The 57,273-nt window shown below is 41.5% G+C and carries 59 protein-coding genes; 28 read left to right on the plus strand and 31 right to left on the minus strand.

Going from position 1 to position 57,273, the window contains the following annotated elements:
* Window positions 1-932 (minus strand): IS4 family transposase (locus tag WA1_RS32945; protein WP_272819280.1); only part of this gene is annotated, 932 nt, incomplete at its 3' end.
* A 105-nt stretch (window positions 933-1,037) separates the two neighbouring features.
* Between WA1_RS32945 and WA1_RS32950 the strand changes: the two genes are divergently transcribed.
* The 3 genes from WA1_RS32950 to ssuD all read left to right on the plus strand — a co-directional run bounded on the left by WA1_RS32950 (window position 1,038) and on the right by ssuD (window position 3,630).
* Window positions 1,038-1,418: a hypothetical protein gene (locus WA1_RS32950; protein ID WP_017750188.1), complete on the plus strand. Its 381-nt coding sequence runs from the start codon at window positions 1,038-1,040 to the stop codon at window positions 1,416-1,418.
* Between the two features lie 177 nt (window positions 1,419-1,595).
* The gene (ssuC, locus tag WA1_RS32955) at window positions 1,596-2,429 is read left to right on the plus strand and encodes an aliphatic sulfonate ABC transporter permease SsuC (RefSeq protein ID WP_026135349.1); all 834 of its coding nucleotides are present in this window, start codon (window positions 1,596-1,598) and stop codon (window positions 2,427-2,429) included.
* 31 nt (window positions 2,430-2,460) lie between these two features.
* Window positions 2,461-3,630, plus strand: coding sequence for an FMNH2-dependent alkanesulfonate monooxygenase (gene ssuD, locus WA1_RS32960; RefSeq protein ID WP_017749765.1), 1,170 nt, complete (start codon window positions 2,461-2,463; stop codon window positions 3,628-3,630).
* Between the two features lie 37 nt (window positions 3,631-3,667).
* Here ssuD and WA1_RS32965 read toward each other — a convergent pair whose 3' ends face one another.
* Window positions 3,668-4,339: a glutathione S-transferase family protein gene (locus WA1_RS32965; RefSeq protein WP_017749766.1), complete on the minus strand. Its 672-nt coding sequence runs from the start codon at window positions 4,337-4,339 to the stop codon at window positions 3,668-3,670.
* Between the two features lie 559 nt (window positions 4,340-4,898).
* On the opposite strand from WA1_RS32965, the gene WA1_RS32970 reads away from it, so the two are divergent.
* The 6 genes from WA1_RS32970 (at window position 4,899) to WA1_RS32995 (ending at window position 10,678) form a co-directional block, all read left to right on the plus strand.
* On the plus strand, window positions 4,899-5,960 hold the full coding sequence (locus WA1_RS32970; protein WP_017749767.1) for an ABC transporter substrate-binding protein: 1,062 nt from the start codon (window positions 4,899-4,901) through the stop codon (window positions 5,958-5,960).
* A gap of 33 nt (window positions 5,961-5,993) precedes the next feature.
* Window positions 5,994-7,151 (plus strand): LLM class flavin-dependent oxidoreductase, encoded by a 1,158-nt coding sequence (locus WA1_RS32975; protein ID WP_017749768.1) that lies wholly within the window; start codon window positions 5,994-5,996, stop codon window positions 7,149-7,151.
* 19 nt (window positions 7,152-7,170) lie between these two features.
* The gene (locus tag WA1_RS32980; RefSeq protein ID WP_017749769.1) at window positions 7,171-8,241 is read left to right on the plus strand and encodes an aliphatic sulfonate ABC transporter substrate-binding protein; all 1,071 of its coding nucleotides are present in this window, start codon (window positions 7,171-7,173) and stop codon (window positions 8,239-8,241) included.
* 13 nt (window positions 8,242-8,254) lie between these two features.
* Window positions 8,255-9,169 carry an aliphatic sulfonate ABC transporter substrate-binding protein gene (locus tag WA1_RS32985; RefSeq protein ID WP_017749770.1) on the plus strand — a complete coding sequence of 305 codons (915 nt, stop codon included), beginning with the start codon at window positions 8,255-8,257 and terminating at the stop codon, window positions 9,167-9,169.
* A gap of 123 nt (window positions 9,170-9,292) precedes the next feature.
* Entirely contained in the window at window positions 9,293-9,967 is a 675-nt protein-coding gene (locus tag WA1_RS32990; RefSeq protein WP_017749771.1) for a class I SAM-dependent methyltransferase, read from the plus strand.
* 21 nt (window positions 9,968-9,988) lie between these two features.
* On the plus strand, window positions 9,989-10,678 hold the full coding sequence (locus WA1_RS32995; RefSeq protein WP_017749772.1) for a hypothetical protein: 690 nt from the start codon (window positions 9,989-9,991) through the stop codon (window positions 10,676-10,678).
* 185 nt (window positions 10,679-10,863) lie between these two features.
* Here the strand turns inward: WA1_RS32995 and WA1_RS33000 are convergent, their stop codons facing one another.
* From WA1_RS33000 to WA1_RS33010, 3 genes are all read right to left on the minus strand, one after another.
* Entirely contained in the window at window positions 10,864-11,832 is a 969-nt protein-coding gene (locus WA1_RS33000; RefSeq protein WP_017749773.1) for a TauD/TfdA dioxygenase family protein, read from the minus strand.
* A gap of 46 nt (window positions 11,833-11,878) precedes the next feature.
* A complete protein-coding gene (locus WA1_RS33005; protein ID WP_081402985.1) occupies window positions 11,879-13,168 on the minus strand; it encodes an MFS transporter in 1,290 nt (429 codons plus the stop codon).
* Between the two features lie 323 nt (window positions 13,169-13,491).
* Window positions 13,492-13,695, minus strand: coding sequence for an SDR family NAD(P)-dependent oxidoreductase (locus WA1_RS33010; RefSeq protein WP_017749776.1), 204 nt, complete (start codon window positions 13,693-13,695; stop codon window positions 13,492-13,494).
* A gap of 120 nt (window positions 13,696-13,815) precedes the next feature.
* Between WA1_RS33010 and WA1_RS33015 the strand changes: the two genes are divergently transcribed.
* From WA1_RS33015 to WA1_RS33030, 4 genes are all read left to right on the plus strand, one after another.
* The gene (locus tag WA1_RS33015; RefSeq protein ID WP_017749778.1) at window positions 13,816-14,499 is read left to right on the plus strand and encodes a glutathione S-transferase family protein; all 684 of its coding nucleotides are present in this window, start codon (window positions 13,816-13,818) and stop codon (window positions 14,497-14,499) included.
* A 27-nt stretch (window positions 14,500-14,526) separates the two neighbouring features.
* Window positions 14,527-14,913 (plus strand): MFS transporter, encoded by a 387-nt coding sequence (locus WA1_RS33020; protein ID WP_017749779.1) that lies wholly within the window; start codon window positions 14,527-14,529, stop codon window positions 14,911-14,913.
* 206 nt (window positions 14,914-15,119) lie between these two features.
* Window positions 15,120-16,067 (plus strand): zinc-binding dehydrogenase, encoded by a 948-nt coding sequence (locus tag WA1_RS33025; RefSeq protein WP_017749780.1) that lies wholly within the window; start codon window positions 15,120-15,122, stop codon window positions 16,065-16,067.
* A gap of 23 nt (window positions 16,068-16,090) precedes the next feature.
* Window positions 16,091-16,927 carry a class I SAM-dependent methyltransferase gene (locus WA1_RS33030; protein WP_033336784.1) on the plus strand — a complete coding sequence of 279 codons (837 nt, stop codon included), beginning with the start codon at window positions 16,091-16,093 and terminating at the stop codon, window positions 16,925-16,927.
* Window positions 16,928-17,249: 322 nt separating this feature from the next.
* Here the strand turns inward: WA1_RS33030 and WA1_RS33035 are convergent, their stop codons facing one another.
* Window positions 17,250-17,918 carry an HAD family hydrolase gene (locus WA1_RS33035; protein ID WP_026135350.1) on the minus strand — a complete coding sequence of 223 codons (669 nt, stop codon included), beginning with the start codon at window positions 17,916-17,918 and terminating at the stop codon, window positions 17,250-17,252.
* 72 nt (window positions 17,919-17,990) lie between these two features.
* Here WA1_RS33035 and pyrE point away from each other — a divergent pair, with 72 nt between their 5' ends.
* The 4 genes from pyrE to WA1_RS33055 all read left to right on the plus strand — a co-directional run bounded on the left by pyrE (window position 17,991) and on the right by WA1_RS33055 (window position 21,391).
* Complete coding sequence (gene pyrE, locus WA1_RS33040; protein WP_017749783.1) at window positions 17,991-18,539, plus strand: orotate phosphoribosyltransferase; 549 nt, start codon at window positions 17,991-17,993, stop codon at window positions 18,537-18,539.
* A gap of 133 nt (window positions 18,540-18,672) precedes the next feature.
* Window positions 18,673-18,957 (plus strand): DUF7219 family protein, encoded by a 285-nt coding sequence (locus WA1_RS33045; RefSeq protein WP_017749784.1) that lies wholly within the window; start codon window positions 18,673-18,675, stop codon window positions 18,955-18,957.
* Window positions 18,958-19,201: 244 nt separating this feature from the next.
* Window positions 19,202-19,609 (plus strand): IS200/IS605 family transposase, encoded by a 408-nt coding sequence (gene tnpA, locus WA1_RS33050; protein WP_033336777.1) that lies wholly within the window; start codon window positions 19,202-19,204, stop codon window positions 19,607-19,609.
* Between the two features lie 465 nt (window positions 19,610-20,074).
* Complete coding sequence (locus WA1_RS33055; RefSeq protein WP_017749786.1) at window positions 20,075-21,391, plus strand: MFS transporter; 1,317 nt, start codon at window positions 20,075-20,077, stop codon at window positions 21,389-21,391.
* A gap of 102 nt (window positions 21,392-21,493) precedes the next feature.
* On the opposite strand, the gene WA1_RS33060 is transcribed toward WA1_RS33055, so the two are convergent.
* From WA1_RS33060 to WA1_RS33070, 3 genes are all read right to left on the minus strand, one after another.
* Window positions 21,494-22,591 carry an aliphatic sulfonate ABC transporter substrate-binding protein gene (locus WA1_RS33060; RefSeq protein WP_017749787.1) on the minus strand — a complete coding sequence of 366 codons (1,098 nt, stop codon included), beginning with the start codon at window positions 22,589-22,591 and terminating at the stop codon, window positions 21,494-21,496.
* 304 nt (window positions 22,592-22,895) lie between these two features.
* Window positions 22,896-23,159 carry a hypothetical protein gene (locus WA1_RS33065; protein WP_017749788.1) on the minus strand — a complete coding sequence of 88 codons (264 nt, stop codon included), beginning with the start codon at window positions 23,157-23,159 and terminating at the stop codon, window positions 22,896-22,898.
* Window positions 23,160-23,439: 280 nt separating this feature from the next.
* Entirely contained in the window at window positions 23,440-24,684 is a 1,245-nt protein-coding gene (locus WA1_RS33070) for an MFS transporter (protein ID WP_026135353.1), read from the minus strand.
* A 198-nt stretch (window positions 24,685-24,882) separates the two neighbouring features.
* Here WA1_RS33070 and WA1_RS33075 point away from each other — a divergent pair, with 198 nt between their 5' ends.
* A complete protein-coding gene (locus WA1_RS33075; RefSeq protein ID WP_017749790.1) occupies window positions 24,883-25,545 on the plus strand; it encodes an HAD family hydrolase in 663 nt (220 codons plus the stop codon).
* 238 nt (window positions 25,546-25,783) lie between these two features.
* Here the strand turns inward: WA1_RS33075 and WA1_RS33080 are convergent, their stop codons facing one another.
* Entirely contained in the window at window positions 25,784-26,275 is a 492-nt protein-coding gene (locus WA1_RS33080) for a GNAT family N-acetyltransferase (RefSeq protein WP_017749791.1), read from the minus strand.
* 164 nt (window positions 26,276-26,439) lie between these two features.
* On the opposite strand from WA1_RS33080, the gene WA1_RS33085 reads away from it, so the two are divergent.
* Entirely contained in the window at window positions 26,440-28,155 is a 1,716-nt protein-coding gene (locus tag WA1_RS33085; RefSeq protein ID WP_017749792.1) for a fumarate reductase/succinate dehydrogenase flavoprotein subunit, read from the plus strand.
* 18 nt (window positions 28,156-28,173) lie between these two features.
* On the plus strand, window positions 28,174-29,463 hold the full coding sequence (locus tag WA1_RS33090) for an MFS transporter (protein WP_017749793.1): 1,290 nt from the start codon (window positions 28,174-28,176) through the stop codon (window positions 29,461-29,463).
* A gap of 114 nt (window positions 29,464-29,577) precedes the next feature.
* On the opposite strand, the gene WA1_RS33095 is transcribed toward WA1_RS33090, so the two are convergent.
* Entirely contained in the window at window positions 29,578-29,934 is a 357-nt protein-coding gene (locus tag WA1_RS33095) for a DOPA 4,5-dioxygenase family protein (protein ID WP_026135355.1), read from the minus strand.
* Window positions 29,935-30,189: 255 nt separating this feature from the next.
* Between WA1_RS33095 and cutA the strand changes: the two genes are divergently transcribed.
* Genes cutA through WA1_RS33110 form a run of 3 tightly spaced genes read left to right on the plus strand, consistent with a single transcriptional unit; the run spans window position 30,190 to window position 31,784 of the window.
* Window positions 30,190-30,522, plus strand: coding sequence for a divalent-cation tolerance protein CutA (cutA, locus tag WA1_RS33100; protein WP_017749795.1), 333 nt, complete (start codon window positions 30,190-30,192; stop codon window positions 30,520-30,522).
* Window positions 30,523-30,546: 24 nt separating this feature from the next.
* The gene (gene fosX, locus WA1_RS33105) at window positions 30,547-30,981 is read left to right on the plus strand and encodes a FosX/FosE/FosI family fosfomycin resistance hydrolase (protein WP_017749796.1); all 435 of its coding nucleotides are present in this window, start codon (window positions 30,547-30,549) and stop codon (window positions 30,979-30,981) included.
* Window positions 30,978-31,784 carry a class I SAM-dependent methyltransferase gene (locus WA1_RS33110; RefSeq protein ID WP_017749797.1) on the plus strand — a complete coding sequence of 269 codons (807 nt, stop codon included), beginning with the start codon at window positions 30,978-30,980 and terminating at the stop codon, window positions 31,782-31,784. Before fosX ends, WA1_RS33110 begins: the two co-directional genes overlap by 4 nt.
* On the opposite strand, the gene WA1_RS33115 is transcribed toward WA1_RS33110, so the two are convergent.
* Entirely contained in the window at window positions 31,727-32,380 is a 654-nt protein-coding gene (locus WA1_RS33115; protein WP_017749798.1) for a DUF1003 domain-containing protein, read from the minus strand. The genes WA1_RS33110 and WA1_RS33115 overlap by 58 nt on opposite strands.
* Window positions 32,381-32,602: 222 nt before the next feature.
* On the minus strand, window positions 32,603-32,788 hold the full coding sequence (locus WA1_RS60525; protein ID WP_336389849.1) for an MgtC/SapB family protein: 186 nt from the start codon (window positions 32,786-32,788) through the stop codon (window positions 32,603-32,605).
* 118 nt (window positions 32,789-32,906) lie between these two features.
* On the opposite strand from WA1_RS60525, the gene WA1_RS55710 reads away from it, so the two are divergent.
* Entirely contained in the window at window positions 32,907-33,083 is a 177-nt protein-coding gene (locus WA1_RS55710; protein ID WP_017749799.1) for a hypothetical protein, read from the plus strand.
* Between the two features lie 16 nt (window positions 33,084-33,099).
* Here WA1_RS55710 and WA1_RS33125 read toward each other — a convergent pair whose 3' ends face one another.
* A complete protein-coding gene (locus WA1_RS33125; RefSeq protein ID WP_017749800.1) occupies window positions 33,100-33,357 on the minus strand; it encodes a DUF7219 family protein in 258 nt (85 codons plus the stop codon).
* A 772-nt stretch (window positions 33,358-34,129) separates the two neighbouring features.
* Between WA1_RS33125 and WA1_RS33130 the strand changes: the two genes are divergently transcribed.
* The 3 genes from WA1_RS33130 (at window position 34,130) to WA1_RS33145 (ending at window position 37,087) form a co-directional block, all read left to right on the plus strand.
* Window positions 34,130-34,357, plus strand: coding sequence for a 4Fe-4S dicluster domain-containing protein (locus WA1_RS33130; RefSeq protein ID WP_017749801.1), 228 nt, complete (start codon window positions 34,130-34,132; stop codon window positions 34,355-34,357).
* A gap of 9 nt (window positions 34,358-34,366) precedes the next feature.
* Window positions 34,367-35,371, plus strand: a complete 1,005-nt coding sequence (locus tag WA1_RS33135; protein ID WP_017749802.1) for a HEAT repeat domain-containing protein — start codon at window positions 34,367-34,369, stop codon at window positions 35,369-35,371.
* Between the two features lie 573 nt (window positions 35,372-35,944).
* Window positions 35,945-37,087: an acyl-CoA dehydrogenase family protein gene (locus WA1_RS33145; RefSeq protein WP_017749804.1), complete on the plus strand. Its 1,143-nt coding sequence runs from the start codon at window positions 35,945-35,947 to the stop codon at window positions 37,085-37,087.
* Window positions 37,088-37,126: 39 nt separating this feature from the next.
* On the opposite strand, the gene WA1_RS33150 is transcribed toward WA1_RS33145, so the two are convergent.
* The 13 genes from WA1_RS33150 to WA1_RS33210 form a co-directional block, all read right to left on the minus strand.
* Window positions 37,127-37,984 carry a MetQ/NlpA family ABC transporter substrate-binding protein gene (locus WA1_RS33150; RefSeq protein WP_148662812.1) on the minus strand — a complete coding sequence of 286 codons (858 nt, stop codon included), beginning with the start codon at window positions 37,982-37,984 and terminating at the stop codon, window positions 37,127-37,129.
* 49 nt (window positions 37,985-38,033) lie between these two features.
* The gene (locus WA1_RS33155; RefSeq protein ID WP_017749806.1) at window positions 38,034-38,690 is read right to left on the minus strand and encodes a methionine ABC transporter permease; all 657 of its coding nucleotides are present in this window, start codon (window positions 38,688-38,690) and stop codon (window positions 38,034-38,036) included.
* A complete protein-coding gene (locus tag WA1_RS33160; protein ID WP_017749807.1) occupies window positions 38,690-39,667 on the minus strand; it encodes a methionine ABC transporter ATP-binding protein in 978 nt (325 codons plus the stop codon). The genes WA1_RS33155 and WA1_RS33160 overlap by 1 nt, the downstream gene beginning before the upstream one ends.
* A gap of 88 nt (window positions 39,668-39,755) precedes the next feature.
* Entirely contained in the window at window positions 39,756-39,986 is a 231-nt protein-coding gene (locus WA1_RS57440; protein ID WP_033336778.1) for a hypothetical protein, read from the minus strand.
* A 74-nt stretch (window positions 39,987-40,060) separates the two neighbouring features.
* Complete coding sequence (locus tag WA1_RS33170) at window positions 40,061-40,876, minus strand: hypothetical protein (protein ID WP_017749809.1); 816 nt, start codon at window positions 40,874-40,876, stop codon at window positions 40,061-40,063.
* Window positions 40,877-40,903: 27 nt separating this feature from the next.
* Window positions 40,904-41,953, minus strand: coding sequence for an LLM class flavin-dependent oxidoreductase (locus WA1_RS33175; protein ID WP_017749810.1), 1,050 nt, complete (start codon window positions 41,951-41,953; stop codon window positions 40,904-40,906).
* A 391-nt stretch (window positions 41,954-42,344) separates the two neighbouring features.
* Window positions 42,345-42,572 (minus strand): hypothetical protein, encoded by a 228-nt coding sequence (locus WA1_RS33180; RefSeq protein WP_017749812.1) that lies wholly within the window; start codon window positions 42,570-42,572, stop codon window positions 42,345-42,347.
* A gap of 69 nt (window positions 42,573-42,641) precedes the next feature.
* Entirely contained in the window at window positions 42,642-42,857 is a 216-nt protein-coding gene (locus WA1_RS33185) for a hypothetical protein (RefSeq protein WP_017749813.1), read from the minus strand.
* A gap of 217 nt (window positions 42,858-43,074) precedes the next feature.
* Window positions 43,075-44,022 (minus strand): D-2-hydroxyacid dehydrogenase, encoded by a 948-nt coding sequence (locus tag WA1_RS33190; RefSeq protein ID WP_017749814.1) that lies wholly within the window; start codon window positions 44,020-44,022, stop codon window positions 43,075-43,077.
* A 45-nt stretch (window positions 44,023-44,067) separates the two neighbouring features.
* The gene (locus WA1_RS33195) at window positions 44,068-44,874 is read right to left on the minus strand and encodes a sulfite exporter TauE/SafE family protein (RefSeq protein ID WP_017749815.1); all 807 of its coding nucleotides are present in this window, start codon (window positions 44,872-44,874) and stop codon (window positions 44,068-44,070) included.
* Window positions 44,875-44,883: 9 nt separating this feature from the next.
* Window positions 44,884-45,750 carry a CmcJ/NvfI family oxidoreductase gene (locus WA1_RS33200; RefSeq protein ID WP_017749816.1) on the minus strand — a complete coding sequence of 289 codons (867 nt, stop codon included), beginning with the start codon at window positions 45,748-45,750 and terminating at the stop codon, window positions 44,884-44,886.
* A 78-nt stretch (window positions 45,751-45,828) separates the two neighbouring features.
* Window positions 45,829-47,457, minus strand: a complete 1,629-nt coding sequence (locus tag WA1_RS33205) for an FAD-dependent oxidoreductase (RefSeq protein WP_017749817.1) — start codon at window positions 47,455-47,457, stop codon at window positions 45,829-45,831.
* 418 nt (window positions 47,458-47,875) lie between these two features.
* The gene (locus WA1_RS33210; RefSeq protein WP_201789133.1) at window positions 47,876-48,451 is read right to left on the minus strand and encodes a nucleotidyltransferase family protein; all 576 of its coding nucleotides are present in this window, start codon (window positions 48,449-48,451) and stop codon (window positions 47,876-47,878) included.
* Window positions 48,452-48,582: 131 nt separating this feature from the next.
* Between WA1_RS33210 and WA1_RS33215 the strand changes: the two genes are divergently transcribed.
* On the plus strand, window positions 48,583-48,837 hold the full coding sequence (locus tag WA1_RS33215; RefSeq protein WP_148662813.1) for a hypothetical protein: 255 nt from the start codon (window positions 48,583-48,585) through the stop codon (window positions 48,835-48,837).
* Window positions 48,838-48,888: 51 nt separating this feature from the next.
* Here WA1_RS33215 and WA1_RS33220 read toward each other — a convergent pair whose 3' ends face one another.
* The 4 genes from WA1_RS33220 to WA1_RS33235 all read right to left on the minus strand — a co-directional run bounded on the left by WA1_RS33220 (window position 48,889) and on the right by WA1_RS33235 (window position 56,952).
* Window positions 48,889-50,214 (minus strand): hypothetical protein, encoded by a 1,326-nt coding sequence (locus WA1_RS33220; protein WP_017749820.1) that lies wholly within the window; start codon window positions 50,212-50,214, stop codon window positions 48,889-48,891.
* A complete protein-coding gene (locus WA1_RS33225) occupies window positions 50,214-50,597 on the minus strand; it encodes a hypothetical protein (protein WP_017749821.1) in 384 nt (127 codons plus the stop codon). The genes WA1_RS33220 and WA1_RS33225 overlap by 1 nt, the downstream gene beginning before the upstream one ends.
* 82 nt (window positions 50,598-50,679) lie before the next feature.
* Window positions 50,680-56,487, minus strand: a complete 5,808-nt coding sequence (locus tag WA1_RS55715) for a tetratricopeptide repeat protein (protein WP_066613106.1) — start codon at window positions 56,485-56,487, stop codon at window positions 50,680-50,682.
* A gap of 36 nt (window positions 56,488-56,523) precedes the next feature.
* Window positions 56,524-56,952 (minus strand): helix-turn-helix domain-containing protein, encoded by a 429-nt coding sequence (locus WA1_RS33235; RefSeq protein ID WP_017743740.1) that lies wholly within the window; start codon window positions 56,950-56,952, stop codon window positions 56,524-56,526.
* Window positions 56,953-57,273 lie beyond the last annotated feature (321 nt).

The raw sequence follows: 57,273 nt of genomic DNA on the forward strand, positions 1-57,273 counted from the left end.
GCTAAGAGCAATGCAGGAAAAGTTGAAATATCCATCAAATCAGTTACTAAACGATACACCTTTTCTACACCCTCAACTTCAATAATATATTCAATGACACGAACAGGTATTTTCGTCGCTCCCTTCTTTCTTGACTTTCCATCAGGAGCAAGCCAACTTAGATAGGAACCATCAGGAAAAGCTTTAACAAACTCAAATTTTACATGAGATGGCACGCGACCAAGAATATGACATTTTTGTTTGATTGCAGCATGAATCATTTTAAATGAGTGCAGTCCTCTGTCCCACATTAACAACATACTCTCCTCAACACTTCTTAATAGCTTTAAAGCTCCTTTTCTCTCTCCAATTCGATATGGACAACAAAATATGTCGATAATTAAATGAGTTCCTGCTTCGACTAAAAAAGTTAACCTAGCTTTGGGAAAAGCCGGATTTGTACCAGGACGAGAACCAGGGTAACCAAATACTTTAGCATTAGTTTCTGTATCAGGAACATCAAAAACTGTGCCATCCAAAGCCATTATTCTCAGTCCACCCAAAAAAGCACCTGGTGTTTTAATTGTTGCTAAAGGTTTTGCAACAATTTCAAATAAACGAGTCATAACAGCAGCACCAATTCGTTGTCTAGCTTCACTTATTGATGAAGATGTTGGTATCTTAAAACGTCTCTTAAAGGGGATTTGCAAAGAATTAAAACCCTGAATGAGATTTTTCAATACATCCACGATTGAATCGGAGGACCAAAAACTCATGGCGATTACTAGAGAGATTACTACGTGTGTAGGAAGTATTCTTTGACGCCGTGCGGTACTACTCGTTGTTGTAATCGCTGCCATAATCGACTCGGTAGGGATGATCTGGTTAAGAGCCAGCAGTAATTGTGCCCGATTTAGGATTTGATTGTTGAATTCAAAGTTAACTAGCATCATTAGCACTCAGTTTTGAAGTGAAATTTCGTATAAGATAATATTGATTAAAACACTTTTTGTTCTCGTAATCTATTCGAGAACTCTATCTTTCCCCAATTCCAATTGATGCCTACGAAAACTGACGATATTATTGCCAGAGCCGAACTCTTACAGCAAGCGATCGCTACTCTACAACTACAAATTCAACAAATTCAAGCTTCAGGAGAAGTTGCACCCGAAGGTTGTTGTGTCCTGCGCTACCAGGCACGCGGTCAAAAAGGAACTTACTGGTACTATAAGTTGCACGCTCAAATGCCGATTTTCCCTACGCAAACTCCTAATAAATTAAGTAAATATAAGCATTTGGGGAAAGCTGGAAGCCCCGCTCATATTGATGCTGTTATGCAAGTTACACGAAGAATGCAAATCGACACCTTAAAAAATACGATTCATTCTCTCAGACAAAACTGGATAGATTTGTACGAAAGTCTCAAAGACAAAAAATAACCTTGCCCATCCGCTTTCAGTTATCGTTTTTAATACGCGAACACATTTGACACTGTTTTACCCTTTATTTCCCTTAACCGAGCAGTATTGAAATGTATTGGAAGTGTACGAGGTCATATGAAAAACAAACTCAATCATATTGTTAGCGATCGCGATCCTAAAAAATACTTTGTTTCTATGTCAAACTATTTACAATCAAAAAGTAAGGTGAAAAAACATAAGTTGCAGTTTAAATTTTTACGTAATCGCCAGATTCAGTCATTAATTCCTTGGACTCTTCCAGTATTAATTCTAATTTTCTGGCAAATCTTCTCTGCTATTGGTTTAATTCCCACCAGAATTTTACCTGCTCCTTTAGGCGTGCTAGGTGCTGCTATTCAGTTAGCTCAAACGGGAGAATTATTTCGTAACATTGGTATCAGTGCGGCAAGGGCAGTTACTGGTTTTTTAGTTGGAGGAAGTATCGGATTTTCGTTAGGATTGCTGAACGGCATTTCTCCTGTTGCTGAAAAATTGTTAGATACTTCTATCCAAATGCTCCGCAATATACCCAATTTAGCTTTAATTCCATTGGTCATTTTGTGGTTTGGCATTGGAGATGAAGCTAGATTATTTCTTGTATCATTAGGAGTCATGTTTCCTATTTATCTAAATACTTTTCATGGAATTCGTAGCGTCGATCCTGGATTAATTGAAATGGGAAAAATTTATGGTTTAAATGCTTGGGGTTTGTTTTGGCGAATTATTTTACCTGGAGCGTTGTCCTCAATTTTGGTTGGTGTACGTTTTTCTCTCGGTATTATGTGGCTAACGCTGATTGTAGCAGAGACAATTGCTGCTGATTCTGGAATTGGTTACATGGCGATGAACGCTAGAGAATTTATGCAAACTGACATAGTTGTATTGAGCATATTAATATATGCATTATTTGGTAAACTAGCGGATATTGTTGCTAGGTCACTGGAGAATTACTGGCTGCAGTGGAATCCTAGCTATTTGAAAGCATCATAAAAAAGTTTTGTATCTACTCTAAATAGGAATCATGCAGCTACTTTGGTTTATTCCCACACATGGAGAAGGACGTTATCTAGGCACTGCTATAGGTGGACGACCAGTGAACTTTGATTACTGGAGACAGATTGCCCAAGCAGTGGATCATTTAGGTTTTACAGGAGCGTTGTTACCAACGGGTCGCTCCTGTGAAGATGCGTGGGTTTTGGCATCAACCCTAGTTACGCATACGAAAAAAATGCGTTTTTTGGTAGCGATTCGTCCTGGGTTGATGTCTCCGGGTGTAGCAGCAAGGATGGCAGCAACTTTTGACCGCATTTCTAACGGGCGTTTGCTGATTAATGTTGTTACTGGAGGCGATCCGGTAGAATTGGCAGGAGATGGGTTGCATCTAAGTCACGACGATCGCTACAGATTAACCGATGAATTTTTGACTGTGTGGCGACAAATTATCTCTGGTGAAACTGCTAACTTCCAAGGGGACTATCTCAATATCGAGGAAGGTAAATTGTTATTTCCTCCGATACAGAAACCGAATCCGCCTTTATGGTTTGGAGGTTCCTCGCCTATTGCTCAAAGCATTGCTGCTAAACACGTAGATGTGTACTTAACCTGGGGAGAAACACCAGAACAAGTCGCTCAAAAAATTAGCCAGGTGCGACGTTTGGCAGAACAAGAAGGGCGGACATTGCGGTTTGGGATTCGCCTGCATATCATTGTTCGAGAAACAGAAACTAAAGCTTGGGATGCAGCAAATGATTTGATTCGGTATGTGGATGATGAAGCCATAGCCAAAGCTCAAAAAGCCTACGATCGCATGGATTCTGTTGGACAACGCCGGATGAGTCAATTGCACAACAGTAGCCGAGAAGCCCTAGAAATTAGCCCAAATTTATGGGCTGGTATTGGTTTGGTGAGAGGTGGTGCGGGAACTGCTTTAGTGGGAGATCCCAAGACTGTTGCTGCTAGGATGCTAGAATATGCGGACTTAGGCATCGATACCTTCATCTTTTCTGGCTATCCTCATTTAGAAGAAGCTTATCGAGTTGCCGAACTCCTATTCCCCTATTTGCCTTTGGAGAATTTGCCAACGGTTGAAGAACAACAGGTGTTAAGCCCATTTGGGGAGATAGTTGGTAATCAGGATTTTCCAAAACAAAAACAGCAGTCTAAAGAAAAAACAACGGCTACTGTAGATTAAGCAGTAGGGGCGCAATGCCTTGCGCCCCTATACCATTCTAATTCACAGCGACAGGAACCTTTGCAAATCTCGCATAGCGCTGTAAGTAAAACTCTTTAGAATTTGCGATCGCTCTCACTGATTCTCGCTGACTCACTGCCTGACGCCAACGGTGCAAGCGAGTTAACTCATCTGGAATTTGAAAGCCACGATATTCTTCTAGGGCAGCCCAACGCTCAAACCAAGGATAATATGTGAGATCCACTAGACTGATGGAGTTACCAAACCAGTAGTCTCCATCTCCAGACAATTTGGCTAAAGCTTCATTTTCAATAAATTGCAAATGATTGCGTAATTCAACAGCCGCAGCTTTTTGTTGTTCGGAGTCTGGAGAACGTAGCAAACTAGAGTAGGCACTGACAAATCGCGTGTTAGCAAAATCAATCCAAATTCTTGCTTGCGCTTTTAAGATTGGCTCTTTTGGTAATAGAGATGGTTCTGGGAATGCTTCTTCTAGGTATTCGTTAATAATTGCCGATTCCCAAACTCGGTGTTCGCCATGTTTGATAACAGGAACTTTCCCGTAGGGAGAAATCTCTGTAAATCCTGGCGGCTTGTTTTGCAGATCGATCTCAATCAGATCGAAGTCAACACTTTTTTCTAGTAAAGCTAAACGCGAGCGGTGAGCAAAGGGACAAACAACCGCACTGTAGATAGTAATTTTTGTCATGTTGTACCATTCGTGAATTTTATATTTTTGATTGAAGTCATGCTTAGACTTAATCTCAAGCAACTATTTGTCGCATTCTTTTTTCAATTTGGTGTTAAATGCTTGATTATGAGTCAGTTGTGACTTGATTGGCAATAATTTTACTGTTAACTTATCAATTTACCGTAGTTAACAGCTTTTAAACAAGATTCTGCCATAAAATGTAGTAAAAAGCAAGAGTGAAATTGATATTTACCACAACACATAACTTAAAATAATTTATATTTGTTTTTTTGATAAATCATGCAATAATATAATACTAATACTTGATAATTTAGCCGTAGTTAATAGCTTAATTATTAGAGAAGCGTTAGCAACCTACCAAACTCTTCTCAAATGGCTATTACATCTACACACTTCCTGACACCATCAACTTGTGGATAGATACTATGTTATTGCTCGTACAGCTATGGCAAAAATTCTTTAACCATAGCTGTAGAGTCTTTTATCAAGTCGCGCTCGGAATACTTAATCATACGTACTTGTTGATGAGGAATGAATAGGCGCAAGAGTAGTGGGTATGTCAAACTACACAAAAGACCGTAAAATCACTGAATTCTGGTACACTCGCTGTCCAGTTCCTACCGTTTCAGGTATTGCTCTTGATTTAGGTTGGTTAGATAAGACCTTTGCAAAAGATGGTATTAGTTTTAAATCTTTAAGAGCAGAACAAGAGCGATCTGTTCGCGAGTCTCATTTTGACCACACGCTCAAAGGCTTATTCCGCGAAGGAGGGAATATTCCAGCAATTTGGGCGCGTGCTACTGGAAAAGATACTCGTGCGATCGCGTTAACATGGGTTGATGAGTACCAAGCAATTCTGACTCTACCAGATTCAGACATTACCAAACCAGCAGATTTACGCGGACGTAGACTGGCTCTACCGTTGCGAACTCAAAGTCAAATAGATTTTTCTAGGGCAATGGCACAGCGAGGTTTTTTGAGTGCATTGTCACTGGCTGGCTTGAATGAGAATGATGTCCACTTTGTCGATCTTCATGCTCGAGAAACGGACTTACGGGAAGCTTTGCCTGGAGGTATACAACAAAGTCATTTTTACCAAGCAGAATTAGCAGGCTTATTCTGGGGCGAAGTGGATGCAATCTACGTCAAAGGTGCTCCAGGAGCAGACTTGAGTGCAATACATAAGTTACGAGTTGTTTTTGACTTAGGTAAGCATTCCGATCCGCTTATACGGGTTAATAATGGGACTCCAAGAACCATCACTGTAAATGCGGATTTGGTAGAACAACGTCCTGACCTGATAGTAAAGTATTTAGCTTGCCTACTCCAAACTTCAAAATGGGCAGAAAGCCACTCTGAAGATGTAGTTAAAACTGTATCAATTGAGACTGGAGGAAGCGAAGAGGCTGTTCGGAAAGCTTACGGATCGGAACTGCATTTACGTTTGCGCCCGGATTTATCAACTCAGTGGATTGCAGCCCTAAAATCTCAAAAAGATTTTCTTTTAAAATGGGGCTTTATTCCAGCTGACTTTGATATAGACGCTTGGATTGCTTCAGAACATCTGGCTGAAGCTCAAGAACTGGTTTCAAAACTTGAAGAACTTACCTTGATTTAACTGTCAATAGACCGAAACAATTCATAATATGATATGGAAATTCTTTGGTATTTGACTGCGCCAGATGGCCCGTTTCCCTGGAACAAGAAGGGCGCACGTAAGATTGATTACGCATATATGCAGCAGTTAGCGCGGGCTATCGACCATTTAGGTTACTCAGGCGCATTATTGGCAACTGGGGTGCATGATACTTGGGTACTGGGTTCTGCTTTAATTCCCTTCACAGAAAGGATGCGCTTTTTGGTTGCGGTACATCCAGGATTGCTTTCACCGACTCTGTTTGCCAAGATGGCAGCGACTTTTGAACAGTTTTCTCGCGGTCGGTTGTTAATTAACATAGTTAATGGCACGTCCAATACGATGGCAGCCAATGGTCTGCATTTGTCTCATGATGAGCGCTATGCCCACTGCGATGAATACCTTACCGTTTGGCGGCAACTCATGGTTGGCGAGACAGTGGACTTTGAAGGCAAATACGTACACGTTAAGAAAGCAAAACTTGGAATACCCCCAGTACAATCACCCCATCCACCTTTATGGTTTGGCGGTTCTTCCGATCCTGCTTTGGAAGTTGCTGCTAAACATATCGATACATACTTAACTTGGGGAGAGGCTCCACCTCAAGTAGCAGAACGGATAGTGAAAATGCGATCGCTAGCAGCAAAGTATAATCGGACTCTACGGTTTGGGATTCGTCTCTACGTAATTGTGCGAGAAACAGAGCAAGAAGCCTGGGATGCGGCAGACTGGTTGCTCAAGCGAATGGATGAGGAGTCTGTTGCTGCAATCCAAAAGATGTTAACGAGCGGCGACTCAGTAGGACAGCAACGGATGTTAGAGTTTCATGGTGGTAAGATTCCTAAAAACGTTAGAGAACTGGAAATTTATCCTAATCTCTGGGCTGGATTAGGTTTGGTACGTCCTGGTCCTGGTACAGCAGTAGTAGGCGATCCCAAAACAGTAGCTTCTCGGCTTCAGGAATATGCCGATATTGGGATAGAGACATTCATTATCTCTGGAATTCCTTTAATAGAAGAAGCGTATCGGGTAGCCGATTTATTGTTGCCATTACTGCCTGTGTCTCAACCTACGAATAATAACCAGTCTTCCTCCAGCGTTCATATTCCTACCTGGAGTGGTTTCAAAGATATTATCGGAGCTACTGAAACCAAGCAAGTACAAGCCGGATGAAGTGCCATCAACAGGAGTTATGAAAAATCTCTTTGAGGCGGAGTTGTTCAACTACCACATTAAGCGTCGTGCTTTACCTAGTGCATTATTTTTCCTGACCTCTACAATGGCGGTTGCCCATAACGCTGCTACTGCCAAATCAATTAATTCAAATTCCCAGTCATCTGGAAAATCTAGCTCAGTTTCTCAGTTACCCGAGCCAAGTACGGACAAGCTTAAGGCACGAATTGCCATTATCAGAGGTCCTGGTTCTTACTTCTTAGCTAAGGTCAGAAATACAATGAACCAAGAGTTACAGGGGAAAGGATCTTCTGTGGAATGGTTAGGCCCTTTTCCAGCTTTTTCACCAGCTGCCGAAGCCTTAAATGCAGGCAGTATTGACTTCACCGGTGGTAGTACCACGGCTGCTATCTCAGCTATGGTAGCTGGTTCTCCATTCAAAATTTTTGGTTATCAAGTGAGTGGTAGAGATGGTTCAGGTGTTCTGGTGCAAAAGAACTCTGGCATTAAGAAGGTGAAAGACTTGGTTGGTAAAAAAGTTATTGTGAACCGAGGCGGTACTGGAGAGTATTTGTTAGCAAAGGCACTGGAAAAGGAGAAAATCCCGCTAGAACAGGTACAACGAGTTTATCTAGGTCCAGCCGATGCCGCACCTGTGTTTGCATCGGGTAAAGCAGATGCTTGGGCAGTTTGGGGTACTTTCTTTGCTACTGCTGTGGTGCAGTATGAGGCAAGAGTTCTGGCTACGGCTGGAGATATTGGTTCTGAAAACGATGTCATCTATATCGTTCACAATGACTTTTTGAAGAAGTATCCCAAGGTAGTAAAAGCCGTTTATGATGTGGTGCGGCGTGAAAGCCAGTGGTCATTGACAAATGCAAAAGAAGCAATGCGGATCTATGGTAAGGAGTTTAAGTTAGCTCAAGCCGTGCAGCAGTATATGAGTGAGAGGATGGAAGGTTTACCAAAACCTGTCGGTGTGGCGGAAATAGAAAAGATGAATCGCGTGAGTGACTGGTTTTACACAAAGGGTATTATTCCCAAAAAACCGGTCATACAAAACTTTGTGGTTGATGTCACTAAGATTTAAAAGGAGCAGCTGTATGTCTAATTCCATTCGCATTGGAGTTCATTCCCACAATCTGTCCGTTTTTACCCTGAGCAGAAAACCAGAGTTACTAGAAGACTTGCTTCAGCCTACTGGTATTTCAGTAGAGTGGATAGCAGAAAAGGGTGGAAAGCAGACAGTGAAGTTACTCAAGGCAGGTGAAATTGACATTGGTGCAACGGGTACGACTCCACCAATTTTGGCACAGGCAGAAGGAGTGCCAGTCGTTTACTTAGCAACCTCGCAACCGCGTCCGGTACATGGCGCGATTGTTGTCCCGGAAGATTCTACTATTCATGAGATTGCTGACTTAAAAGGCAAGACTGTTGCTCTCAGTGAAGGTTCTTACCAGCAACATTTGCTTGCGATCGCTTTAGATAAAGCAGGACTGACTTATCAAGATGTTAAGACTGTTGATTACCGCACAATAGATATTGTACAAGCTTTTCTTAAGAGTGAAGTAGATGTTTGGGTAGCAGCAGATTTAACCCTGGCAGAAGTTCAGAAAAATCATAAATTTCGCGTACTACTCTACAGTTCAGATCTATTTAGTAATCGCTCTATCTACTTCACTCGTCGCCCTTTTACCGAAAAGTATCCTGAAGCTTTGGCAGCTTTTATTAGAGCACTGGAACGAGTGGATCGTTGGATTGCAACTCACTTCTCTGATGCAGCCAAATTGCTAGCAACTGAAATAGGCGGCTTTGATGCTTCAAGTTGGGAACTCTCTTTGAGAAAAAGACCTTGGGGACTTGTTCCGCCATCCCAAGAATTTATTGCCGAACAACAATATGCAGCCGATGTCTTTGAGCGCTTCAGTCTAATTCCCAACAAAATCAATGTCTCTGAAGCATTACTAAGCGACCCGCTAAGCGTGTTTGAAACAAACTTTGCTTTGTCTGGAAAATAGGGAGTAGGGGTAAGAAATTGTCATCTAGCTAAGAAATAATAACAGTTTTTTGGACTGAGAATTAAGTTGTTGTACATTTTTATTAATGTACAATAAGCACAAATTTACATTTTTAAGAACAACATGGCTAAGACTCTAAATCTCACAAATAACCTTTACGAGTATCTTCTTTCCGTCTCTCTACGCGAACCGGAAATTCTTTTTCAATTACGGGAAGAAACAACTCGACATCCTAGAGCAAATATGCAAGTTGCACCAGAGCAAGGACAATTTCTGGCATTTCTGGTACAACTTATTGGTGCGAAGAAAATTTTGGAACTAGGAGTCTTCACAGGTTATAGTTCTCTGAGCATCGCTTTGGCATTACCACCAGATGGTAAGATAGTAGCCTGTGACATTAGCGAAGAATTTACATCTGTTGCTAGTCGTTACTGGCAACAGGCAGGAGTTGCAGATAAGATTGACTTGAGAATTGCTCCAGCAACAGATACCTTAGAGACACTTTTGGCACAAGGTCAGGCAGAAACTTTTGACTTTGCTTTTATTGATGCTGACAAGGAAAATTATTACCGCTATTATGAACTTGCACTACAGTTAATTCGACCAGGTGGGTTAATTGCTATTGACAATGTGCTTTGGTCTGGGCGCGTTACTCAGTTAGATATACAAGACTCAACTACCACGGCTATCAGAGACTTCAATAGCAAACTTTCTCAGGACAATCGCATAGACTTGAGCTTAATCGCGATCGCTGATGGACTTACCCTAGCACGTAAGCGACAAAAGAATATTGATTAATAGTCGCAAGGAGAAAAAATAATGGGCTTAAAGCTCGAGCATATTGTGCCGTGGGGACGTCCATTAGAAGAATACATCAGAATGTTCGACTTGACTTCTGATGAACTCAAATTAGCAATCCTTGATTGTGGAGGTGGACCATCAAGTTTCAATGCTGAAATGAATCGCTCTGGATACAAAGTTATCTCTTGCGATCCGATTTATCAGTTTACAGCTACTGAAATTGCCGGACGCATCCAGGAAACTTATCCAGTAGTCATAAACAATACGCGGGACAACAAAGAGAACTTCGTCTGGAAAGATATCCAATCTCCAGAGCATCTTGGACAGATTAGGATGGCGGCTATGAACGAATTTCTGAAGGATTTCCCACTAGGAGTTAGAGAAGGACGCTATGTAAAGGATGAGTTACCTACTCTCTCATTCAGTACAAATCAATTTGATTTAGCATTATGCTCGCACCTGCTGTTCACTTACTCAGAGCAGCTCTCAGTCGATTTTCATCTTGCTTCGATTGTAGAGATGTGCCGAGTAGCAACAGAAGTACGAGTTTTTCCTCTACTGACTTATTTTAGTGGAGAAACGTCACCATTTCTCCAACCAGTAACAAGCCAATTAATAGCCCAAGGATACCGGGTAGAAATTAAACAAGTACCCTATGAATTCCAACGAAATGGGAACCAACTCCTGCGAGTGTTCTCAAACCGTTAGAATACGCCACCATAGAAGGGTAACGCTTGACATTTGTGACTAATTAAAACTTCCGTCTCCGGTGTTAGTTAGTTGGGTTTCGTTCCTCAACCCAACCTACCAACCTACATATTTTCGTAATATTGAGTTTGGCAGGTAAGAACAACTTCATAAATAAGTGTCTGCACTGCCAACAACTCTGTAGCTTACGAAAGGACTGGTTCTGCTTTCACCTTCTCTGCTTTGTTCTGCAAGATGTTTGGGACTTCGATACCGAACGGCTCACCTTCAACCGCTTGCGATCGGAAACCATCGACCCCGACTGGAATATCACCTTTGATAGTGGTGCGATAGAGAACGCGCTCCACTTCCAGATGATCCAGATCTTGAGGAGCTAAATGTGCGGTGGCGCGATTGTCCCAGAAAGCGATGTCACCGTTGTTCCAGCGAAAGCGGGTGGTGTAAGCGGGTTTAGTAATTTGGTTGAAGAACAACTCAAGCAACAAGTCACTCTCTTGGGGTGATACGTCAAGAATATGCGAGGTAAAGCCAGGATTCACGTACAAGGCGCGTTCGCCAGTCTCAGGATGAACGCGCACCACTGGGTGGATAGAAACTAGAGGATTAGCAGCGATGCGTTGGGCAAGTTTGCTGTAGCTAGGTATCCGTAAACGCGCATTAAAACGATGTTCGGCTTTTAATTTATCTGCCAGATCGCGTAGAGGTGCTGACAAACCCTCATAGGCTGCAACCAGATTAGTCCACTGTGTGTCACCACCAATACTAGGGACGTTAACCGCACGCAAAATTGATAAGGTAGGAGGGTTAACAACTGCTGTCACATCGGTGTGCCATCGGCTTTCATAGCTAGAACGACGCAAACCATTGCGCCGCTCAAAGCGGCTGCGGTCAATCGGTAAGATTTCTGAGAACCCTTCAATCGGCTCATCCTCGTGTGGATGTGCATAAGTTACTTCGCCAAAACGAGCTGTGAACGCAATTTGGGCAGTATGATCGATATTCTGACCGCGAAAGAACACGACTTTCCACTTCAAGAGTGCTTGACGAATTTCTTTGACTGCTTCATCGTGCAGAGGACGAGAAAGATCTACACCACTAATTTCCGCACCGATGAAACCAGCTACCTGTTTGACTTCTATGTGCTTGTTGCTCATAAGAATTTTTCAGATTTTAGTTTTATTATATGGTAAATTTATCGATTTACCGTATTTTTTTTAAATTGTGGCTAGTTCGATTAACAATCCAACTTGTCAGAAGGGGTAAGTGCCCTTGCAACCAAACCGATTCTAAAAGGCAAACAATACCACTCCCGATGACTGTATTGGGAGCACCAATGTACTGTGCTAGACTACCTGCCATTAAGTTACCTAAAGGTAACGTACCAATCATAGCTAGAGAATAAAGACTCATCACCCTGCCGCGCTTATCGTCTTCTACCAGGGTTTGGACAATCGTGTTACTACAAGAAACCTGAAGCATTCCACCGCCGCCGACCACCACTAGCATCAACAACGAAAGCCAGACCTCTCTAGATAGTGCAAAGGCAATTAGCCCAATCCCGATCGCAACAGGACACAATGCCATCAGCCGTTCTAAACCTAACACTTTTCGACACAAACTGAGATAGAGACACCCTATGAGCGAACCTACTGAACCTGCTCCACTCAAAAAGCCCAATGTCTCCCCACCGCCTTTGAGAATGTCAGCCGCAAAGATGGGAAGTAGCGTCATATAAGAGATGCCAAATAAACCATGCAATGCCAATAACAACAAGATGACGCGAATTGGCAATGCATTGTAGACATAGCTGAATCCTTCTTTTAATTTCTGCCAAGTGTCATTGGTTGACGATGTGACTGGTTTTGGAGTTGGTTGTAATCTCATTGCCGCTAGGGTTAATAAGGCTACAACGTAGCTAAGGCTGTCGTAAAGGAAGCAATATTTAGCTCCTAGCGTAGCAAGCAAAATACCACCAAGTGCAGGTCCAATCAATAGAGAACTGCTGAGTATGGCGGAATAAAGCGCGATCGCGTTGCCCAAATCGGCGCGATCGTCTACTGTTTCAATGACGATCGCATACCTGACAGGCATATCTAAACCTTTCAACAATCCACCAAGAATACTAACAATGATTAATAACCAGAAATTGACTAACTCTAAAAAACTGAGTACAGTCAAACTCAGCGAAACGATAATTCCCAGCACCTGCACCAACATCAGTAAATCTCGCCGACTCCAGCGAGCGGATAAAACTCCTGAAAACGGTGCCAGAATTAAAGTAGGTAGAAATTGCAGAAACCCAGTTAAGCCTAACAACCAAGCAGAATTTGTCAGTTCATAAATCAGCCAGGAAATTGTGACCTGGGTCATGAAGGTACCTGATAGAGACAGGGTTTGTCCGCTAAAGAAGAGTCGAAAGTTACGTGATTTGAATGCAGGTAAATACAAATAAATGTTCTTCACCCAGCCGTTTAATTGCCGATACCCCATTCTCTCTCCCCAATTAGCGATTGTAACAACTGGACTTTTTGGTCTGTTAAAGGACTTCCAAAGAAAAAAATAACCAACTTTCTCTTGTGGTACGGGCTTCTAGCCCGTCACTAATAAAGAACGGGCGAGGACGCCCGTCCCACAAGATGGATAATTTATTTCTTGGATATCCCTAAAAATTAGAAATGAGTCAGGTATCCACCGTCAACAGCCAAAACTTGACCTGTAACGTAGGACGCCGCAGTTGAAGCAAAAAAACGATCGCACCAGCAATTTCTTTTGGTTCTCCCCAACGTCCCAAAGAAGTCCGCTTCTGCAGCTAGTCAGCGATTTCGCGATCGGCAACTAGATCGGCATTGGATTCCGTTGCGAAAAAGCCAGCGCTCTAGGCTTTCCTGGCTTCGTCCATTAATGAGAACAAACGCTCCGGCATTCGCGAGCGCTTTGGCAATTTCTAGCCCCAGTCCCCGAACTCCTCCAGTCACGAGAGCAATTTTTCCATCTAATGAGAATCCAGTTGGCGTCATAGTAACTCCTTTTTAAGGTCTACTTTATTGACTTGTATTTTAAAAAGGACTATGTAATACTTTTGGCATTGTACATTAAATCGACCGACAAACAGTAATATCCTATAAGGAAGAAATTTCATGAGTAACATCGAACTTTACTTTGCCAAAGCTTCTACTTTCTCCCAACGCACCCGTGTTGTAGTTTTGGAAAAAAGAATTGACTTTACTCCAATTGAAATTGACTTACAAAATAAACCAGAGGGGTTTACACGAATTTCACGCTATGGTAAGGTTCCTGCTATCAAACATGGGGACATTGAAATCTATGAGTCTGCTATCATCAACGAATATTTAGAAGAAGTCTTTCCAGAACCACCTTTGTTGCCTCAGACTCCTGGAGAAAAAGCGATCGCTCGCATTTGGATAGACTACGCCAACACTCGCCTAGTACCTGCATTTAGCAAATTCCTGCGGAGTAAAGAGACTAACGAACAGGAACAAGGACGAAGAGAGTTCACTGAAGCTCTATTGTATATTGAAGAAGAAGGATTGGGTAAGCTTTCTGGCAGTGGTTCTTACTGGTTGGGAGATAAGTTTAGTCTGGTCGATATTAGTTTTTATCCATGGTTTGAGCGCTTACCTCTGTTAACACACTTCCGCAAATTTACACTGCCAACAGAAACACCTCGCCTGCAGAAATGGTGGAATGTGGTACGCGATCGCGAGTCAATTCGAGCAGTTGCAAATCCAGAGAGCTACTATCTGGAAAGATTTGCCAAGATTCTCGGCGAACCTGCTGTCGTGGGTGGTGCTCAAAAGTAGAGCAATATTCTTTTCTTCGTCAGTTTTATGAATCTGAGAAATTCACCCGATAGTGTTGTTTTACTACAAAACCCTAAAACTGCGATCGCCACTGCTCTAGTAGGTTTTTGTGCGTTTCTCAACCTCTATTCTCCTCAGGCGCTACTGCCTCTGTTCGCACAGGTCTTTCATGCCTCTAAAGTAGAAGTGAGCCTAACTGTGAGCGCAACAACAACGGCAGTAGCCTTGTCCGCACCATGGGCAGGTGTTTTGGCTGATATCTTAGGTCGTAAGCGTCTAATTGTTCCATCCCTATTGATACTGAGTTTACTAACAGGCTTAGTATCAACTGCATCTGGGTTGCATACCATTATCTTCTGGCGTTTTTTGCAAGGTCTGATGATGGCAGTGGTTTTCGCTGTTAGTATTGCCTAAGTGAGCGAAGAGTGGACGGGAGCAGGGGTTGGCGTGGTGCGGGCTTCTAGCCCGCCACTAGTAGCAGGGGTTGGCGTGGTGCGGGCTTCTAGCCCGCCACTAGTATAGGACGGGCGAGGACGCCCGTACCACAAGAGAAAATTGAATATTTTTTTATTTGAAAGTCCTTAAACAAACCTATTTTCACAGGAAAAAATTTTTAGATTATGAGCAAAGTACGTGCTGTAGTTGTTGACCCTAATGTGCCAGGACGTTTGGCACTGCGTGACGTGGAAGCACCTACCCCAGCTGCAAACGAAGCAGTGATTCGGGTTGCTGCAATTTCTCTTAACCGAGGTGAAGTCAGACGTTCTACCACAGCTGAAGCAGGTTGGAAACCTGGTTGGGATTTGGCTGGGATTGTGGAAACTCCTGCGGTTGATGGTTCGGGACCTATCGCAGGAACGCGAGTTGTCGGTTTACTTCGTTCTGGTGCTTGGGGTGAATTGGTTTCAGTACCAACTCATTCTCTAGCAGAGTTGCCATCTTCAGTTTCCTTTGCTCAAGCTGCCACATTACCCGTAGCAGGTTTAACTGCGTATCATGTTCTACTTAAGGGAGGCTCGCTTTTAGGTCGCTCAGTGTTAATTACAGGTGCGTCTGGTGGTGTAGGTCACTTCGCTATTCAACTAGCTCGTCTGAGCGGTGCGCGGGTAGTGGCACATATTCGTCGTTCGGAACACGAAACTTTTGTTAAAGATGCGGGTGCTCACTTTGTAGTAATTGGTGAAGACCTTTCATCAGCGAGTCAGTATGGTCTTTATCACTTGATTGTTGAGTCAGTAGGTGGAAACATCCTTGGAACAGCCCTCGGTTTATTGGCAGAAGATGGAACAGTTGTTGTATTTGGCACTTCAGGAGGAAATGAGGTAACATTCAATGCTCAACGCTTTTATGGAACTGGTGGTGCAAGTTTGTATGGTTTGATTTTGTTCCACGAACTTAGAAAAGAATCAGCAGCAGTGGGACTGCGACGGTTATTAAGTTTGGTAGAAGCAGGTCAATTGCATCCTCCTATTGAGATTGAAGCTGAGTGGACGCAAATAGCTGATGTAGCACAGAAGTTGTTGGATAGAAGCTACTTTGGTAAGGCGGTATTACATCTGTCAAATTAATGTCAATCATACAAAAGGAAAATATGACTCTACCATCACCTCAGTCATCTGTTCGATCGCTCACCGTCTCATTCGATCGCGTGGCTGATATTTATGACTCAACACGAGGACTACCTCCTGATATTTCCGAACAAGTCACTGAAACTATTCTCAACATAACTTCACCTACACCAGATACAAAATTCTTTGAAGTTGGTATTGGTACTGGTAGAATTGCTCTACCCATTATCCAGAGAGGCTACTCCTATACAGGGATAGACATATCTGAAAAAATGCTAGATGAATGCAAAGGCAAACTCAAGGGCGTAAATCATCGGGTGACGTTACATTCTGGCGATGCAACTACCCTACCGTTTAGCGATGGTTCTTTTGATGTTGCTATTACGGTACACGTATTTCACCTGATTGCCAATTGGCAAAAGGCACTAGCAGAAGTCCAACGAGTGTTAAAACCAGAAGGGCTTTATATTTACAGTCACGGGCGCATGAATACTCCATCTGATATAACTCAGGCTCAGTTGGATTTTGAGCAACATTGGCGAGATATCCTTGCTGGCTATGATTATCAAGTCACTCGCTTTGGCGCAACGGAAGAAGAAGTGTTAGCAGCCCTAAGAGAACAGGGTGCAACTTTAGAAACAGTCATAGCAGCTAAATGGCAAGTTGATTTAACAGTAGGAGAATTACTCAAACGTTACGAAAACAGAATTTATAGTGCTTCTTGGTACATTCCAGAAGACATTTTCCCCCGTGCCATTCAAGATTTACGAGAGTGGTCTAAACAGCGTTTCGGCTCCCTGGACTACGATCTATCTCATGAATTCAAAATCAAATTTACTGTAGTCCGCAATTGGACTTAAACTTTAAGACTAAGCTCCCCGATAATTTTTGCGAAGTCAAGGACTTCATACTCCCGAACCGCCAGAAGACTACCTACAAAGTTCGGTAATTTTAGAGCGGAAAGGGAGTAGCTTACGAGTGACAATGTGTGATGAATCGACTGCTTTACCTGTAAGTATTAATAGTAGAATATATTGTAAATCGACCAACTTAACATTTTTTTGCGACTTAGCGTGAGATTTTCATATTGTCAATTAGCCAGATTTAGGGTAATTTAACAGCAAAACCTTTTGATTTATCCGTCCGATGGAATGCCATTACGCTTTCGGTTGAGAGAGACTGTTACAAGTCATTAAATATTTGAACGATCTCTGGTAGCATACCTAAATCTTCAACAATTGCATCGGCCTCAACTGGTTCTGTCCAGTGGCGATCGCGTTTCCAAATTGCCTTCATCCCAATATTTTTGGCTCCCAAAACATCAACAGTAGGATGATCTCCAACAAATACACTTTGTTCGGGTGTTACGCCTAACTTGTGCAATGCTCTATAGAAGATTTCAGGGTCGGGTTTTCTCACGCCCTCAACCTCTGAAATTAAAATGGTTTCAAAATAATTTTCAATCCCTAATCCTTGAACGGTGCGCCTCTGAAATGTTCCTAAACCATTGGTTACAATCCCTAATAAATATTGCTGTGTCTTGAGAGTAATCAAAGTAGAGTGTAAGTTAGGAAAGGGAATGCAGGAATGAAGAAATTCATTTTCATAATCCTGTAGTAAGTCTTGCCAACTTAGTGTTTCAATAGAAAACTCTGACACAAGGTTCTGATAAACTTTGTCTTTCCAAACATAACCATGACAATCCAATTCAAGAAATCTGGAAATATAATTGTCTTTTGAAATGTGATGCAATGCAGGTAATCGACTATATTGAGTTGAAATAAATTGTTTCAGAGAAGTCTCGCGATCGAGAAGAGTTCCGTCTAAATCAAAAAGGATAGCTGTAATCATTGTATTTGAGAAGGCTAGTAGTATGGCAAAATAGTAACTATCAGCAAAACTTTCGCTCTCGAAATTGAAGACATGAAAGCTTTCCATGAAGAGACTAAAATCATAACAAATAAACGTGAACTAGCAAAGAAAATTTACGAAGTTTCTTATCTTACTGGGTCTTTCACCCTACGGTCTGGAAAGGTAGCAAACGAGTACTTTGATAAGTATCAATTTTGTTGCGATCCTGTCTTGCTTGATTCTATTGTCAGGCAAATGGTCGATCGCATTCCAAGCGGCACTGAAGTACTTGCAGGTCTCGAACTTGGTGGTATTCCAATTGTGGTGCTTTTATCATATTACTCTGGGTTACCTGCTGCTTTTGTCCGAAAAGAGGCAAAGAAATATGGAACTGCTCGTTTAAGCGAAGGGACGCAAGTAAATGGTCGCAAAGCTTTGATTGTTGAAGATGTAGTCACCTCTGGAGGTCAAATTGTTATCTCAACCCGTCAACTGCGTCAACTTGGTGCTCAAATTGATTCGGCACTTTGCGTTATTGACAGACAAGAAGGGGCTGTTGAAACACTTGCATCTGTTGGCATCACACTCCTTTCTTTACTCAAGCGTGATGACCTCTCTTAAATAAGTCAACATAAAAGTATATCTTTAGGAGGATGACATACACTCACCCATCCACTATTTTTTTAGAAAAGTTACAATAGTTAAGAACAGGTTAAGCACTATTAAAAACACTTATAAGAAAGGTGGTGAATTTATGGAAAAATCCGATAAGCAAAGAGATATGGAAAGGTTTCTGTGCCCTCGCGCTAGCTATCGCGGTAAACTTACCCCACAGTACCTAGTGTTTGACGCCAATCTCCAAGAATTTTCTCATAAAGTCAGTTACATTGCTAGTCTGGAGACTAGTGGAAAACTTGAACCAAATGAAGCTTACGAACAGATTAAAGCTCTTTGGAAACAGTTAAAACGCGGTAAAAAAGAACTTGGTATTGGAAACGAACTCTCACATACTATGCCGGACTTGGTAGATGAAGCTTAATTGTCCTATTGTCCCAAGTGGCTTTCTTGGTGCAAAGAATTTTATATTGGAATTCTGCTACACTTGTTAGCTGTCTTTAGCATATTCTGGTACAAATACGCAAAGGCTTGCTTATGAGACCGAATTACGAGTGCTGGCAGTTCTATATTGTATAGATACGGCATGGTAGACAGCTAACTATTTAAATGTCGAGTTATGTTGAACAACCCTGTTTTGCTTATGCCTAACGGCATACCACGGCTTAATTTTTATACGTAAAGGTTCACACGCTATTTTTAACATTCAGTTACACATGGTTTTTGTTACTAAGTATCGACACAAAATTATTAATGAAGCAATGCTCGCATCAATCCGCAACACACTGACCAGAGTTTGTGAAAAAAATAAGTGTATGCTCAAAGAATTTAATGGTGAATCAGACCACGTTCATTTGCTGTTAGACTTTCACCCTGACAACAATCTCTCCTCTCTCATCGGTTCTATGAAATCCGCTTCGAGTCGTATTGTCAGGAGTGAGTTCAAAGAAATAATCGATAAATATTACTGTCAAGATAAATTTTGGAGCGATTCCTACTGTGCTGTTTCTTGTGGAGGTGCTCCGCTGGAGATAGTCAAGCAATACATTCAATCTCAAGATAAGCCAAAAAGATAATTGGGAAAATATCAACTGTTCCCATAGGGGGAACGTTAATATTTTCCCCACCTTATATCCCCACAGACGCGAAGATGGGGAATTACGGTGTTTTTGTTAAATATCAAAGCGGTATTTTTTTATGCTTGACTTTGCACAAACATATGAGAAACTAATTATTAGTGTATCTAAATATTTAAGAACAATAGGCTCTATGGCTGACGGTCAGTATTGTCTAATTTTGCAAACGAATTGTAATAGTTCGAGCTAGACAGTAGATTTGTAAGCAAAGAGCAACTGTAATTCACGATTTGCGTGCGATCGCCTCTTTGTGAATAAATAGTAAGAACGCTAAATTTCTGTGGTTCTAAATTTAAGTTTAACTAACACGACTTCAGAATGAGTGGACTTGTAAAGTCCAAGTTCGATAAAGCTTCTGACCGCCCTGAAAACAAGGTTGTAGACATTTACAAGAGGAAGACACTGATGGGACAAAGTCATAGAGAACGTTTTGAAGAAGGTAAACTGAGATTTGGTTCTTTTCAGATTCCTCCTGCTCTGAAATCTTTAAATGTTTGTTGTTTCGTCATGGGAGAAAGTGTATCTTTTTTTGGCTCTTGGATGACCCAAATAGCCTTGGTATGGATGGTTTATCAATTAACCAATTCAGCCGTGTTAGTTGGTGTTGCAGGATTTACCAATCAAGCTCTGGGTTTGATTATTACACCTTTGGTAGGAGTCTTGTTGGATCGCTGGAATCTACGATACGTGTTACTAACAACTCAGTTACTAAACGTTCTTTTATCTTCTCTCTTAACTTTTCTGACTCTTAACGGTCAGCTCAATGTTGTATGGATTATTATTATTGGTGCTCTTCAAGGGACACTAAAAGCTTTCGATTTACCAGCACGTTTGGTAACAATTCCCAGACTTGTAGAGGATAAAACAGAGACTTACAGTGCAATTTCTCTCCATTCTTTCTCGATTAATACAGCTAAATTTGCCAGTCCTATGATTGCGGGTATATTGCTTGCTAGCTCTGGAGCAACTGCTTGTTTTTTAATAGATGCTATTACCTATATACCCTTTATATCCGCGATTTTAACTACAAAAATTAGAGCTATTCCTAATAAATTATCCTCTGATAAAACTCCTTTCTTAAAGACTTTGAAAGAAGGTTTTGTTTTTGCTTATGATTTTTTGCCTATAAAATATGCCTTTATATTACAAATCATTATTTGTTTTATGGCAATGACTCATGTTAACTTAATGCCGATTTTTACTCAAAAAATATTGAATGGTAATGCTGAAACCATGGGCTTTCTCATGACAGCTTCAGCTCTTGGTTCTATAGTTGCAGGTTTTTATCTTATTCTTCGCAAGCAAGTCATAGGATTAGAGAAAATTATCACACGTTCTACGGCAATTTTAGGCTTGGGTTTGATGCTTTTTTCTCGTTCCAACAATCTAGAGATTTGTCTGGTTTTAATTTTTCTAGTAGGTATGAGTAATACTCTAACTCTGGCTTCAATTGGTAATTTTGTTCAATCAATTCTGACAGACGAAGATAAACGAGGTAGAGTTACAAGTATATTTACAACAGGTTTTTTGGGAGTACTGCCTTTTGGTAATTTGTTTTTTGGGGGATTGACAAATCAAATTGGAGTTGCTAATGCTATATTTTTTGGTGGTGCGTGTTGTCTTCTGGGAGCTTTTTATTTCTCCAGACAAGAATCTAAGATGAGAAGGATATTACATTCAGTATATTTAGAAATGGGTTTAACAGTAAACAGTGACCAGTGACCAGTGACCAGTTACCAGTAAGCAGTGAGCAGTAAGCAGTGAGCAGTGACCAGTTACCAGTTACCAGTGATTTATAACTAGTTAATCCCCGATCCCTAAGAGCTACTTCTGACTAATTGTTGGAGGAGTAATTGCTGCATATTGTTCGGGTGTTAGTAAAGCTTCTTGAATATTAAGAGGTTTAGGAAGTAAGCCATTTCTATAAAAATACTCTGCTACTCGCTGTTGTTCTTTCACTAAGTCTGGAGAGATTGCTCTCAAGCCATAGGTACGACGGCTAATTACTAAGTCCATCACGTTTGGAGGTAGTTTCTGTTCTGGTGCAATTAATTTTGCTGTCTCTTTAGGATGTGCTTCAGCCCATCGCTCGATTTTGTCTATTTCTTCAATGACTATCCGCAGTAATTCAGGATTATCTATAGCAAATTGTTTTCCTGCTATATAGTAACCACCAGGGGAATCAAGTCCTTGAGAATTTCTAAGAACGCGAACTTTACCCATTTTTTCAGCTATAGCTAGGTGAGGATCTCCTGTCACCCAAACAGGAATTTTTCCTTCTATAAATGTTGCACGGGCTTCCACGTTGGGTATGCTTAGAACTTGAATATCGCTGTATTTCAAACCCACATCTTCTAAAGCTCTTAGAATAAAATAGTGCGATGCAGAAGCTTTTTGGAAGACGACTTTTTGCCCCTTAATGTCTTTCAAAGTTTTGATAGGAGAATCTGGTGGAACAGCAATTGCACTCCCTCGACCAGTCTTTTCAGTTCGCCGCCGACCAACAACATAAACAATTTGAGCACCAGCCGCTTGAGCAAAAATAGGGGGAGTTTCTCCCACAGAACCTAGATCTACTTTACCCACATTCATAGCTTCCATGAGTTGAGGACCTTGGGCAAATTGCGCCCATTCCACCTTAACTCCCAAAGGTTCTAAACGCTTTTCCAAGACTTTTGTAACTCTAACTAAATCACCTGCTTGTTGATACCCCATGTGGAGTACTTTTGTCTTAATACCAGATGTTTTAGTATTATCTGACACTTGACGAGCAGAAGATTGCGTTTCTGTCTCTGTTTTCAGGTTTTCTCCACTGCAACCAATTAAAGTTAACGAAGTTGTAATGGTCAATAGTCCCGGTATTATAAGCACTTTAAAGCTGTGAAAGATATTGAAAGACCGAGTTTTGACTGTAGCAACCATAAATATATACCGTTTCTGTATGAAGTCTTAAGAAAGTTTCAGGTAGGTAGTGCCTACCTGAAACGCACTTAGCCCTTGTACCCGCTCGACCGTGAGAACATTGGGCATATTGGGCATTGGGCGTTGGAGCAACTCCTCATTGCTAGTCTCTTACCCCTAGCCCCTAGCCCCTAACCCCTAGTCCTCAGGTATTCTTCTGCTTCTTTCTCAATTGCCGTACCTTTGAAGAAGTCTCGATTGAGGCTGGTGTACAACTCCAAAGGATGGATTGATAAGAAATAACGAGATGATATCTGTATAGAGGCTAGCACCCCAAAGGAGGACGTGCTGTGCGGTAGTTATGGCGTTCTTCCCAAGTTTGCTGAAACCAACGGTAGCGACCTGCTCCAGGTAAATGTTCTTGAAAGCGATCGACAATTTTAGAACCACCTACTTGAGCTAGATAGTCAAGGAAAGCTGGTTCAAATTCTTGAGTATGTACATCAGTATCAATAATGGGATAGCCTAGCTGCTCCCGAATCTGTGCTGAACGAGTCTTCTTTTTAGGACGCTCAAGTGCAATTGTCATGGCGATTTCTCCTGGTGTCACTCGTTGACTTTTAGTTGTCGTCAATCCCTCACAAACATCAAGCAAGACCAAGCTGTTTTACACCGAGCACGGATGGCTCAAAATACCTGTTCTCGACCTTCACAACTTTGAATAGTTTATTTGTGGGGTATTTACGACAATTAAATACGGTTACTTGATTGATTTACCGTTGTTTATTTATAGTATAGTTACACAACATCGATTGAAATACAAGCCCCAAGTAACAATATGTCACTCTGTGATTTTGATGATTTTTTAGCTACCTCTCTTTAATATAGGATTTATTAGCATAATTGAGGTTTTGATGAACTAGCTCCCGAAAGATCGAAAGCTGCTGCATAAAGAAGAGCGAACCTACAATACAGGCACCAGCACCAAAAATGACAGTATTAGTAGCACCAATGTAGCTTGCCAAAATACCAGCAATTAAGTTACCTACAGGAACTGCTCCAGTAGATGCCATCACATAAAAACCTGTGATTTGACCGCGCATCTCATCTGTAACTAATAACTGGAGTACCGTGCGACCGGAAATAATTTGTAAAATAAAGCCGAAACCAGCGATCGCAAGCGAAAGTAGTGACAACCATAATATGTGAGACAGAGCAAAAATAATTAAGCTCACTCCCATAATAACTGGTCCAAATGCTAGGGCTTTCTCAAACCCAAATACACTTGAGCGGACACTCAAGTAAACTCCACCCATTAAAGTTCCTATACCTGAAGCTGCCATGAGAAAGCCAAATGTATTAGATCCCCCGTGCAAAACCTCAGCAGCAAAAATAGGTCCCAGAGCTAGGTAAAATCCCCAGACACAACAAACTAAAGCCGCACCGATCGCAACCCATCGAATAGGCAAAAAACTGAAGGCATAGATAAAGCTTGCTCTAAATTCTTCAAAAGGTTTCCGTGTAGAAATGACGGCTTTTTTAGGAGCAAGCCGCATTGCGAGGAGGGCAATGATTACAGAGATGTAACTGATACTGTCGATCGCAAAACAAATCCCCGCTCCAAATGCTGCATTCAACACGCCTGCAATTGCTGGTCCAACCATAGTCGTAACGCTAACTAAAGAAGAGTACAAGGCAATCGCATTACCTAAATTTTCCCTTCCTACTGTTTCTGGTAAAAATGCTTGTCGGGTTGGAATTTCAAAAGCATTGATTATGCCTTGCACTGAAGAGAGAACTATAATGTGCCAGATGTTTATCGTGTCAGTTAGAGCTAACCATGTAAGAGTCAGAGACTTAAGCATTCCTAGACTCTGGGCGACTGTCAGGATGCGGTGACGATTCCAGCGATCGGCTACAATTCCACCTAAAGGAATCAAAACAAAGGTGGGAATTTGGGTAGCAAAACCCACTAGACCGAGCAACCAAGCAGAACTGGTGAGGTGATACACAAGCCAAGCAGTCGCCACCTGAGTCATGGATGTGCCAACCAAAGAAATTGCTTGGCCTATGTAGTACAGCGAAAAATTCCTGAACCGGAAAGTATTAAGCATGACCTTGTAATTTTTTATCTCTGTTTAGTTATTTGGAGTATTTATTTAAATTATTATGACTAAATAATAAATAAAGTACGGTATCTTAGTAAAGATATTGTATTTTTGATTGAATGCGGATAAAATATAGATGACTTTAGAATTGCAAAAAGTTAAATTTATTACTATAAAATACAGGTTTGCAGGTATTTTAGAAGCATGGATGCTGTAATTTTTGATATGGATGGTACTTTGTTGGACACTGAACCACTAATGGATGTTTTTTTGATAAAGTCTTGTCGTTCTCTTGGTTTTGAGTTAACGGAAAGTATATTAGAACAGTTTAGAGGGTGTACTAGTCTAGCATTCTGGACTTATCTTGTCCGTGAATTTAACTTAACTCAGCCAGTAGAGGAGTATGTATTCAAAGAAAAGTACGCTTTTTCAGAAGAACTTAAAAATAATCCAACTCTTGCTCTTATTGAAGGAGTGGAAGCTTTGATTGAGGAACTTTTAAAATTTGAAGTTCCTCTAGCCATCGCATCTTCAGCTTCAAGAGTACGTATCAATACAATTGTAGAACGATTCAGGATGGGAACCAACTTTCGTGTAACAATTTCTGGTGAAGACGTTGAACGAGGTAAACCCGAACCTGATATTTTTTTATTAGCGTCTGAACAACTCAATGTTCATCCAAGCCGTTGTGTTGTTATTGAAGATGCTGAAAATGGTGTAAAAGCTGCTAAAAAAGCTGGGATGAAATGTGTAGCTTTTTCAGGTTTGGAGCACAACAAGCAAAATTTATCAAATGCTGATTTAATTGTGAATGCTTATTCAGATTTGAATTACCAGGTGCTACAAAGATTATTTGAAATAGAATAAAAATACTAAAATAAAAGGATGAAATAACCTGATAAATACATTGAGTGGCTTGTATTTATTTTCGCAAAACCCACGAGACCAAGCAACCAAGCAGAATTGGTGAGGTGATATACAAGCCAAGCAGTCGCTACCTGAGTCATTGATGTCCCAACCAAAGAAATTGCCTGACCCATGTAATACAGCGAAAAATTTTTGAAACGGAAAGTATTAAACATGACTCGTAATTTTTTGTGTTGGTCTATTTATTGGGACTTATATCAACCGAACCAGATTTGAACTCTTCTGGTGGTAAAGCGATAAATCCAGTTTTCACTCCTCGTTGGAATCCTGCTTGCTCGTAAAAGCGTAATGTCTCCTCACGTTTTGAGCCACTCAGAAGCATAACTTTGTAACATTGTTGTTTCCATGCTAGATTTAAAGCATAATGCAGCACCTGCGTACCAATTCCCATCTGTCGATAATCAGAATGGGTGACAACATTTTCAATAATTCCGTAGGGTCGTGCGCCACGTGTCAAGTTGGGAACAATAATTAAGTGGCATGTTGCTACTAACTGACCGGAAAGGTCAGCGACTATATAATAAAGACGTGGATCGGACAGAATTTTATCCCATAGAGACTGCAACACATCGTCGGATGGCAAAGGCGCATCAACAGGATTCAAGTGGCTGTACAACAAGAGTAGTTGTGGAAGTTCGTCACGTGCAATCAAGCGAACGGTAATTGCCATATCTGACAAATAAGCAAGGAGTATTTACTTAAATTATTATGACCAAATAGAGACAAAATGCGCTATCTTGATAATTATACCGTATTTTAAATATAAGTCTTTTCTAAGTATTAAATAAGGTAATTGGCAAGGCGTGCTTTGTTAGAGATCTTAAGGATAGGGATATGAACGTCAACACGCAGTGGATAAAAACAGATGTGCTTGTCATTGGAGGCGGTACAGCAGGGACAATGGCAGCTATTAAAGCCAAACAAGCTTCTTCAAATGCAGATGTGCTGATTCTGGAAAAGGCAAATATTCGTCGTAGTGGTGCGATCGCAATGGGAATGGATGGCGTAAACACTGCCGTTATTCCCGGACACTCCACCCCAGAGCAGTATGTCCGCGAAATCACCATTGCCAACGATGGTATTCTCCATCAAAAAGCCGTTTACCAAACAGCAAAGCTTGGTTATGAAACAATTCAAGAATTGGAAAGTTGGGGGGTGAAGTTCCAAAAAGACCCCCAAGGGAATTATGATGTCAAGCAAGTTCATCGGGTAGGTAAATACGTACTACCCATGCCAGAAGGAAAAGACCTTAAACCCATCCTCACTCGACAAGTCAAACGCCATAAAGTAAACGTCACTAACCGGGTCATGGCAACTCGGGTGTTAGTGAAAGAAGGAAAAGCAATTGGTGCAGTTGGATTTGACGTGCGTAGTGGAGATTTTGTTGTTATCCAAGCAAAAGCTGTTATTCTCTGCACGGGAGCTTGCGGACGTTTAGGGCTTCCTGCATCTGGTTATCTCTACGGAACTTATGAGAATCCTACTAATGCAGGGGATGGTTATTCCATGGCTTATCATGCAGGAGCAGAATTAAGCAATATTGAATGTTTTCAAATCAACCCCCTAATTAAAGACTATAACGGTCCTGCTTGTGCTTACGTTGCGGGACCATTTGGTGCATATACGACTAATGCTGAAGGAAACCGCTTCATTAGCTGCGATTATTGGAGCGGACAAATGATGTTAGAAATTTGGAAAGAATTAAATTCTGGTAAGGGTCCCATCCAACTCCAGATGAGCCATTTGGATGAAGATACTATTTCTGAAATTGAATCAATTTTATGGTCAAACGAACGACCGAGCCGAGAACGCTTTCATCAAGGTAGAGGTGAAGACTACCGCACTCACGGTGTGGAAATGAGCATATCAGAAATTGGGCTATGTAGCGGACATAGTGCTTCTGGTGTTTGGGTGAATGAGAAGGCAGAAACAACAGTACCGGGGTTATATGCTGCTGGAGATATGGCAAGCGTTCCTCATAACTATATGATAGGGGCATTTGTCTACGGTCGGTTAGCAGGAACTCATGCGATCGCCTACATTCAAGACTTGAATCATCAAGAACCCGATCCCGATTTTTTAGAAGCAGAAAAAGCTCGTATTTATGCACCCTTGAACCAACCCAATGGAATTCCCCACACCCAAGTAGAGTATAAGTTGCGGCGACTGGTCAACGACTACTTGCAACCGCCAAAGTCTGGTAACAAAATGGAGATTGGGTTAAAGCATTTTATTGGCTATCACGATACATTAGCACAGATGGGGGCACGCGACCCTCACGAATTGATGCGTTGTATGGAAGTGCATTTTATTCGCGATTGTGCGGAAATGGCTGCACGCGCATCTCTCTATCGTCGGGAAAGTCGTTGGGGTTTATATCACTATCGCTTGGACTTTCCAAAGAAGAATAACGAAGAATGGTTCTGTCATGTCAATTTAAGGAAAGATGATATAGGACAAATGTTGCTGTTTAAGCGTCCTGTTGAACCCTATATTGTGCGGGTTGATGTTGGAAAAGAAGTTTATGATGTGACTATTAACAGTCGTTGAAAATCTGTAGTTTTAATTATGTCTTTACCTTCTTACTTTGCTCGTCGATCGCTCCATTATGGTTGGATTGTTGCGGGATTAACCTTTCTTTCTCTGCTGATTGCTGCTGGAATTCGGGCAACTCCTAGTGTTTTCATGGTTCCCCTGGAGCAAGAATTTGGTTGGTCTAGAGCAACGATTTCGTTCGCAATTTCGATGAATTTAGTCCTTTATGGATTAATTGGACCATTTGCAGCGACGGTGTACGAGCAATTAGGGATTCGACGCACGATGGTACTCGCTTTGGCATTTTTGGGGATTGGTGTCAGTCTAACTACATTGATGTCACAAGCATGGCAATTAGTCTTGGTATGGGGGATCGTCGTGGGTTGTGGGTCAGGAACGATCGCATTGGTATTAGGTGCGATCGTAGCAAATCGATGGTTTGTGGAACGGCGAGGCTTGGTAATTGGTGTTCTCACTGCTAGTACAGCTACGGGACAATTGGTTTTCTTACCATTACTTGCTTCCATCGTAGACCGCTTTGGCTGGCGTAATGCGGCGTTAACGATCGCTGGGGTAACATTTCTAATTATTCCGTTGATTGCTTTGTTAATGCGCGATCGACCATCTCAAATTGGATTGAGACCTTTTGGTGACACCAACGAAACTTCCCTAGAAGTGCGATCGCAATCTCAGGTTAATCCGATTGTGACTACATTAAATGCACTCAGAATAGGAATGCGCGAGCCAGACTTTTGGTTATTGGCAGGCAGTTTCTTTATCTGTGGTGCTAGCACCAACGGGTTAATCGGCACTCATCTGATTCCAGCTTGCATTGATTATGGCATTCCCGAAGTCAAAGCAGCTGGATTACTTGCCGTCATGGGGATCTTTGATTTTGTGGGGACAACAGCATCTGGTTGGTTGAGCGACCGGTGGAACAATCGCTATCTGCTATGTTGGTACTATGGATTGCGGGGATTGTCTTTGATTTTCCTACCCTTCAGTTTTGCTTCGTTTCATGGACTCTCGATTTTTGCAATTTTCTATGGTTTAGATTGGATTGCCACAGTTCCACCAACGGTGAGGTTAACAACCGAGGTGTTCGGCAAAGAAAAAGCTGGAGTGATGTTTGGTTGGATTGTAGCAGCACATCAAATCGGGGCAGCAACTGCAACTCTGACAGCAGGCACAATGCGGACTGTTTTGGGTACTTATATGCAGGCATTTATTTTGTCGGGCGTACTTTGCATTCTGGCAGCATTGTTTGTACTCCGTATTGGGCGAAACCCTATTACAGGTAAGCCACAAACTGCTTCAACTTAAGTGAATCTGGTGGTTTTCAATTAAGTGCAATATATAAAAAAGTTATGGAACCGCAGATGAACGCGGATGAACGCGGATAAATCTGTACTTTATTTAATTGAAAACCGCTATTATTTAGGTTGTTTTTATCGTTTTTAAGAACTCAATATTCAATTCTAATTTCTCTCCTAGCCACAGAGCATGCCTGGTATGATCTGCCACATCATCACCTGTGGAGGGATGAACGAGAATATCTAATCCCTCTCTATTGAGCATTAACCAAGGCACAACTTTGCTAAATCGTTCTGGTGAGAATGCTACTTGATACATTGATTTTGGGTGCGGACCAATAGGTCGATCGTGCCAACGTCCCAGTTGTACCTCAAACCTAGCACCCAATTCTTCACGTACACGCTCAGCCGTCTCACGACTTGCAGCATCAAAATAAACGTGAGCGTGAAAACCAGTGATTTCAATAATATTTTCTTGTATCACTACTAGCTCTACTTTTTGCTTTTAATGTCTAACACAATCGTATTTTAGCGCGATCGCAGTGCTTTGCTTACACATAACAGTTCTCACTTGAATGAAGTAAAGATTTATCTGCGTTCGTCAGCTACAGGCTGCGGTTCCATAACTTTTTATTGTATCCAGCTGAAAACTGCTATATGCTGTATAATACTGTAAATCAATCGAATAAATGTAATTTATATGTTTTAACAATAGCTTAAAATTTTTACTGAATATATGAAACTTTACTACGTCACTTTGAATAATTCAGACGAAGCACGTCAGATCGGACGTACTTTGCTAGAACAAAAACTAGCAGTTTGTGTCAACTGGTTTCCCATAACTTGCGCTTATGTATGGAAAGGAGAAATCACAGAAGAGCCAGAAGTGGTGTTAATCGTGAAAACACGATCGGGATATCGTAGTGATATTGAAAGAGTTATTCATCAGCATATTAGCTACACTAACTTTATTGCAGAAATCTCCCCAACAGAAATTAACCAAAACTTCTTGGAATGGTTAAATGCTGAAGTTCCCTTACGTCCTTTACAAAGAAGCTTTGTAGAATAAAAAGTATTTAGTCAAAAAAAACAAATGATTCAAGGAATTAGCCACATCACTTTCATTGTCAGGGATTTGGAGAAAATGACCAAATTCCTTACATCTATATTTGATGCTGAGGAAGTTTACTCAAGTGGCGACCGAACTTTCTCCATATCAAAGGAAAAATTCTTTCTAATCAATGGTTTATGGGTAGCAATCATGGAAGGGGAATCTTTACCTGAGAAAACCTATAATCATATAGCTTTTAAAATAACTGAAGATGAGTACGAACTCTATGCTATCAAAGTTAAAAGTCTTGGGATAGATGTGAAAGAAGGTCGAAGCCGTGTAGAAGGTGAAGGACGTTCCTTGTATTTTTATGACTACGATAATCACTTGTTTGAGTTACATACAGGAACTCTAAATCAGCGATTACAAAAGTATCAAAACGAGAGTACAACATTCCCTGAAGAATTATACCAATGACTATTTATGATTCTATCGGACAACCATATTCTACAACCCGTATTCCCGATCGCCGCATTGTCAATACTTTAATTAACTTATTGAATTTACCTGAAGGGAGCACTATTGTCGATCTTGGTGCTGGAACAGGTGGTTACAGTGTAGCATTAGCCGATCGCGGATTCTCTATCTATGCCATAGAACCTTCTTTGGTAATGCAAACCCAAGCGATCGAACATCCAAACATCAAATGGGTAACTGGTTATGCAGAAGCTATTCCTCTCCCAGATAACTCTGTTGATGGATTGATAAGTCTTTTGACACTTCATCATTTTTCTGACTTAGAAAAAGCTATTTGCGAAATGCATCGAGTGGTCAAATCTGGGGCGATAGTTTTGCTAACCTTTGATATTAGGCTGGCTGAAAAGATATGGTTGTATGATTACTTTCCTTGGCTTTGGGAAGATGCGCTACGATTTCTACCACTGCAAGAACTTACCGATCTCATTCAATCAAGTACCAAAAGAAGAGTTGAAACAATACCTTTTTTATTACCTCACGATTTATCTGATTTGTTTGCAGCAGCAGCGTGGAGACGACCACAATTATATTTACAACCAGAAGTTCGTGCAGGAATCTCTTCTTTTGCTTTAGCCAATTCTCACTTTATCGATCCTGGACTCAAGTCTCTTGCAGCAGATTTAAGTAGCGGTCAATGGGATGCAAAGTATGGAAAAATTCGGCAATTAACAGAAATCGATGTAGGTTACCGTTTCATAAGAGCTTCCTCAATTTGTGGCTCAACGCTTACTAGTTGGTTGTGAGAAGCTGACTTGAGGAATTTGCGATTGCTTTGGGCATTCTCTGGAGTGACTAAATGGACTTTAACTTCTTGAGATTCAGTCACTAAAGCGACTCTAATCTCATTCATCGCCTTTTGTTGTTCTTTAATAATTTGTGTCAGTTCGTTTAACTTTCGAGCGTGGAATTCATCTAACTTCTCATGCAGCAGTTCAATGTTTTGTCCGGCTCTAAGATTCACTTGGCGGTCAATTTCAGCATTTTTGCGATCGGTATCCGATTGGCGATTCTGACTCATCAACACTACAGGGGCTGTGTAGGCTGATGCAAAGGAAAACACTAAGTTTAACATCATGAAGGGTGACTCATCCCAGTGAGGCAATCCTGGTATAGAGTTTACACCCACCCATCCTGCCAATACTACACTTTGACCGATGAGAAAACCCCAAGAACCGACTTGTGCTGCAAGTTTATCTGCAAGACACTGTCCTCGAGTCAATTCTTCAGTTGCTATATTGTGAGCATTTGATTGCTGTTTCTCAATATTCTCAACGATAGAGGTCTTGCGAACAACTTTTGTATCGGTAGTGTTGGATAATGTTTTCTGTGTCAGCTTCATCTTGCACCTCGGCGTTTTTTGTTTGTGTTGTTCCTGATGTCTCTTAATGTACGCCGAGCGAATGATAAGAGCAAATACTCTTTGTTTTCAAACCGATAGATAAAAATGATGATGAGTGGTAAATCTAGTACAACCTCTCAATGCCAGTACTAATATCTTGAATTGTCTATTGTTGTCTCTGACTTTGTTGTTTCCTCTGACTTAGGATTTTGAAGGATCTTATTAGACTTTTTGAGTTTCTTGACTACACTCAGAACCACTAGCGCGCTTGAGCGTACCTATTAGACTCATTCGCCATAAACCACAGCCAGCTGCAGCGCCCAATCCACCCGCAAGCCAAATACTTGCTGCGGTAGTTAGTCCCTTAATTTCTTCCGTACCAAAGTCCTGCCTTTGTTGTCGCAGAATTGTCTATCGAGTTTTCTTAAGAGAAGGTTATATAATACTTTAGTTTTTACTTGTATAAATTTATTCTTTGTAGCGTTGAGGCGGTGCTATTATAGACCCCAAATTAGGAAACAAGGTTTTGATTTTACATCCTGCTTACGTAGCTGGAAAAATTGGTGTTATCTGTGGTCAAGAAGTGCTCTCTGGGGATGAAACTAACGCAAGATGGCTCATTCAGGTTGACGCAGAAGATATTATGGTGTCGTTAGCCCCAAAAGAGTTTAAAGTAATTACAGATGATTTTGAAGGAATTTAAGTCAAAATGCGTTATTTTAACTGTCTGAGTCATGATTACCAATACCAAGCATCTTGGTACTATGTTTTAACTGTTCCCAAAGTGCTTCAATTTGGTTGTAAGCTTCTTCAGGAGTAAGTTTCCCAGAAGTCTCTAAGCCAGTAATAAAGCTCAATTTTTGTGCAAATTCTTGAAGATTGGCATTAAACGCTAGATTTTCCGGTTTAACTTTCCCGTAGTAGCGACCATAAGGATAGATAAAATCATTTCTGTTTGTTGAATTAGACTTTTTCATAAATACACCTGATTAATTGTTTTTCTTGAACACCAATTGATTCTAAATTTAATCTAACCTTAATCACTGTATTTTTTTTGACATTTTTTTAGGAATTATACAGACAAATTAAAGACCCTCAGAGTAAGAGGCGCGATCGGCTTTCACAGCAGTTTTCACCTAAATGAACCACATCGTTTGTAAGGGCGCAATGTCTTGCGCCCTTACGACTTGTAGTCTATTTACCTGAAAATGGCTGTAAAAGCACTCAATCAATACTTATAATACGGTTAATCGACTAATTAATGGTAATATTATGAATATTCTGGTGTACTTCTGGTGTACAATACCTACTAGTTACATAATTTCCTTTCTATGAGCCAACTCAGTTGAGGAGTAAGTGAACTGGAGTAATGAGCGAGTAAATCGGAGCAATTCGACTTACTGACTCCACCATGACTCAACGAGTGAACTAGTTTCAAGGTTACCCGTTTCTGGGTTTCAGTCCGCTTAAAGGTCATGACGCGCGGGAGATTAGCCAGTCTCAAGCGTCGGACAAGGAACATGGCTGCGTCACACAGTGCAACACCGAAATCCATTCACAAGCCTTTAAGCTGTGTCGAGGCAAACAATACCCCGCTCCGGGAGTGCTCAAATGAGCAACAACTTAAATTTGGGGTGCGGTTAAGTCCGATTCACCCCAAATTACTCAAAATAATACTCATTTTTGGCTACTTAGTTACATGACTAGAAAAAATAATACAACTTTGTAACAAATTAATGGAGTAAGACTATGGCTTTAACCAACCAAAGAGTTGATGTGCCAGTGATTGTTGATGAGTCCAAATGTCTGGAGAAATGTAGGGCTTGTATTGAGGTTTGTCCTCTAGATGTTTTGGCAAAAAACCCAGAAACGGGTAAAGCATATATGAAATACGACGAGTGTTGGTTCTGTTTACCCTGTCAGAAGGAATGCCCTACAAACGCAATTACAGTTCAAATTCCTTTTTTACTGCGGTGAGATTTGAAAATGACGGTGGATTCAGACTCTGAATTAAATCAATGGTTGGAAATGTTACGATCGCCCAACGAAAGCGATCGCCTAGTTGCAGTTAAAACCTTACAGCATTTGGGTGACGAAGCCGCAACTGATGCTCTGATTGCCGTATTACAAGATAAAAGCGTCATTGTACAAAAAATCGCTGTGACAGCTTTGTGCGAGTTAGGCAATCCCGTCGCTGTTCCTGCTTTACTGGAATGTCTGGCTTCACCAGAAGAAGACATTCGTAGCGAAGCCTTGTCAGCATTGACCGATCTCGTATCCACCGAACATTTGCAATTGCTGCTCAGCGCTCTACAGCAACAGGATATTAATCTACAACTCAATTTGCTGATTCTCCTACGGAAGATTCATGATGCTCGATCGTTTTCCGCAGTGCTGAGTTTTTTTGAATCAGAGCATCTCCAATTGCGAGAGGCGGCTGTCACAACTCTCCGCTATTTGAATCAAGTCAAGCAATGTCCACAAGCTTTACTTCTGTTAAATGACTTAAACGAGAATGTCCGTCGTGAAGCTGCTCTGACTTTAGGACATTTAACTGATGAAGGTGTTGTGGACTTGCTGAGTCAAACACTAACTTCTGACACAGATTGGCAAGTGCGTCGCAATGCTGCTAAGTCTCTCGCAATCCACGCTCATCCTAAAGCAATTCCATTTGTCGAAAAAGCTTTGAAGGATGAACATTGGCAAGTTCGGAAATTTGCTATACAAGTATTGCACAAATTACCAGAGACCAAATTATTACCTGCACTGGTTGCAGCATTGACCGATCGATATTCAGATGTTAGAAAAGAGGCAGCGATCGCTCTCGGTTATCTGAGCGATCCTAACGCCCTCTACGCCCTCAAGCAAGCACTAGACGATCCCGACAGAGAAGTGAGTATACAAGCTCAACGAGCAATTCAAAAGATTAATTTAGGCGGACATAGCGATAAGCTGGGTACAGCTTGCGCTTCGCGAACGCTGAAGGAATAGTTTTTGATTATATCGATACAAAATAATAACCGTGTTGTATATCTTACAAGTAGCACGGTGCTTAATAGTTTTTAACTTGAGTTACTGTTAGAGTATTGTAAAACAAACAGAATGGATCTTTATTGGGGCTATCTACTCCCATGCATAAATCTATGAACCGTTTGTTGATTGGATTTTTACTTGGTATTATTCTCTGTATTCCACCAATTGCTTTTTATTTATGGCATCTCAGTGACGTTAAGGTAGTTTTAATTACCTATATTGTATCTGTGCTAATTATACAAGAACTAGTTTTTTCAGTAATAGATGCTAAAGGGAAGTAGCCTATGTCTAAAGATAGAGAAAATCCCCCAACCCTATTACAGCTTTTTGAACATACAAATGCTTGCCATTAATTAAGTATGTTCTGATACTGTAAGTTATTGTGTCAATAGAGATGGATTTGCCTACAATGCTCTCAAACTGTACTTTAACTTGATTTTTGAAGTGAAAAGATGGTATTTTAACAATTAAAAGTACTGTAAATCTATAGATTTATAGTACTTTACACAATCAAGGTGTATAGCGATCGCTATGTTTGAGGTTGTTGAACGTCTAGCGGCTGATTTTGCCACTCGTGCTGCGGCTCATGACCGAGATGCTTCTTTTCCTTTTGAAAACTTTGATGCTCTCCACCAAGCACAGCTATTAAGTCTGACTGTACCAGTGGAATTTGGCGGTCAAGCTGCAAGTTATTCTACAGTTTGTCGAGTCATTGAAACGATCGCAAGTGGTGATGCGTCCACCGCTCTAGTGCTGACAATGCACTACTTACAACATACTAATGCTGCCCGGACTCGACGTTGGCATCCCGATATCTACGAGCGACTTTGCAGAGAGTCTGTCAATGGTATTGCCTTACTCAATGCTGCCCGTGTGGAACCAGAATTAGGCACACCCGCTAGAGGTGGACTACCTGCAACCATTGCCAAACGGATACCTGATGGTTGGCTACTGACTGGTCACAAACAATACACTACGGGCAGTCCAATTTTACGTTACTTTGTGGTGTGGGCGCGGACGGATGACGAAGAGCCGCTAGTAGGCAGTTTTCTTGTACCACGCGATCTCCCTGGTGTAAGGATTGTAGAAACCTGGGATCACTTGGGAATGCGAGCAACAGGTAGCCACGAACTCATCTTAGAAAATGTTTGCATTCCAATAGAGTATTCCTTGGATATCCGTCCTCTCAAAGCATGGTCACCTACCAATCCACTGATGGTAGCTGGTGGCAGTTTGTTCTTGAGTGCATTATACCAAGGAGTAGCGACAGCAGCGCGAAATTGGTTGGTTGGGTATTTGAATGAGCGATCGCCTACTAATTTAGGCGCAAGTCTCGCAACTTTACCACGCTTCCAAACCTCTGTAGGTGAAATTGAAGCATTGTTATATGCCAACAACCGACTCATTTATAGTTTGGCAACGGATATTGATAAAGGTGAACGCCATACCAATGTGAATTTACAAGCCCAAACAGTGAAATATTTGACGACAAGCAATGCCATTCGTGCCGTACAAATTGCACTCGAACTGATTGGTAATCCAGGTTTGTCTAAAAATAATCCTCTTGAAAGACATTATAGAGATGTTCTTTGTAGCCGCATTCATACACCCCAAAATGATGTGGTTTGTTTATCCTTGGGTAAATCAGCATTGGCAATGAACAATCTCGTTTGAATTTCCTAAAAATGGTGAAGATATGTTTCATGAAAACAGTTACCAAACGGTAATCAGTCTTCCTTTATATTCTTTATTGATAAAATCTTTAACGCTGGGATGAACAAGTAGTTTGTTTAACTTTTGAATCTTTGCTTCGTTTTCTCGACCCTGTAATGTAACTAGTGCTAGAGCATATTTCTTGTCCTTAGCTGTTTCTTGTCCCATAGAATGAGGTTCTATCCCTGCAAGAGCAACAGTTTGAGCCGAGGAAACAATAAAGTCTACATCGTTAATAGCTCGGACAACTTGTACCCCTTCGACTTCTTTAATTTTCAGGCTTTTGGGATTAGCTGCAATATCCCGTTGAGTCACAAATTCTCTAGCCTTTTCTTTGAGCTTAATTAGACCGTTAGCTGCTAATAACCTGAGTCCTCGGTCATTATTAATGACATCATTGGCAATTGTGACAGTTGCATTTTGGGGAATTTCGTTCACTGATTTGAATTTTTTAGAGAAAAGACCAAGTGTATTTAAATAAATTGTATTTAATGCTACTAAATTGATTTTTAGTTCTTTAATAGCATTATTCATAAAAGGTTTGTGTTGAAAGAAATTAGCATCAATAAATTTATCTCTTAGTGCTGTATTTGGCTGTATCCAGTCATTAAATTTCACAACCTCAATTTTTAATTTTTCTTGACCAACAAGATTATTATTAACAAATTTCAAAATATCTTCAGAAACTATTCCAGTAACCCCAACTTTTATGATATCTTCTTGTTCAGATGTGGAGGCTGTCTCTACAAATCGGCTGCAACCAGCGAAAATAATTGATGCAGTGAATACACTTCCTGCTGTGAGAACAAAACGGCGACCAATTTTTGTTAGGGGGGCTAAATTATGGTATTCGTTCATAAGTGGTTTCATGGGTTTGTATGATTCCTGAGGTGCTAGTACAAGCCGACTATTTTTTTCTCAACTGTCGTGCGAGCAAATCACCTAAAAGCTGGATGAGTTGCACAAGAAAAATCAGCACTACAATTGTGGCAAACATGACTCCGACATCAAACCGTTGATAGCCATATTGAATGGCTAAATTACCTAAGCCACCACCACCAACTGCGCCAGCCATTGCTGAAGAATTGAGGAGACTGACAATTAAAATTGTGATGCCTAAAACAATAGAGGGTAAAGCTTCTGGAATGAGAACTTTAAGGACAATTTGCCAATAGTTACAGCCCATTGCTTCTGCTGCTTCTACTAATCCTTTATCAACTTCAAGAATGCTAGTCTCAGCGATGCGGGCAAAGAAGGGAATAGCAGCAAGGGTGAGGGGAACGAGTGCAGCAGTACTACCTATAGAAGTGCCAACTATTAGTCGCGTTAGGGGCGTGAGGACTACAAGTAAAATAATAAAGGGGAAAGAGCGTCCAGTATTGACGATCGCACTGAGGATCTGATTCAGTTTGGGAGAGTTGAGAAAGTTACTAGGACTGGTCATGACCAGTAATAAACCCAGAGGTAAACCCAACACGACAGCCACAACAGCTGAGATTCCCACCATGTAAAAAGTTTCCAGTGAGGCTTGCCACAAACTGTTAAGTAGTTCCCAACCTTGCATTAATGTACCTCAACTGTATATTCTGAATCATTTAAGTATTCCAGTGCTTGGGTTGCCTTAACTCCGGCGAGTTCGACTTGAAGCTGACCGACAGGGCGATCGCCTAGAGTTTCGACGCTACCATTGAGGATATTAACATCGACATCAAAACGACGTGCCAAGGTAGCAAATATAGGATTTCTAGCAACTTCGCCAGCAAATGCCACAGTCGCTAGAATTGTCCCCGGACGAGGCGCATAGTTTTTGCAACGGGGAAAAAACTCCTTGGCTAACTTTGAATCTGGTCGAGATGCCAAATCGCTGACACGTCCTTGTTCAACAATCCTACCAGCATGGAGTATCGCCACACTATCACAGATTTGCTTAACGACACCCATTTCATGAGTAATGAGTAATATCGTCAATCCCATGCGCTTATTAAGGTCTCGCAATAGTTCTAGAATTGAGCGAGTGGTTTGGGGATCGAGGGCTGACGTGGCTTCATCAGAGAGTAATACCTTTGGTTCCCCAGCTAGCGATCGCGCAATACCAACCCGTTGCTTTTGACCTCCAGAAAGTTGTGCTGGATAAGCATTTGCTTTACCTTCCAAACCCACTAGCCCCAGTAATTCTTCTACTTTTGTTTTACGCTTCAATTTGCCATAACCCATCACTTCTAAGGGAAAAGCGATGTTTTCTGCTACAGTTCTAGAACTGAGTAAATTAAAGTGTTGAAAAATCATGCCTATGCGTTGGCGTGCTTGACGCAAAGCAGCACCAGAAAGTGTTGTCATTTCTTGACCATTGACTTTTACGAAACCCGATGTTGGCTTTTCTAACTGGTTGACACAGCGAATTAAAGTACTTTTACCTGCTCCGCTTTGTCCTAAAACACCAAATATTTCATTTGCTTTAACGTGCAAATGAACACCATCTAACGCCACTACTTTGTGTTCGCCTTGATGATAGATTTTGTGTATATCAATCAACTCAATCATATAAAAATATCCTTTGTGTCGCGATCGCCTATAATAAGTATTTTCTTGAGTTAATTATTTTTTATATTGAGCATAGATATTCCAAAAGCTATTGTGACCGCATCTTCTTAGAATTGGAGATAAGCTTTTTTTTAGGAAGGTTTTGTGGTATATGAATCACCTTGTTGGAAGGAGTTTTGTGAATTATAGCAATCCCCATTCCCAAACCAAAACTAATAAAAAATAAGACAATAAAAGCTTGAAATTCTGGCTGATTGAAGAAATTCCACAAACTGCTTATCTCTGAATGAGTCATTAAATGCATAATTAGATATTTCATGACATCCTAATTTTCAAAAAGCCCCCCTGAAATAGGGGGGAAATAATAGAGAGAAAACACTTGACAACTGTACGTCACTCACTCACGCTTACAAGTTGCGGAAGTTTAGCGACAGGAATATCGAGGAAATAAGCTAGGACTTCTCGTCTCCAAGCATCATAAATGACTGCTAGTCCCTCAATTTCAGCACCCGTAGCACGGTGAACAATCTCCCAATGCTTTTTTAAATAGCGATTACGTCGTCGCTGTCCTTCTTCATCCAATTCTAATAATTGGGCAGCAATTTCCGCTTTCTCTATTGGAGATGCTCGATCGTACTTGTTTTGCCACCAAGCTAAAACCCCAAAACGATGAACTGCTTCATCAGGTAAGATTGTTTGCGTAGCAAATTTGGAGGTTTCAGGGTCAATAATTGTCGTGGTACGGCTGTTCAGAATTAGTTGGGCGACTATATGCATTTCATAATGTAATTCAAATGCTATGAATCCTAACGAATTGCGAATGGGTAAATCCCCCATAAATTCCCAATGATTTTGCACTTCCCGTACAATCTTGTCTATAGGATCGTATCCTGATAATTCCCATACCCGCTGACGAGTAAATTGGGAATGCGCCCCGTCATCACCAATTTGACGACTTAAAAACAGCTGGAGTTCTGGATCGGGAATTTGGTCGATCGCCTTGCTGCAAACTTGAACAATATATAAATCGTGAGCAGCCCCACCAATACGAAAGCGGTAGAAATTCTCGAATTCTTCTTCTGTTGACAGCGATCGCGCTTCTTGTATACGAGTTGTCGGAAAGTGTGGAGCGTGCTGAGCAACAAGCTTATCGATAGTTTGAATTTCAAATTCGGTTGTCCAAGCTGGACGAGATAAAGTTGCAGTCATAAAGTTTTCTTTGATAAGGATTGAACGTTAAGCTACAAGTGCTAAAGACCGCACTCGCGGCATGACTTCTTCAGAAAACCGTTTCATCTCTGGAGCAAAAGGTTGGAATTGCAGCATGAAAGTATCAATACCCACTTCGACAAAATCTGCAATTCTTGCTGCTACAGTATCATAGCTTCCAACTAACCCTGCTGCTGTACCTCCGTTACTTCCTACACTCACATACTTTGCCATATTTTTGAACATGACTACCTCTGGTTCAACACCTTTCAACAACTCTGTTCTGTCGTCTTTTTTTGTGAGTTCAAGAAGATACTCATATTCTGCTTGAGCTTCGGTGTCAGTAGGTCGAGCAATGACAAAAGCTGACATAGCAAATTGTAAGGGTTTAGATTTTTGCCGCTCCCGCTTTCTAACATCAGCAATGGTTTCCCGCACCACTTCTAACGGACGACCATTCAGAAAAAACACATCGGCTGCTTGCATAGCGAGATTTTTTGCAGCGTCTGACTCTCCCCCCAAGTATACACGGGGATGAGGTTGTGCTACTGGACGCGGGCGCAAACATAAATCAGTAATATAAAAACTATCGCCTTGGAAATTAACCCGTTCCCCACTCCATAGCGCTTTCACAACCTGAAGCCACTCCTGAGAATAACGGTAACGTTCGTCGTGAGGAAGGAAAGCAATGCCAGACTTTTGCAATTCTGGTATAAACCAGGCACTCACCAAATTGATTGCAAATCGTCCGTTGCTAATCGCATCAATATTTAATGCCATCTTTGCTAGAACAACCGGATGAAATAACAAAGGCTTAATTGCAGCAATAATTTCAATAGATTGAGTTGCTTCCGCTAAGGCGGCTGCAGTTGTCCAAGTTTCTAGCTGATCTAGTTCTTGATTCCTGGGATTAATAATGTGTTCGGCGATGAGAGTAGTCGTAAACCCATATGCTTCTGCCAGTTGGACGAGATGCTTTGCTCTTTTGTAACTGGCTTCACAAGGTTCGTGGGGGTGGTTCATCGCGCCACAGTTACCGTAAACGGGAATCCAAATCCCGTAGCGTGGCTGAGACATATATCTACACCCTCTTTTACTAGAGATTAATATCTTCTGGAGTTTGAGGTTGATTACACTTTGAACCCATGACTTGTTTTTCTATACTACAGTAAACTGATAAAATTACTGTTGTTTAATATATAATATTTTCACAAATAGCTAAAAAAAGCAACGGGGGTAAGTGAATAAAATCTAAATTTCTTAGTTCTTCTATCAAAAATGTGTTGAATTTGACAAAATTTTGTAGCTTTTTCATGGATGTGTTTGCACGCATTTATAGAGGCGCAAGGCATTGCGCCCCTACAAAGGGTATGGTTCATCTAGGTGAAAACTACTGCAACTGGTTTTGTTCTGCTTATCGATCTGTCTGATTATTTCAACTAAGTTCATTCTCGATGTCTATCCAAGGTCAAATACAAATGAAAATTTTTTTTGCAAAAACGGTTGCGATCGCTACGCTCAAGGTGGTACCTACGAAAACAAGGCTCAAAAAGCCTCCAAGAGAATGTCGGTTTAACCCACCCCTTCCTACCTTACGGCTCCATTGTTCGATCGCCTGCAAAGCTCTAACAACAGATGTTTGAAATTGCCTTATCCAATCAGTCCCTGTTTTTTTTGTCTGTTGCCACTTATTCATCAAATTGCCCCCAATAATCCGGCATTTTTATTTAACTACCGTATTTTTGTGGTATAATATGTCAATAAGCTAATTTTTTAACCAAAAGTTCATTTTTCTTAAAAATAGTGCTATTGATAACCTGCTTTGTTTCTTTGCTAATAGCTCGTTATCTGGTAACTTCCAGATATCTTGTCTTCCTAGTTCTCGATCCACGAGTAACTGAAGATGATTTGGTAATTTTGATTGATACCTAAATAACCCTGGTTCTCCATCTAATAATTCTCTTTCTATTCCATGAAACATAGGTTCACCATTTTTAAAAGGAAACTGTGACTGTTGGACGAAAGCTTTTAATACAGTTCAAGAGCAAATCATCACCATATAGCAATCCTGAATCATTGTAAAATTCCTTCTTCTCTCTTTTCTTCGTGCTCTTTGCGTCTTTGCGGTTAAGAAATTTTACCTATTAAATAGAACTGCTATATATCCAATCATCAAAGAATTTAATAGGACTCAAATCCTAATAACCTACTGTTTTATCCACAATATTACGTAAGAGTTGACCGTTACGATAGCGTGTTAAATTGTCAATAAATAATGCTACGATACGTTGACGTAATTGTGGTGTAAGTGCCGAACAATGAGGAGTCACAAATACGTTAGGTAAAGACCAAAAAGGGCTTTCTGGTAGTAATGGTTCGGTTTCAAATGTGTCTAATCCAGCACCTGCAATCCAACCTTCTCCCAGAGCAGTTAATAATGCCGATTCATCCACAATTGCACCGCGAGCAATATTAATTAAATAAGCACTCGGACGCATTAACCGTAATGCTTCTGCATCAATTAAGCCTTTGGTTTCTGGAGTTAGAGGTGTAGCAACGACGACATAATCTGCTTGCGGAAGGAGCGATCGCCACTCATTTACACCAACTATTTTGTCAAAATTTGGTAACGGTTCGGGATGTCGGCGACTACCCCAAATTTGCATTCCAAAAGCTTTAGCACGTAAAGCAATTTCTCGACCGATATTTCCCGTACCAATAATCAACAGAGTCTTGTTGTACAATTCTTCCAGTTCCAACCACTTATACCAGTAGTGGCTAATCTGTAACTCTTGCAATTTTTGGACTTTTTTAGCGTGATAAAGCATGAAGTTCAGCACAAATTCTGCCATAGGAATGGCATGAACTCCTGAACCATTGGTAAGAACTATATCATATTTTAAAAAAGTAGGCGTGAGGATATGATTCACGCCAGAACTCGGTGTGTGTTGCCAACAAATTCTAGGTGCTGCTGCTAGTACTGTATGCAGGGTAGTATTTTTCAACTTGAACCCGTTGAAATAAACTTCAGCTTCTTGCGGATCGCCTTCAAAGTTACCATCGCTGTCTACACGCACATGTGTAACGTCTGAAGGTAACAGTGGCTCAATATCAGCAGCAAGTTCTACAGGTAGAATGATTTTCACAACACATCCTCCATGCGATCGCATTACACAACAAAATCTGAAAACCTAACCATGAATAAAAAAGTAAATAGTCATGCTAACAGCAACAATCGTGACAAATATCCGAATCATTTGAGGGTCTAGTTGACGCGCATAATGAGCAGTTAAATAACCTCCCAAAGAACCACCGACAGCCATCAAAATCGCTTGCTGCCAAGCAATGACGCCTGCAAAAATAAACGGGACGATCGCAATCCCATTCACACAACTCCCTAAGAACGTTTTAAAGGCATTCATAGTATGAATACTTTTGATCCCTAAAAACGATAAGGTCGCTAGCATTAAAATCCCCAACCCCGCACCGAAGAAACCTCCATAAATAGCGATCGCGAGTTGAGCTAACACCAAATTCCATAAAGGTACGGACTCAGAAGATGATTTTTGGCTATGACTTTGAAGCCATTTCCTGAAAAAATCGCCAAAAGTAAATATTAGTGTTGCTAGCAGTAATAAATAGGGGATTAGTTTCTTAAAAACATCTGCCGAAGTGTACAACAAAGCTAAGGAGCCGATAACACCACCAACCAAACTTATGCCACACAAGAGTAAAAAAACTTGTCGTTTGATTCCTAAATCTTTACGATAAGCTCCAGCACTGGCTAAAGCTGCTACCCATATAGCAGTATTATTCGTAGCGTTTGCCGCAACCGGCGGTACACCTGTAAAAATGAGTGCTGGAAAGGTAATAAAGCTACCACCACCTGCTACAGCATTTAATCCACCAGCGATGAAAGCAGTACTGAAAAGGAGTAAGGTATGGGGAAGCGTTAAGAGTTGGGGAGTGATGGTACTTAGCATTGTTGAGTAACGCATTCACCGTAGTTATGCGGCATAAAAAACGAATGTTCTTAGTTCAATACTTTCCCGTGGTGGAGCGTCTGGTGGGCTTGTCGGATCGTCAAATCCCGTGTGACCCGCAAAACGCGCTCGTCCATCTTCTACAGAATCGAAACACTTAATAAATAATGCCTCGTTTCTGTGCATTTGCGGAAAATAATACCACTGATGTCTTGGATTGTATGCGATCGCATATGTTTCTCCAACGCGATGGCGATATACTAGATCTGTTGCTACAAGGTCTGTTGGAGCAATACTTTGCGCGTCACACACAGTTAGCGGGGACTCTTGAATGGGAGAAGCGATCGCTCGCCAGACATTGATGATAGCGAACCGTCGTTGCAATAGCGTATCAATATTATCGCTCCCCCGTGCCGCTAGTTCCAAACGAGCGCGAGTATAGCCAGATTTGGCAGTGAAGTCATTGTGTACCCGTTTAGCAGGTTCTTTAATATCATTCTCTCCTGGCTTCATCCTTTGGGCATTGCGAAGAGTATGGTCGAATATGACTACTTGAGTTGCACCCGTGACTTCTTTCAATAAATGTTCTGCTTCTGGGTAGTAAACATGACGCACCTCGTCTTCGTCATAAAAGTCTCGCACGCTAGTATTATGTTCTTTTAAGGCAAAGCCTTCTCGATCTAGCGAGATGTTCTCTGAGATAGAGCGAGCGTTATAAATTGGAAGTTTGTGTGTTTGATAAGTTCCGTTGTATCTGGGAATTCCTGATGGTGGTTCGTAGGTGTAATTGACAGGTTTTTCTGTCATTGGAACTAAATAATTGAGGTTAGCCTCTACGTAAGGCAATTCCCTGGAAATCGGTCTGTCTATAACTTGACTGTTTAAGCTCATAGGTCATACCATTTTGGATTTTAGATTTTGGATTTTGGATTATAATTCAAGCTTTTTTTGCCTCCTGTTTTTGTTGAATCACACTGCAACTAATTCTTTACTTGCCACTGCTGATTCAGGTTTGACCCAAATTTTGTCTAACCCTCCACTCAACAATCGATATTGCCGATCGGGATCTTGCTGAGGGTAATCCATCCGTTTATGCATTCCCCTCGTTTCTTGACGTTGCAATCCACTGTTGTACATCCAACGAGCAGTGGCAACCATCGCCGCAACTTCTCGCGTGCGAATAACTTTGCTGTCTGTAGGAATTTGGCTGTTGCGGATTTCTTGCCAGAGATCGTCAAGTTTTTCTAGAGATGCGCTTAAGCCTGTGGCAGTACGGAATAGGTTGCGATCGTAGGGAAAAACTTCGGCTTGAACTGCTGAAATCGCTTCCTCTGGAGATAAAGTATGGTTTCCGGCACTATGCAATCCGACCTCACCCACTCCTCGTGCCTTGCGCTGTGTTGCTTTCTCTCCTAAACTCAAGGCATAGGTCGCAGCTGACTGACCAGACCAGTACCCAGATGACATTGCCCAAGCTGCATTGTGGCTGCCTCCACCTGTAAATCCACCACAGATTAACTCTCTAGTTGCGGCATCTCCTGCCGCATAAAGCCCTCTGACTGAGGTAGCACAGGTGTCATCTGCAATCCGAATTCCTCCCGTACCGCGCACAGTTCCTTCTAAGCGTAAAGTGATGGGGAAGCGTTGGGTAAAGGGGTCAATACCAGCGCGATCGAAAACAACAAAAAAGTTAGGCTGAGATGCCCGCATCCATGCCTTCGTCTCCTCATCTACACCTTGGTCGAGGCGGGCATAAACTGGCTGAGTTAGCAAAGTTTTGGCAATGACAGAACGCCCGCGCTTAGAGCCAGCCCCTTCTATGACCGTACCATCTTCGTAGGTAAAAGATGCCCAATCATAGTAACGAGTTTTGGTGACAGAGGAAAAGCTAGGAGAAATAGCATAAGCATTAGAGAACTCCATGCCAGAGAAGTCAGCGCCAACCTCTGCTGCCATTAACAAACCATCTCCAGTTAGCACATTGCAACCGAGAGCCTTACTCAAGAAAGCACAACCTCCTGTGGCAATGACAACTGCTCCTGCTTGGACTTGCCAGCGTTCTCCAGATTGGCGATTAATACCCAATGCACCCGCAACAGTCCCTTCTGCATCCACAAGCAGTTCTAAAGCTGGGCTGTTGTCTAAAATTTTCACTCCTGCTTGCTGAATCTTTTTCCGCATGAAGCGCATATAATCCGGACCTTGCAAAGAGCGACGGATTGCAACTCCATTATTATCAACTCGAAAGGGATAACCCCAATCTGCCAGTGAATTAATGTTGTCGTAAGTTCGATCTAAAACTCGAGTCATCCAATGGCGGTTGGCAAGAAATCCTCCCATCGCTTCCCGACTTGCCATTGCTGATTCGCGTTGTTCGGGATCTGGTGGAATATACCACACACCATTTCCTGAAGCTGCTGCTGCACCACTTGTACCGCAGTAACCCTTATCTACCAAAACGACTCTTGCTCCACTGGCTGCTGCACTCCAAGCTGCCCAAGTACCTGCAGGACCACCGCCAATGACCAAGACATCAGTTTCTAAATTTTGAGTGGAGTTAGTAGAAAGTTGCCTTTGCTCTGATTGATTTACGCTCATGAGCTTCACCCCTTAATCTTCCAAACTTGTTTTCATCAGCCCTGAAGACAACAGACACGAATCTATGGAAATCACCGCGTCCATAGGTTTTTGGAGACAACAATGATTTATCTTTTGTCTATGGAGCCTTAAATTCTTTCTTTTAGTACAGTTTATTGATAAAGTTACCGTATTTTAATTCTATAGCTTCTCATGAAGTACAGGTAAAATTCAAGTCCCTTATCAATAAAATATATCATACCTTAAAATTATGGTTAACTAATTATTAGTTTATCAAAGTGTTTTCTCCTTGTGACTGAACCAACCTCTTAGTAAACAGCGATCCGGCATCTGCCGATAGAGAGTCAATTCATGAAATGCATGATGTATATACATTGGTCATAGGGGCGCAATGCCGAGCGCCGTTAGAACATTACTGCTAGCACGAAATCACAGTTACCATCGGCCAACGAGCCACATACTGCTTTTGCTCAATGCGCTTTCGGCATGTTTCAACGCTAACTCGTCTGGGGTTTCGTCTGACTACCATGCCAAAAAGGTCGTTGAGTCCGAAAGGTGCAATTATGCGAATGTTATCGTTGGCTTCAAGAGTTACACCTACCGCAGTGGTATATTCTGGCCATGTAGCAATAGCTTCTTCCAGCGAGGAAAGGGGAGTAACAGCATGACCGAAAACACTCTCAAACCAGACGTGAACGCCAGCTTGATTAGTTACCTCCCAGGGAACGTCAGGTAGCTGGTGGGATAGTAGGATCTGTAGCTTTTTATCGCGCTCCGTGCTGATATCTGAGGGATCGAAGTAGACCACGTCCACATCTGACAGATGAGATGCTTTGCTTACACCGTGTAGACCATCCCAAACTAGGTTTCTAATGACACCAGCCCCAATACACCATGAAGGCAAAGACAATTCACGCACAGCAGAAAGCGTCGCCATGAACCAAGGCGTAGCCCGAATAATGCGAATAAGTTGCTCTTCATGATGTGATTCCACTGTTGACACCAAAGAGTTTTAACTGTTTATTTAACCGTAGTGTATAAAACTGACTCATATTAAGTCGGTTTTGCCAATCAAGGGCATTTAACCAGTCATTTTAAGTGCCTGCTTGGAGTTTGCCAAGGAGCATGAGATTCCGTTGGATGTCGCGCTTCCGTCGTTTGGCACTAAATTACGAACGCTATTCAAAAACGTTAAAATTGCGTCATGGCGATCGCATCACTCTTAGACCCCCAAAACAGGCTGCTGTTCAGTTGAAATACCTTGAACCATTTGGCATTTATCTTCAAATTATAACTAGGGCTGCATATAGCATTGGTAGTCTCTTTAGCTTGATGATTTTAGCTATCTACTTAGAAGGGTTGAAATTTGATGTTATATAATTCCTAACCTTTCACTCTTTTGTTAAGAAAGATGTGACTAAAGGATAGCTCTTATTTTCTAAAAATCCCTAGTTTGACGCGGCTGAATTTATGACAAAGCCGGGGTAGGATTTTGGTTAGAATAATCCAGAAAACAAGGCTGGCGATCGCACCTGTGCCAATACTGTACCAAAAAGCTTGTGTTTGGTAGAAAGGAATATCTTTAGGTGGGGTTTGTTGAGCGACAATGACAGAGGATGCAATTTGGCTTGTTGCTAGTCCAATACCTAGAATAGGAATACTAGTCTCGATGTTGCGATCGCGCTGTGCTTGCTCTTTATCCAGCTGTGCTTGCTCTATCTCCACCATTCCGCGAATTGTAGCCGTTAAGTTTTCTAATATTGCTACTGCTGAATTTAGAGTGTCATAATCTTGTTTTAATTGTACCTGATATTTATCTTTAACTGTATTGCTAAAGTCTTCCAAAAATTTCATGTTTGGAAAAATCGCTTGACGCTGTTTTTCGTAGTTGTGCTCATTAACTTCTACTGTGTGCTGTTGAATTTTCAGGAGATTTATATTTTGGATGGAATCAAATACAGTCTTAATATTTTTTTGCAATTCTCTTTTTAGATCTTGCAATTCTTTGTTTGATAAACTTTCTAAACTCTTCTCGTCTATTAAACTATGCTTATATTGCTCTAATAGCCTTAATTTTAGTTCCCGTCCCTGTTCATAAGCCCAAAGGATTTTATGTCTACAGTAAAACAAGTATTTCCATGTGTTATAAGATTTACTAGCTTCTTTAAATTTATCTTCATCAGGATAGAAAACTACTATTACATGACTGTCTTTTTCAATTTTGTCCCAACACCCTTCACCACGCCACATTTCATAGACTGTAGCGCCTAAAAGTTCTCCTAAATTTTGATATTGATGTCCTTGTGGAATTAAGGCTTTGTAAGCTTGATGAGCGTTTACTTCAAGAATTGGGTTATTAGCTGGGACTGTCCAGCCTGATATCATCCAAGTTTGCCCTAAGTAGTCATTTTCTGAAAGTCTTCCAGGTGCTAAATTGCCAATTTTTGGGAGAAGGGCTAAATCTTTGATTTGAGTTAACGTATGCTCAATACCAGATAATTCAACTTGCCGATCCACAGAACAGCTATAGCGTAGGCAGTTAGTATCGTCAAAATTTGCTAGACTGTAAGAACCATCAACAGCGGTTGAACTTTTCCAGAAATCAAGGCGTTGTCGATCTTCGTGGTTGGGTTTAATTGAAAATCCTTTTTGTTTAAGTTGTTCTGACAGTTTTAACCAATAATCTTGCTCATTGCTCGAATCATCTGCACGATTATAAATGAATAAGTCTAGGGTGGGATACTTTATTTTACACATTAAGAATTTTTTGGGAGAATTTCTGACTTGTGCTTCTTAGCTTCTGCGCTGGAATCAGGAGCTTTAAAAATTGCGATCGCAATATTCGCAATATGTTCTGTGGGTATTGTAGGTTGATTCTGCTCACTGGGTTTATCGTATTTGTTGAGTTCTGGACTTTTATATTGCGTCTGAATATTCATTCGCGCATTATGGTAAGACTCCTTAAGACAGTCGTTTTCTGCCAATTCTATCAAGCGGTTAAGAGCATCATCCTTTGCGTTTGCAAGCATTTCAGCAACTTTATTGATTTCGTACTGTAAAGCTGTTGGTAAGCGAGAATCTAATTCTACCAAAGCTATTAAAAAGGCGCGGAGGGTGACTGTTTGTAGTGAGTTAAACATAGGATGGAATCGGGGGTAAAGGAAATAAAGCTAACATCTAAAATAGGTAAAAAGCGCTGGCTTTCCAACGAACTGACTCCTTTTACCCTTTTGTACTTGGTTTACCAGTTAAAATAAAGCCAGCCCAATAGTAAGGATGAGCATAGGGAAGTTCGGTAGATTCCTTCATCTTTTTCTTTATGTCATCTTCAATTTTGTCCACTTCTGTTTTCAGACACGCTCCCGATTGGGGTTCATTCAATTCCTTGGCTAAGTCACTATACCATTTAGCTAAATCTTTATAAGTTAACTGACGTAGCCAATGTTTTGCTTGTCTCAGTGCTATGGTAGGGGTTTGTCTTTGCTTGAGTAACTGGTAAAATTTAATTATGAGTAAAGCAGTGGAACATTCATCGACTCTCCACAGAGTACTAACAACGTAGTTTGCTCCCTTAGCAAGAAACCCACTTACTAAACCAACATATTCATCGATTATCCTCTCTTTGCTGAATTCCTGGCTAGTGATCCCAGTTTCGCAAGCAGAAAGACAAATTAGTTGATACTTTCGTAAGTCTAATTCTGGACACTCAAAAATGTCACCCAAAGTCAATTTCTCTGTGTCTGCTAACACCAAAGCTGATTCTATCGGGTTTTCTAAAATGTGATAGCCATGTCCTGTAAAGTGAAAGTAACCTTCATACTCTCCTAAAGCTTCGATCAAGTCAGTTTTTGTTACACACGACTTTGGCAATTTACCATACTTTGGATATAGGTGGTAAAGAGCATCAGATTGAATTTTTGTAAATAACAATTTATTTAAAGACATTTCTATATTCAGAAGTTTTTGGCTATCGGTATTTTCGCTGTTTGATGTCAATTCCAACAACTGCAAGCCAATCTGAAAACTTGGTAAGTAAGTAATGATAAAATTTGTATCCTTAAATAGGTAATCTAGGGGTAATAAGTGTAATTCCCGGTGGGGAATGAGAATCAAGTTATCAACATCTTGGAGATTTTCTTGAACAATACGCTTAATTTCTAGAATTTTACCAAGAGTTTCCAACATAGATTTCATATTTTCCCGCCAAGGAGTCGTTTCTTTATCTGTGTCAGAATTACAGTAATTCTGATAAGACTTTTTCCATTGCTGTATCCAGTTTTCAAAACGCTGAAGCTGATCAAAATAAGGGCTATAACCTCTCTGTTGTAATTCGCTTGATAATTGTGGTAGCAGGATTTTTAGGGGTTCATCATGTTTGATAATGAAAGTAGTGATACCAATAGGGCTGAGATGCCAGTAAATTGCCGCAGTTTTGGGATTAAGTAGTTCTTCTGCCTGTTTATACTCAAACCCCCCGGTAGGCGCTTCATAAATTGAACCTTCCTTCAGCCAAGCAAGGCAAGTATTCTTGCGTACCTCTGCTGTTACTAAAGCTTTTATCTGGTTCTCTCGAACTTGTGACTGTGCAAGGATATCTACCCGCATTTGATTAAAAGCCGCGAATTTGCTGTCTAGGGTTATTCTGTCTCGCTCTGATTTGGATTTTCTCAACAATTTTTCTAACTGCTGAGTTCCTGTCTCCAACTTTTTCTGGAATTCTTCAGGGGTCTTCGATAAATATACTTTCAGCAATTCTTGTAAAAATTGCAAGTTTTGCTCCGGAAACTTATCAAACGTCAGGAATTCAAGGGCTTCTTCATAACTTTTTTTTGCTTCAGACAAATCTGAGAAAAGAATTGGTAGTTGCATCATGTAATCTTGCAACTGTTTCAAGGTTTCAAGATGCAATTTGCTGCTACCTCCTCGATCATCAGGTGTTAGTATATCTCTCGAAGTTTTTACAGCAGCTTCCTTATCTAGAGCAGATATGTTTGCTAAACCCTGATTCTTTTTCCAAGCTTCCCACCACTGAGGATCTATACAGTTAAGAGCGCGATCATAAAATTTAATGGCTTCTGTATCTCGCTTTAACTTAACGAGTACATTTCCTTTGTTAACCAAAGCTTCATGCTTATCTGGTTTCAATTCAATGGCTTTGTCGTAGGATGCGATCGCTTCTTCGTAGCGTCCCAAGTTCTTCAGTGCAGTGCCCCGGTTGTACCAAGCCGAATCAAAATCTCGTTTGAATTCAATGGCTTTGTCGTAGGATGAGATCGCTTCTTCGTAGCGTTTTAAATTACTCAGTGCAGTGCCCCGGTTGTACCAAGCCTCATCGTTGTCTGGTTTAAATTCAATGGCTCTGTCGAAAGATGCAACAGCTTGTTCGTAGCGTCCCAAAATCTCCAGCATAATTCCCCGGTTATTCCAACCCAAATGGTCATTTGGTTTAATATTGAGTGCTTGTTCGAAAGATGTAAGCGCTTCTTCGTAGCGTCCCAAAGCCACCAGCGCAGTTCCCCGTATGCTCCAATTCAAATGGTGGTCGTCTAGTTTAGTATTGAGTGCTTGGTCGAAAGATGCAACCACTTCTTCGTAGCGTCCCAAAGCCAGCAGCATAATCCCCTGGATGTACCAAGCCGAATCGTTGTTTGGTTTAAATTTAATGGCTTTGTCGAAAGATGCAACAGCTTGTTCGTAGCGTTTCAAAATATTCAGCAAAATCCCCCGGATGAACCAAGCCAAATAGAAATCTGGTTTAATATTGATTGCTTGGTCGCAAGATGCAACAGCTTCTTCGTAGCGTTTCAAATACAGCAGCGCAATTCCCCGGTTGTACCAAGCCTCATCGTTGTGTAGTTTAAATTCAATGGCTTTGTCGAAAGATGCTACAGCTTCTTCGTAGCGTCCCAAAAACTCCAGCGCATTCCCCCGGTTGTACCAAGCCGAATCGTTGTGTAGTTTAAATTCAATGGCTTTGTCGAAAGATGCTACAGCTTCTTCGTAGCGTCCCAAAGCCACCAGCGCAATCCCCCGGTTGTACCAAGCCGAATCGTTGTCTGGTTTAAATTCAATGGCTTTGTCGAAAGATGCAACAGCTTCTTCGTAGCGTCCCAAAGACCCCAGCGCATTCCCCCGGATGTACCAAGCCGAATCGTTGTCTGGTTTAAATTCAATGGCTTTGTCGAAAGATGCAACAGCTTCTTCGTAGCGTTCCAAAGCCACCAGCGCAATCCCCCGGTTGTACCAAGCCGAATCGTTGTCTGGTTTAAATTCAATGGCTTTGTCGAAAGATGCAACAGCTTCTTCGTAGCGTTCCAAAGCCACCAGCGCATTCCCCCGGATGTACCAAGCCGAATCGTTGTCTGGTTTAAATTCAATGGCTTTGTCGAAAGATGCAACAGCTTGTTCGTAGTGTCCCAAAGACCACAGCTCATTCCCTCGGATGTACCAAGCCGAATCGTCGTCTGGTTTAATATTGAGTGCTTGGTCAAAAGATGCAACAGCTTCTTCGTAGCTTCCCAAAGCCACCAGCGCAATCCCCCGGTTGTACCAAGCCTCATCGTTGTGTAGTTTAAATTCAATGGCTTTGTCGAAAGATGCAACAGCTTCTTCGTAGCGTCCCAAAGCCCATAGCACAATCCCCCGGTTGTACCAAGCCGAATCGTTGTCTGGTTTAAATTCAATGGCTTTGTCGAAAGATGCAACAGCTTCTTCGTAGCGTCCCAAAGCCACCAGCGCAATCCCCCGGTTGTACCAAGCCGAATCGTTGTCTGGTTTAAATTCAATGGCTTTGTCGAAAGATGCAACAGCTTCTTCGTAGCGTCCCAAAGACCCCAGCGCATTCCCCCGGATGTACCAAGCCGAATCGTTGTCTGGTTTAAATTCAATGGCTTTGTCGAAAGATGCAACAGCTTCTTCGTAGCGTTCCAAAGCCACCAGCGCAATCCCCCGGTTGTACCAAGCCGAATCGTTGTCTGGTTTAAATTCAATGGCTTTGTCGAAAGATGCAACAGCTTCTTCGTAGCGTCCCAAAGACCCCAGCGCAATCCCCCGGTTGTACCAAGCCGAATCGTTGTCTGGTTTAAATTCAATGGCTTTGTCGAAAGATGCAACAGCTTGTTCGTAGTGTCCCAAAGACCACAGCTCATTCCCTCGGTTGTTCCAAGCCGAATCGTTGTCTGGTTTAAATTCAATGGCTTTGTCGAAAGATGCAACAGCTTCTTCGTAGCGTTCCAAAGCCACCAGCGCAATCCCCCGGTTGTACCAAGCCGAATCGTTGTCTGGTTTAAATTCAATGGCTTTGTCGAAAGATGCAACAGCTTGTTCGTAGTGTCCCAAAGCCACCAGCACAATCCCCCGGTTGTACCAAGCCGACTCGTTGTCTGGTTTAAATTCAATGGCTTTGTCGAAAGATGCAACAGCTTCTTCGTAGCGTCCCAAAGCCACCAGCGCAATCCCCCGGTTGTACCAAGCCGAATCGTCGTCTGGTTTAATATTGAGTGCTTTGTCAAAAGATGCAACAGCTTCTTCGTGGCGTTCCAAAAACCCCAGCGCAAGCCCCCGCTTGTACCAAGCCGAATCGTCGTTAGGTTTAATATTGAGTGCTTTGTCAAAAGATACTACAGCTTCTTTGTAACGTTTCAATGCCACCAGCGCAACGCCCCGGTTGCCCCAAGCCGAATCGTCGTCGGATCTAAATTCTATGGCTTTGTCAAAACTGGTGAGTGCCTCTTCATACCGTTGCAAGTAATCGCATAGCACAATCCCCCGGTTGTTCCAAGCCGAATCGTTGTCTGGTTTAAATTCAATGGCTTTGTCGAAAGATGCAACAGCTTCTTCGTAGCGTCCCAAGTTCTTCAGTGCAATGCCCCGGTTGCCCCAAGCCGAATCGTCGTCGGATCTAAATTCTATGGCTTTGTCAAAACTGGTGAGTGCCTCTTCATACCGTTGCAAGTAATCGCATAGCACAATCCCCCGGTTGTTCCAAGCCGAATCGTTGTCTGGTTTAAATTCAATGGCTTTGTCGAAAGATGCAACAGCTTCTTCGTAGCGTCCCAAAGACCCCAGCGCATTCCCCCGGATGTACCAAGCCGAATCGTTGTCTGGTTTAAATTCAATGGCTTTGTCGAAAGATGCAACAGCTTCTTCGTAGTGTCCCAAAGACCCCAGCGCATTCCCCCGGATGTACCAAGCCGAATCGTTGTCTGGTTTAAATTCAATGGCTTTGTCGAAAGATGCAACAGCTTCTTCGTAGTGTCCCAAAGACCCCAGCGCATTCCCCCGGATGTACCAAGCCGAATCGTTGTCTGGTTTAAATTCAATGGCTTTGTCGAAAGATGCAACAGCTTCTTCGTAGCGTTCCAAAGCCACCAGCGCAATCCCCCGGTTGTTCCAAGCCGAATAGAAATCTGGTTTAAATTCAATGGCTTTGTCGAAAGATGCTACAGCTTCTTCGTAGCGTCCCAAAGACCCCAGCGCATTCCCCCGGATGTACCAAGCCGAATCGTTGTCTGGTTTAAATTCAATGGCTTTGTCGAAAGATGCAACAGCTTTTTCGTAGCGTCCCAAAGCCCCCAGCGCACGTCCCCGGTTGTACCAAGCCGAATCGTTGTCTGGTTGAATTTCGAGTGCTTGGTCGTAAGATGCGATCGCTTCCTCATAGCGTTGTAATTTATCTAATGCAATTCCTCTACTTCGCCAGTCTTCTGAATCTTGGGGGATAAGTGCGATCGCTCGCTCAAAATCTGCTTGTGCTTGCTGCGCTTGGTCAATTTTTTGGCTAGCCAATCCTCGCCATACTAGCGCCAAAATGTAGTTTGGCTTAATTCTCAAAGCTTGGTTCAGGGATCCAATGGACTTGTGGTATTGTTCCTGACGATAAAAAGTTAGACCCAACCCATAACTTACTTGGGGGTTTTGCTGTTCCTGTGCATCTGCTTGCTGAAAAATCTGTAAAGCTGCTTGGTACTCTCCCCGATCGAGTTGGTTGTGTCCTTGCTCTAGTAAACTTGCTACGCTAGCATTTTGCATTATTGCCCAAAGTCCAATAAGTAAATTTGATTAATATTATAACTTCTTGTTTCCATATGACCCCCTTTTTTTGAGTACCCGTCTTAATCTGTCGGGACTCAGTTTAATTGAGCGATCGCGTTCTAATTTTTCGGTCAATTGGCGGCTGTTGTACGTGCGTGGTTCATTTCTAAGGCATTCTTCCAAAAATGTAATATCGTCCTCTTTCAACTTTGGTTTTACCCCTCGACCTGGTAATTCCCAAAGCCCTTCTAAACCAAACCTCTGCCATTTATGTAAAACATCTCTCACTGTTTGCTCACTCCAATTAAAGTGAGCCGCGATTTTTTCTACATACCAGCCATGTGCATTCAATCGGATTACCTCTGCTCGGTCTTTAACCTTCTGTGGCACATCTGCTGTTCTAAGGTTTAGTAGGCTGCTATCTTGCTCTCGACTAAGGAATACCCTTAAACGAGCGCCCATATACAAGTTACCTAAATAGATGCTTTCTACGTATTTACTTATCTTAACATAGTTTGGTTTTTTTACGCCGACTTACTTAGTTGCTGTTGTTGTTCCTGTGTCAAAGCTCTTGCTTTTCCACCTGGTTGCTCCACATATCCATCAACCAGTCCCATCAAACTTTTTTCATTATAAAGAAGTCGTTTCGACAATGCAACAAGTTGTTCAAGAAGCTCAAAAGTAGTTGAATAGAAAAGAAACAGGAAATATCCGCTTTAGTCTCAGCAAATTCTACTATGTAATTAAAAGTAAAAAATAGCAATAATCAGTATCACAAAAAAG

The sequence above is a fragment of the Scytonema hofmannii PCC 7110 genome (assembly GCF_000346485.2).
Classification (GTDB): Bacteria; Cyanobacteriota; Cyanobacteriia; order Cyanobacteriales; family Nostocaceae; genus Scytonema; species Scytonema hofmannii.

Coding starts and splice junctions, on each gene's coding strand:
- WA1_RS33150 (WP_148662812.1), bottom strand. CDS start 37,984: ATGAACGAATACCATAATTTAGCCCCCCTAACAAAAATTGGTCGCCGT.
- fosX (WP_017749796.1), top strand. CDS start 30,547: ATGATTCAAGGAATTAGCCACATCACTTTCATTGTCAGGGATTTGGAG.
- WA1_RS33075 (WP_017749790.1), top strand. CDS start 24,883: ATGGATGCTGTAATTTTTGATATGGATGGTACTTTGTTGGACACTGAA.
- WA1_RS33155 (WP_017749806.1), bottom strand. CDS start 38,690: ATGCAAGGTTGGGAACTACTTAACAGTTTGTGGCAAGCCTCACTGGAA.
- WA1_RS33175 (WP_017749810.1), bottom strand. CDS start 41,953: ATGTCTCAGCCACGCTACGGGATTTGGATTCCCGTTTACGGTAACTGT.
- WA1_RS33185 (WP_017749813.1), bottom strand. CDS start 42,857: ATGTTTCATGGAATAGAAAGAGAATTATTAGATGGAGAACCAGGGTTA.
- ssuD (WP_017749765.1), top strand. CDS start 2,461: ATGCAGCTACTTTGGTTTATTCCCACACATGGAGAAGGACGTTATCTA.
- WA1_RS33130 (WP_017749801.1), top strand. CDS start 34,130: ATGGCTTTAACCAACCAAAGAGTTGATGTGCCAGTGATTGTTGATGAG.
- WA1_RS33055 (WP_017749786.1), top strand. CDS start 20,075: ATGGGACAAAGTCATAGAGAACGTTTTGAAGAAGGTAAACTGAGATTT.
- WA1_RS33025 (WP_017749780.1), top strand. CDS start 15,120: ATGAGCAAAGTACGTGCTGTAGTTGTTGACCCTAATGTGCCAGGACGT.
- WA1_RS33070 (WP_026135353.1), bottom strand. CDS start 24,684: ATGCTTAATACTTTCCGGTTCAGGAATTTTTCGCTGTACTACATAGGC.
- WA1_RS33220 (WP_017749820.1), bottom strand. CDS start 50,214: ATGTGTAAAATAAAGTATCCCACCCTAGACTTATTCATTTATAATCGT.
- WA1_RS33200 (WP_017749816.1), bottom strand. CDS start 45,750: ATGAGCTTAAACAGTCAAGTTATAGACAGACCGATTTCCAGGGAATTG.
- WA1_RS33225 (WP_017749821.1), bottom strand. CDS start 50,597: ATGTTTAACTCACTACAAACAGTCACCCTCCGCGCCTTTTTAATAGCT.
- WA1_RS32985 (WP_017749770.1), top strand. CDS start 8,255: ATGTCTAATTCCATTCGCATTGGAGTTCATTCCCACAATCTGTCCGTT.
- WA1_RS33020 (WP_017749779.1), top strand. CDS start 14,527: ATGAATCTGAGAAATTCACCCGATAGTGTTGTTTTACTACAAAACCCT.
- WA1_RS33045 (WP_017749784.1), top strand. CDS start 18,673: ATGGAAAAATCCGATAAGCAAAGAGATATGGAAAGGTTTCTGTGCCCT.
- WA1_RS33180 (WP_017749812.1), bottom strand. CDS start 42,572: ATGAATAAGTGGCAACAGACAAAAAAAACAGGGACTGATTGGATAAGG.
- WA1_RS33010 (WP_017749776.1), bottom strand. CDS start 13,695: ATGACGCCAACTGGATTCTCATTAGATGGAAAAATTGCTCTCGTGACT.
- WA1_RS33135 (WP_017749802.1), top strand. CDS start 34,367: ATGACGGTGGATTCAGACTCTGAATTAAATCAATGGTTGGAAATGTTA.
- WA1_RS32995 (WP_017749772.1), top strand. CDS start 9,989: ATGGGCTTAAAGCTCGAGCATATTGTGCCGTGGGGACGTCCATTAGAA.
- WA1_RS33160 (WP_017749807.1), bottom strand. CDS start 39,667: ATGATTGAGTTGATTGATATACACAAAATCTATCATCAAGGCGAACAC.
- WA1_RS32970 (WP_017749767.1), top strand. CDS start 4,899: ATGTCAAACTACACAAAAGACCGTAAAATCACTGAATTCTGGTACACT.
- WA1_RS33125 (WP_017749800.1), bottom strand. CDS start 33,357: ATGAAAAAGTCTAATTCAACAAACAGAAATGATTTTATCTATCCTTAT.
- pyrE (WP_017749783.1), top strand. CDS start 17,991: ATGAAAGCTTTCCATGAAGAGACTAAAATCATAACAAATAAACGTGAA.
- WA1_RS33035 (WP_026135350.1), bottom strand. CDS start 17,918: ATGATTACAGCTATCCTTTTTGATTTAGACGGAACTCTTCTCGATCGC.
- WA1_RS33085 (WP_017749792.1), top strand. CDS start 26,440: ATGAACGTCAACACGCAGTGGATAAAAACAGATGTGCTTGTCATTGGA.
- WA1_RS32965 (WP_017749766.1), bottom strand. CDS start 4,339: ATGACAAAAATTACTATCTACAGTGCGGTTGTTTGTCCCTTTGCTCAC.
- WA1_RS33115 (WP_017749798.1), bottom strand. CDS start 32,380: ATGAAGCTGACACAGAAAACATTATCCAACACTACCGATACAAAAGTT.
- WA1_RS32980 (WP_017749769.1), top strand. CDS start 7,171: ATGAAAAATCTCTTTGAGGCGGAGTTGTTCAACTACCACATTAAGCGT.
- WA1_RS57440 (WP_033336778.1), bottom strand. CDS start 39,986: ATGAAATATCTAATTATGCATTTAATGACTCATTCAGAGATAAGCAGT.
- WA1_RS33110 (WP_017749797.1), top strand. CDS start 30,978: ATGACTATTTATGATTCTATCGGACAACCATATTCTACAACCCGTATT.
- WA1_RS33215 (WP_148662813.1), top strand. CDS start 48,583: ATGAGATTCCGTTGGATGTCGCGCTTCCGTCGTTTGGCACTAAATTAC.
- WA1_RS33000 (WP_017749773.1), bottom strand. CDS start 11,832: ATGAGCAACAAGCACATAGAAGTCAAACAGGTAGCTGGTTTCATCGGT.
- WA1_RS33005 (WP_081402985.1), bottom strand. CDS start 13,168: ATGGGGTATCGGCAATTAAACGGCTGGGTGAAGAACATTTATTTGTAT.
- WA1_RS33170 (WP_017749809.1), bottom strand. CDS start 40,876: ATGACTGCAACTTTATCTCGTCCAGCTTGGACAACCGAATTTGAAATT.
- WA1_RS33090 (WP_017749793.1), top strand. CDS start 28,174: ATGTCTTTACCTTCTTACTTTGCTCGTCGATCGCTCCATTATGGTTGG.
- cutA (WP_017749795.1), top strand. CDS start 30,190: ATGAAACTTTACTACGTCACTTTGAATAATTCAGACGAAGCACGTCAG.
- WA1_RS33015 (WP_017749778.1), top strand. CDS start 13,816: ATGAGTAACATCGAACTTTACTTTGCCAAAGCTTCTACTTTCTCCCAA.
- WA1_RS33235 (WP_017743740.1), bottom strand. CDS start 56,952: ATGGGCGCTCGTTTAAGGGTATTCCTTAGTCGAGAGCAAGATAGCAGC.
- WA1_RS33060 (WP_017749787.1), bottom strand. CDS start 22,591: ATGGTTGCTACAGTCAAAACTCGGTCTTTCAATATCTTTCACAGCTTT.
- WA1_RS32990 (WP_017749771.1), top strand. CDS start 9,293: ATGGCTAAGACTCTAAATCTCACAAATAACCTTTACGAGTATCTTCTT.
- WA1_RS33145 (WP_017749804.1), top strand. CDS start 35,945: ATGTTTGAGGTTGTTGAACGTCTAGCGGCTGATTTTGCCACTCGTGCT.
- WA1_RS33080 (WP_017749791.1), bottom strand. CDS start 26,275: ATGGCAATTACCGTTCGCTTGATTGCACGTGACGAACTTCCACAACTA.
- WA1_RS33030 (WP_033336784.1), top strand. CDS start 16,091: ATGACTCTACCATCACCTCAGTCATCTGTTCGATCGCTCACCGTCTCA.
- WA1_RS55715 (WP_066613106.1), bottom strand. CDS start 56,487: ATGCAAAATGCTAGCGTAGCAAGTTTACTAGAGCAAGGACACAACCAA.
- WA1_RS32950 (WP_017750188.1), top strand. CDS start 1,038: ATGCCTACGAAAACTGACGATATTATTGCCAGAGCCGAACTCTTACAG.
- WA1_RS32975 (WP_017749768.1), top strand. CDS start 5,994: ATGGAAATTCTTTGGTATTTGACTGCGCCAGATGGCCCGTTTCCCTGG.
- WA1_RS33195 (WP_017749815.1), bottom strand. CDS start 44,874: ATGCGTTACTCAACAATGCTAAGTACCATCACTCCCCAACTCTTAACG.
- WA1_RS33065 (WP_017749788.1), bottom strand. CDS start 23,159: ATGACAATTGCACTTGAGCGTCCTAAAAAGAAGACTCGTTCAGCACAG.
- WA1_RS33205 (WP_017749817.1), bottom strand. CDS start 47,457: ATGAGCGTAAATCAATCAGAGCAAAGGCAACTTTCTACTAACTCCACT.
- ssuC (WP_026135349.1), top strand. CDS start 1,596: ATGTCAAACTATTTACAATCAAAAAGTAAGGTGAAAAAACATAAGTTG.